Raw genomic sequence first — 57,099 nt, 5'->3', positions numbered from 1 at the left:
CGTTCGCCCCCGCCCCACGCGCAACGCGCCGGAACACCGGCGCACTGACGCCCCATACGCCGGGATCGACTTCGCTTTCGCTCACCGCGTAGCCGCGCGTGCGAATCTGCTTCAGTTCCGCTTCCATGGCGGCGCGGCCCTGAGGGTCGCCGGCGAAAATGCGATCGAGCGTTTCGCCGCGCACTTTTTCGTGCATGAACGCGAGCAACGATCTGGCCGACGCCCCAGCCTTGAGCGGCACCGCGCGCCCCTTCTCGAACGAGCAGCGCAGGGAATGTGTGCTTTCGACCATTTCGAGGCAAACCACCTGGTCGTTCACGGCGACGACGAGCCCGACACTCTCCTGCGAGGTCCGCGCGAGTTGCAGCATGCCTTCGCGGCTCGATTCGACGAGCAGCGAATTGACGTCGAAGCCGAGCGCAAGCTGCAGACTGATGGGACCCGGCGCGTAGTAGCCGGCGTCTTCGGTCACGAAACCCCAGCGCTTGAGCACCGCAACCTGGCGGTAGAGTGTGCTTTGCGCGAGCCCCGTGGCTGCGAGCATGTCCTTCGCGGACATTGCCTTGCCGCGGCTCGCGAGTGCCGAAAGCACCAGTAGCAGGCGCTCTGCGCCGGTAACAGCGGGTTCCTGTTTCACCTGAATGACGAAGGCTGATTGATGCACTCAGCATGCCACGTCACTCCCGGAAATCAAAAATACGATTCCCAGCGAATGGGAATGAAATGAGAGGGTTTTCCCTGGCGATGTCCGATGTCCCGCGCGGGTCCGCGCGATGTGTTTTACCCGCTTCTGGTAATGTCACGCACATGCAAACGATCCTCTCCATCGAGAAACTCTCGAAAGTTTATGCATCGGGACTCCGGGCGCTCACGAACATCAATCTCGACATTGCGCGGGGCGAAATCTTCGCGCTGCTGGGGCCGAATGGCGCCGGCAAGACGACGCTGATCAGCATCGTCTGCGGCATCGTCAATGCGAGCGAAGGCAGTGTGCGCGTGGCCGGTCACGATATCCTCGCCGACTACCGCGCCGCACGCTCGCTGATCGGCCTCGTGCCGCAGGAGTTGACGACCGACGCGTTCGAAACGGTCTGGGCCACCGTATCGTTCAGCCGCGGCCTGTTCGGCAAGCCGCCCAATCCCGCGTATGTCGAGCGCGTGCTGCGCGACCTCTCGCTGTGGGAGAAGCGGAACAACAAGATCATGACGCTCTCGGGCGGCATGAAGCGGCGCGTGCTGATCGCGAAGGCGCTCGCGCACGAGCCGCAAGTGCTGTTTCTGGACGAGCCGACGGCGGGTGTGGACGTAGAGCTGCGCCGCGACATGTGGGAACTCGTGCGCGGGCTCAAGGCGAACGGCGTGACGATCATCCTGACGACGCACTACATCGACGAGGCGGAGGAGATGGCCGATCGCATCGGCGTCATCAATGCAGGCAAGATCATGCTCGTCGAGCGCAAGGACGTGCTCATGCGCAAGCTCGGCCGCAAACAGCTGACGCTGCAGCTCGACGCTCCGCTGAGCGCGATTCCGGATGCGCTCGCCGCCTGGGGACTGGAACTGGCCGACGGCGGCGCCGAACTCACCTACACCTACGACAGCGAAAACGAACGCAACGACATCATTACAACGCTGCTCAAGAATCTGAACGAGGCCGGCATCGGTTTCACGGACTTGAAAACGAGCCAGAGTTCACTGGAGGACATCTTCGTGAGTCTCGTCCATAAGGACCCGGCGGCCGCTTCACGGCCCACGCCAGATTCGGTCGCAGAAGACGGCAAAGGACAGGTAACTTCCCGATGAACCATTACGCAATTCGCGCCATTTACCGGTTCGAAATGGCGCGCACGCGGCGCACGCTGATGCAGAGCATTGTCGCGCCGGTCATTTCGACTTCGCTCTACTTCATCGTATTCGGCTCTGCAATCGGTTCGCGCATCAAGGAAGTGAACGGGGTCAGCTACGGCGCGTTCATCGTGCCGGGCCTCATAATGCTGTCGCTGCTCTCGCAGAGCATCTCGAACGCGTCGTTCGGCATCTACTTCCCGCGCTTCACGGGCACGATCTACGAGTTGCTCTCGGCGCCCGTGTCCTACCTCGAAATCGTGGTCAGCTATGTCGGCGCGGCGGCGACCAAGTCGGTCGTGCTCGGGCTCATCATCCTCGCGACCGCGGCGCTCTTCGTGCCGATCCAGATCCAGCATCCCGTGTGGATGGCGCTGTTTCTGCTGCTCACTGCGGTCACGTTCAGCCTGCTCGGCTTCATCATCGGCATCTGGGCGGACAACTTCGAGAAGCTGCAAATCGTCCCGCTCCTGATCATCACGCCGCTGACCTTTCTCGGCGGCGCCTTCTACTCGGTCGACATGCTGCCTACGACATGGAAGGTGATCACGCTATTCAACCCCATCGTCTATCTCATCAGCGGTTTTCGCTGGAGCTTCTACGGGCTCGCCGATGTCGACGTCGGCGTGAGTCTCGGCATGACGGCCGCCTTTCTCGCCGTTTTCCTCGCGATCACCGCGTGGATCTTCAAGACAGGCTACCGGCTGAAAACCTGAAGTTAGCGACTGACGTTGGCTAACTAGCCGGGCGCCCGCCTCGAACTTCAGGCCGGCATCTCTCCCGGCGCGCCGTCGAGCGGCCGGTCTTGCGGGCCATTCAAGGGAGCGTCGAAGGTGCCGTCCAGAATGCGCAGCTTGTCGGTCATATCGGGAAAGTTGTGACCGGCCGCGCGCAGCTCGTTCACGAGCCGATGCGCAACGGCCCGGCAGTGCGCCAGCGTTTCATGCAGGCGCGGCTCCGACTGCAAACCGGTCACCGCCCGCTCCAGATCCGCTGGAGATTCGCTCAGCAAAGCGGGAACGACTTCGTCCGGCGGGATCAGCGAGCCGTGACTGAGCAGTTGCGCGGTCCAGTCGCAGCCGTACAGCAGCGCGCGCCGTTCAGCCCTGCGCGCTTCGTCCTGCTCGAGCGTAGCCAGGCTGTGGCGATTCTTTTGGATCTCGGCGCGCCACGGCGCCAGAACCTCGGCACGCAGCGCCGCTATCGCTTCGCCGAGCGCCGCGTTCTGGCCACCCGCCACGAGGCGGCGTTCATCGAGCCTGTCCACCTCGTCCCGGTAGCTTTCGAGGTACGCCAGCCAGTTCAACGGCAGCTCCGGCTTTTCGAAAAATGCGCGGCGCACTTCATTGAGTTCGTTGCGGATATCCTGCAGCGCCTGGTTGTCGGCGAGACGCGCCTCATGCACGTCGTGAGCCGTCACCATCTGCCGGTGCAGCGGAAAGAGCGGATTGCTGTAGCGCCGCTGCAGATGCCGCTCCGCCGCGCCCGGACGGGCGCTCCATTTCCAGTTGGGCAAAGTCTTCGCGTCGAATTCGACCGCCTGGATCATCGGCCGGAAAATGGACAGCGCTTCGTCGGTCGCGTGGCGAAAGCAGTCCGCCAGCTTGTAGTCGTTGCCCTGCAGGGAGGCGGCCACATCCCCCGCATAAGGCGAGTCCGACCTGAGCTTTAGCGTGCCGGTGGCCAAGAAGAATTCCATCGGCAGCTCGACGCTCAGGCCTTCCAGTCGGAACACACGCTGCTCGGCGGAAATCGCCTCGACAGCGTGCGCGAGGCGGTTTTCCTGATCGAGGAGCGCATCGATCGCGTCTCCCGACGACGGCTGCGTCGCATCGGCGAGCAGGCAGAACGTTTCGCGCGCCATTCTCGCCGCGATGGTGCCGTGCTTTTCGGCAAAGAGCCAGAACCAGAGGGCGAGCTGATAGCCCTTGACCCCATTTTGGGCAATCGATTCGACTTCGGGTGTGAATGCCACGCCGGGCGCGGCCCAGTTCGCAAACGGCGGCGTGCCGACGCCCAGGTACATGCCCAGGAGTTGGCGTATCGATTCATGCGTATTGGTGGGCCAGTTGCGCGCCTCTTCCTGGCGCTTCTCTGTCTTCCAGAACCTCCAGTCCATTCTGCACCTCGCAAGAGAGCAGGAGTCTCGGTGCGACTCGCTGCGAGGGATACTTGCATACTCCGCCGAGGGCGTAAACCGGTGATGTCCGCGCTTGCCCTTTAAGCCCCGCTCAGTTCCTGATGGAGCGCGAGGAATTCGCGCGTGAGCTTGTGCGCCGGATCGAGGTGAACGACGGGCTTGGCCTGCTGATGCGATTCGCGAATCTTCACCGACGAAGACAGCCGCGACGACAGCACCGGCAATCCTTCATCGACGAGTTCGTCCACGAGTTGCTGCGGCAGGCTCGCGCGCGGCTGGAACTGGTTGATGACGATGCCTTCGACCGTGAGCGCGGCATTGTGGTCCTGCTGAATTTCTTTCACGTTTTCGAGCAGCGTGTAAAGTGCGCGGCGCGAGAAGTCGTCGCAGTCGAATGGAATGAGGCAGCGCTCGACCGCGATCAGCGCCGAGCGCGTGTAGAAGTTCAGCGCAGGCGGCGTGTCGATGTAGATCGCATCGTACATGTCGAGTTCTCTGAGCGCGTCGCGCAGCTTGTAGATCTTGTAACGCGACTCGAGCTTCCCTTGCAGCGTGTCGAGATCGGGATGCGCGGGCATCACGTCCAGATTCTCGAACGGTGTCGAATGAATGAAAGACGTGACCTCGACCGGCCGGAAGCTGAACGTCAGCGCGGTTTCGAAGAAGTCGGCGACGTTGGGCTTCGCATCGGTGGAAGCCGCGCCGAGCAGGTACTGGCTCGAATTTGCCTGCGCGTCGAGGTCGATGACGAGCGTGCGCCGCCCCTCGCTCGCGCTGATCGCAGCGAGGTTGCAAACGATCGTTGACTTGCCTACGCCACCCTTCTGATTGAACACCACGCGCCGCATGTCTTCGCTCCCCTGTTTCTCTCTCATTCAATGAGATGGATGGGGATCAGCATACCCGATGCGGCGGTGCAATAAAGATTTTTGGCGGCGCTTTTCCTGGCAAGGGCAGGCACGCAGCTGATTACATAGTCGCTTCATTTTCCAGTGCCTGGCTGGTTATAACCCGTACCGTCGCAGGCGTAAGTCGCGGTGGCTGGCAGCGCCAGGACAAGCGATACAGCCAACAGGGCTGCAAAGATGCGCCGAGCTTTCATTTGCGTTTCTCCTGTTCAAATGGATGCCGGTGCATTAAGGATAGGTCAGGTGACTCAAAGCGCAATTTCGTGGATCGCAACCCAAAGTCTCTGCTCACCCGTATCCCCAAAATCCGCGCTGCACCTGCATCACTTCCTCCTCGACCTCGGCTACGGGCCCAATCAGCTCAACGCGCTTCTGGCAATGATCGAAAACATAGCGCGACGACACGCTCATCGTGGGATTTTCCGCGTGATTGCCCGTGGCCTGCAGCAGCCGCTCTTCGGTCATGCCGAACACCACGCGCCCGATGTTCGCCCAATAGGCCGTGCCCGCGCACATGCAACACGGCTCGACCGTCGTATAGAGCGTGCAACTCCACAAGTATTGGGGCGTAAAGTTGAGCGCGGCGATGCGCGCGAGCACGGCTTCCGCATGATTGACGGTATCCACATTGCCCTGTTCGATGAGAACCGATTCCTGATCGGGTCCGACGAGAATGGCGCCAAACGGGTGATGGCCCAACTGCGTCGCACGTTCCGCGACCACGCTCGCGTGCCGCAAATGGCGGACGATCTGTTCGCGCGTCGGCGCGAGCCCTTGCTCCGGGAACTCAGAAATGTTCTCTTGTGGGGAAATGGTCAGGCTCAAAGCGAGTCTCCTCCTTGTTGGCGGTTTCATTTTGGCAACGCGCCGTCTACACCCTGCACAAACCAGTTCAGCCGCAGCAACTCGGCGTCGGGCAGCGACGTGCCCGCTGCCACCTTGATCGCGCCGCTCTGATCCTTGATCGGCCCCGCGAACGGATCGAATTTACCGGCGATGATGTCGTCGCGCTTCTGCGCGAGCGCCTTTTGCGCGGCAGGCGAGACAGTTGCGGTGTTGATGTCGGCGAGGTCGATGGCCTTTTCCTTGAGACCCCACCACGTCGGCGTGTTGGTCCACGTGCCGGCTTGCACCTGTTCGACCAGGTGAGAGTAATACACGCCCCAGTAGCTCACGCAAGCCCCCAGTTGGGCATTCGGGCCGAACTTCTTCATGTCGGAATCCCAACCAAACGCATGCACTTTCTTCTGCTCGGCCGTCTGCATCGTCGCCGTCGAGTCGGTGTTCTGGATCAGCACGTCCGCGCCCTGGCCGATCAGCGTTTCGGCGGCCTGTTTCTCCTTGCCCGGATCGAACCAGCTATTGATCCAGATGACCTTGACCTTCGCATTCGGATTGACCGAACGCGCGCCCATTGTGAAGGCGTTGATGTTGCGCACCACTTCGGGCACCGGCACAGAGGCGACGAAGCCGAGCGTATTCGTCTTCGTCGTATAGCCGCCGACGAGGCCGGCCAGATATGCGCTCTGGTACGTGCGCACGTCATAGGTCGCGAAGTTCGTGGCCTTCTTGTATCCCGTCGCATGCTCGAAGACGACGTCGGGATAGTCCTTTGCGGTCTTCAGTTCGAAGTCCTGAAATCCGAAGCTCGAGCCCACGATGATCTTGTTGCCCTTGCTCGCGAGGTCGCGAAACACGCGCTCCGAGTCGGCGGATTCGGGCACGTTCTCCACGCGCGTCACCTTGATCTTGTCGCCGTATTTCGCTTCGATCGCCTTCACGCCCTGTTCGTGCGCGTAGGTCCAGCCTGCGTCGCCGGGGTTGCCGAGGTAGACGAACGCGACGCCCATCGGGGCCGCTGCGGCGGCAGTGGGGCTCGACGCGACCCAGGCGCCGAGCGCGGCGAACAGCGCAGCCGCGAGGTGCAGCGAGCGCACCGACGCGCGAGCGAATCTTGTTGTCATGAGGTCTCCGAAACAGGGAATGGAAAGGTCAGATACTGGTCAGTCAAAATTGAGGCCGAATTTTCGATTCTTTATGTGATGGATAACGGAATGGATATAACGCTCATTGCGTCGTTCAAGCACGCGAACGTCCACCGCTTCCCGCTGGAACGCGTCGTGCTTGCCAGACCCTTTGCCCCTTCAACCTTTGCGCTCCGGAGACCTGTCATGCAAACCGCACTCGCTACTGACTTTTCGCACGTCAAGCCACAGGACACCTCGTTCACGGACGGCGGGCTGCGCGACTTCTTTGTCTATCGCGACCTGGGAATCGCCAAGGCCACGCATGGCAAGGTGGTCGCGCAACTCGTCAGGGCGAATCTTGCGCCGGAACTGGGCACGGGCTGGCACCGGCATGAGGCAGAGTTTCATATCGTCATCATGCTCAAGGGCTGGGCGCGCTTCATGTACGGCGAGAAGGAGACGCTCGTCGAAGCGGGCGACTGCGTGCATCAGGCGCCGGGCATCGCCCATTACCTGTTCGATTACTCGCCCGACATGGAGTACCTCGAAATCGTGAGCCCCGCCGACTTCAAGTCGATCGATGTGGAAGCACCCTGCGCCGTGCCCGCGCCAACGCCCTGGCAAGCGAGCCCCATAACGTAATGCACCCGCCAAGGTTCGGCTATGTTGCGGCGGCGCGGCTGATTGCCGTCGCGGCATGCGCATCGGCATCGAGCAGCGCGCGCAGGGTCACCCGATCGTCGCCCATCGCCTCCAGCGCCGCCATACGCCGCGCGCGCGGCTCGTGGTCGTGGATCGTCGAACGCACGAGCGGATAGATCTGCGTGTCCCAGCGGCGGCCATTGAACACGCCATAGTGGCCCACGCCCGTCTGCACGTGATGTGTCTTCATGTAGGGGCGCAGCCCCCGGCACAGGTCATGGGCCGCAACGGTCTGGCCGACCGCGCAGATATCGTCCTTCTCGCCTTCAATCGTGAGCAGCGCGGTGCGGCGAATCGCATGCGGCTCCACGAGGCGCTCGCCCACCTTGAGCTTGCCTGACGGCAGGGCGTATTCCTGAAACACCGAGCTGACCGTTTCCAGATAGAACTCCGCGGTGAGATCGGACGTGGCGAAGTACTCGCGGTAGAACACGTTGAGCGCATCCGCTCTCGCGGGGTCGCCCTTCGCCCGCTCGTGGCGCATCTCCTCGAACGAAGCGAGATGACGCTCGAGGTTCATCGACATGAACGCGCCGAGCTGCACGAAGCCCGGATACACGCGACGCTGCGCGCCGGGAAAGCCGCCTGGCACCGCGCTGATGAGATTGCGCTCGAACCACTTGAGCGGCTTGCTGTTGGCGAGATTGTTGACCTTGGTGGGATTCACCCGGCAATCGATCGGTCCCGCCATCAGCGTCATGCTCGCGGGCTGCGCGGGATCGTTGTCGGCGGCCATCAACGATACGGCCGCTAGCGCCGCGACCGTGGGCTGGCAGATCGCCACCAGATGCGCATCGGGGCCGATGCGCCGAATGAAGGACATGACGTGCTCGACGTATTCGTCGAAGCCGAAGCGCCCCGCCGACAACGGCACGTCGCGCGGATTGTGCCAGTCGGTAATATAGACGTCGTGATCGGCGAGCATGGTGCGCACGGTGCCGCGCAGCAGCGTCGCGAAGTGCCCCGACATGGGCGCGACGAGCAGCACGCGCGGCTGCGGCGCGGCGACGACGTCCTTGCGAAAATGCAGCAGCGAGGCGAATGGCGTGCGCTTGACGACGATTTCGGTCACCGGTGTGCTCACGCCATCCACTTCCACTCCGTCGATTTCGAACGGCGGCCGTGCGTGCGAGAGCCCGGCAAGCTCGATCTGCTCCCACCACGCATCGAGATAACGCGCGTCGAAGCCGCACGCGAGCGCGGGCCACGCCGCGAGCGCCGCGCGCGAGAACGAGGCGCTGGCGCGCCCGAACCTCGTCAAGTCCGCGAACGTCTGGTAGGCCAGATAGGCGAGCAGGTTCATGGGCAGAGATCCCGATTGTCTTGAACGCGTAGCGAAGCAGGCAATACGTATGCCAGAAGCGTTCATTGGCACAGTGCTTGCACTTGCACGGCCAGGCGCGCGAGCACGCGCGGGTTGGCCAGCGCGCCACGCCATGGCTGCGGGCCGCTTGCGCTTCGCAGGAAGCGGCGTTGCCTCCGGCATGCAGCAATGTAGTGCGTCGAATCGGCGCGAGCGGTGCATGCAGGCGCGATGCGCGCATTCGGTGCATGCGGCCTTCTGACCGTCACATGTTTGCCGCTATTTCCTCACCGTTCGGGAGCGACCCATGAGTCAGACGAATACGACCCTGACGATCAGCAGCCGGAACTATTCGTCGTGGTCCATGCGCGGCTGGCTGCTGGCCAGACTCGCCGGACTCGAATTCGACACGGTGACGGTGCCGCTCGACGACGCGGCCACGCGCGCCGAACTTCTGCTGCTCTCGCCTTCGATTCTCGTTCCCTGCCTGCGCCACGACGGCATCGCGGTCTGGGACACGCTCGCGATTTGCGAATACCTCAACGAGATCCAGCCGCAGGCGCAGCTGTTGCCCGCGGACCGCACGGCACGCGCGCACTGCCGCTCGGTGTGCGGGGAAATGCATTCGGGCTTCAGCGCATTGCGCTCCGCGCTGCCGATGAACCTGCGCGGCCACTTTCCGAACTTTCGCGTCTGGTCGCGTGCGCAGGACGACATCGCGCGCATCGTGACTATCTGGCGCGAATGCCTGCAGAAGTACGGCGGCCCATGGCTCTTTGGCGAGATCGGCGCGGCGGATGCGATGTATGCGCCCGTCGTCACGCGCCTGCTCACCTATGACGTGCCGATCGACCCCGACATCGGCGACTACTGCATGCGCGTTCTCAAGCAGCCTTACGTCGCCGAATGGATCGCGGCGGCCCAGTCTGAAACCGAGGACATCGACGAACTCGATATGGAGTTCTGAGCGTCCTTGTGCACCAACACCGAGCGCATCTGGCCGCTCGCATCGGCATGGAAGTTGCATTGTGCCTGCAGCCCGATCACCGAACAGTACGAAGAAACGGCGCGAAGAAACTCGAAAAAGCGAGCGCAAAAAAAGTAGCGAACGGATAAACGGACATGAAGCAAACATTCTTCAACGAGATGTTCGAGCACGGGGATTTCGACGTTCGCGGTCTGGCCGCCACGGCGTTCGCGCATGCCGGAGAGCCGCGCGCCCACTACCGCGAATTCTTTGCCTGGATGCGCAGACAGAGCGAGCAGCAGATGCTCAAGAAGCGCACGGAAGCCGATGCCATCTTCCGGCGCGTGGGCATCACCTTCGCCGTCTATGGCGAAAAGGATGTAACGGGCGCGGGCACCGAGCGCACGATTCCGTTCGACGTGATCCCGCGCATCTTCCAGCGTCAGGAGTGGAACACGCTCGAGCGCGGCCTGCGCCAGCGCGTGAACGCGCTCAACCGCTTTATCCACGACATCTATCACGAGCAGGAGATCCTCAAACGCGGCATCGTGCCCGCCGACCAGATCCTGCGCAACGCGCAGTACCGCCCCGAGATGCAGGGCGTGCATGTCGCGCACGACACCTATGCGCATATCGCGGGCATCGATATCGTGCGCGCCGCCGAGGGCGAGTTCTACGTGCTCGAGGACAACCTGCGCGTGCCCTCCGGCGTCTCGTACATGCTGGAAAACCGCAAGATGATGATGCGGCTCTTTCCCGATCTGTTCGTGCGCAATCGCGTGGCGCCCGTTGCGCACTACCCCGATCTGCTACTCGACACGCTGCGTGCCGCCGCGCCGTCCGGCACCGACAACCCGACGGTCGTGCTGCTCACCCCTGGCATGTACAACTCCGCCTACTTCGAGCACGCGTTCCTCGCGCAGCAAATGGGCATCGAACTCGTGGAAGGCCAGGACCTGTTCGTCGAGAACGATCACCTCTACATGCGCACCACGAAAGGCCCCCAGCGTGTAGACGTGATCTACCGGCGCGTAGACGACGACTTTCTCGACCCGCTCGTTTTCCGCTCCGATTCGACGCTCGGCGCGGCGGGCCTCATGAACGTCTACCGCAAGGGCAACGTGACGCTGTGCAACGCGGTGGGCACGGGGGTCGCCGACGACAAGTCGATCTACCCCTACGTGCCCGACATGGTGCGCTTCTATCTCGGCGAGGAACCGCTGCTCAAGAACGTGCCCACGTGGATGTGCCGCAAGGCCGACGACCTGCGCTACGTGCTCGACCATCTGCCGGAACTGGTCGTGAAGGAAACGCACGGCGCGGGCGGCTACGGCATGCTGATCGGTCCCACCGCCACGCGCGCCGAGATCGAGGCATTTCGCGCGGCGCTCGTCGCGAACCCCGACAAGTACATCGCGCAGCCCACGCTCTCGCTTTCCACCTGCCCGACGTGGGTCGAATCGGGCGTCGCGCCGCGCCACATCGACCTGCGTCCGTTCGTGCTCTCGGGCAAGGAGGTGCGCATGGTGCCGGGCGGGCTCACGCGCGTCGCGTTGCGCGAGGGCTCGCTCGTGGTCAATTCCTCGCAGGGCGGCGGCACGAAGGACACCTGGGTGCTGGAGCGCTGAGCCGGCGCAGCAACGAACTCGCGCGGCGCGTGGACGTTCACGGCCGCGAAGACGAAGCCGAGATCACGCGATGAACGAAGCGCAACTTGTCGATGACGGGCGTAGCCAGCGCGAACGGATAGCCGTCGGGCATGCCGAGGCTGCGGTTCAGGCTGTTCAGCGCATAGGTGAGCGGAAACCAGCGCGCCATCAGGCTGTCGAAGCTCGCCTCGTCCACCGGCGTCTGGTCGACCAGCGTGGGCTCGTCGGGGCTTTCGGGCAACAGCGCGAGGCCGCAGGCCGTGGCCGTGTCGAGCGTATCGACGATATGCAGGTAATGCGCCCACGTCTCGGCCCAGTCCTCCCACGGATGCACGGATGCATACGCGCTCACGTGGCGCTCGGCCCAGTCGGGCGCGGGGCCGTCGGCGTAATGCGCGGCGAGCGCGGCGGCATAGTCGGCGCGCTCGTCGCCGAAGCGGCGGCGAAACGGTTCGAGCCAACGCGCCGTCGGCTCCTGCGCGATGAGACGGTCGAAATAGTAGTGGCCGACCTCGTGGCGGAAATGCCCCAGCAAGGTGCGATACGGCTCGTGCAGCGAAACGCGCGTGCGCTCGCGATGCGCGTCGTCGGCCTCGGCGATGTTCATCGTGATGAGGCCGTGATCGTGGCCCGTCATGATGTGCTGACCGTCGCCCGTCTCTTCGAGAAACTCGAATTGCAGGCCATGCTCGGGGTCTTCTGCGCGCGTGACGAGCGGCAGGCCGAGCGCTCCCAGCGTGAAGAGCAGGCGCCGCTTGGCCGTCTCGAGGCGATACCAGTAAAGGCGGTTTTCCGGCCGCGAGAGGTCTGGAATCGTGCGCGTGAACTGGCAGGCGCGGCACAGCGTGTCGTCACAATCGGCCGCAATCATGCCGTTGCAGACGTTTTCGATCGCATAGTTGTGGCACTGGCGAAAGAGCGCGCCGTTTGCCTGTGCATTCAGGCTGCGCCAGCGGCCCTCGCCTGCGTCCTCGAACGCGTGCATCTCGCCGGTCTGCGGCACGTAGCCGAGGCGCGACTCGCACCGCTCGCAGCGCTCGTTTTCGAAAAACACCAACTGATTGCAGTGATCGCAGTGAAAGGTCTTCATTGCCGCATTCCTGTGAGGGCCGCGCGATTCGCTGTGGCTCGCACAGCACGCGGCGTGCCTCGCACCCGCGTGAGCGCCGCTGTCACATTCTGCACTCGCGCCATGCGCATCATAGGCGCGCTGCGCCGTGCGCCTTTTCCGCCGTTCCATCCACGTCGATCGAGGAGTCGGGTGTGTCCATCCGTGTCGCGTTAAACCATGTCACGCAGTATCGCTATGACCGGCTCGTGCGCCTCGCGCCTCACGTGGTGCGCCTGCGCCCCGCGCCGCACTGCCGCACGCCCATCCTCTCGTACTCGATGCGCGTGGAGCCTGCCGGTCATTTCGTCAACTGGCAGCAGGACCCGTTCGCCAACTATCAGGCGCGGCTCGCGTTTCCCGAGCCGACGCGCGAATTCCGCGTCACGATCGATCTGGTCGCGGAAATGGCGGTCTACAATCCGTTCGACTTCTTTCTCGAACCGGGCGCCGAGCGCTTTCCGTTCACGTACGAGCCCGAACTGGCCGCGGAACTCGCGCCGTACCTCGCTCACAGCGAGCCGACGCCGCGCTTCGCCGCGTTCGTCGAGACGATCGACCGCACGCCGCGCGTGACCATCGATTTCCTCGTCGATCTGAACCAGCGCCTGCAACGCGAAATCGGCTACCTGATCCGCATGGAGCCGGGTGTGCAGACGCCCGAGGAAACGCTGGAGAAAGGCTCGGGCTCCTGCCGCGACACGGGCTGGCTGCTCGTGCAGACACTGCGTCAGCTCGGGCTCGCGGCGCGCTTCGTGTCGGGCTATCTGCTGCAGCTCACGCCCGACGTCAAGGCGGTCGATGGCCCGCGCGGCGCCGAGTCCGACTTCACCGACCTGCACGCCTGGTGCGAGGTCTATTTGCCCGGCGCGGGCTGGATCGGGCTCGATCCGACCTCGGGCCTGCTTGCGGGCGAAGGCCATATTCCGGTGGCGTGCACGCCGGAGCCCGGCAGCGCCGCACCGATCTCGGGCGCGCTCGACGACTGCGAAGTCGAGTTCACGCATTCGATGTCGATCTCGCGCGCGCTCGAAACGCCGCGGGTGACGAAGCCCTACACCGAGGCGCAATGGGCCGAAATGCACGCAATGGGTGTCCAGGTCGACGCCGCGCTCGCCGGCCAGGACGTGCGTCTCACGATGGGCGGGGAGCCGACCTTCGTTGCGGCGGGCGACCGCGACGCGCCCGAATGGAACACCGATGCGCTAGGCCCGACCAAGCGCCGCTACGCCATCGCGCTGATGGATAAGCTGCGCGCGCACTATGGCGCGCCGGGCTTTCTGCATATCGGTCAGGGCAAGTGGTATCCGGGCGAGCAGTTGCCGCGCTGGGCGCTCTCGCTCTTCTGGCGCGCGGACGGTGAACCGTGCTGGCGCGATCCCGCGCTCTTTGCCGACGAGCGCTCGCCGACCCGCCACACGGCCCAGGACGCGCAGCGCTTCATCGAGCACCTCGCGGCGAAGCTCGCGGTCGATCCACAGCATGCGCAGCCCGCCTACGAGGACACCTGGTATTACCTGTGGCGCGAGCGCCGCCTGCCGGTGAACGTCGATCCGTTCGACTCGCGCCTCGACGACGAGCTGGAGCGCATGCGGCTGCGCCGCGTGTTCGACGCGGGCCTCGACACCGTGACCGGCTACGTGCTGCCGCTTGCGTGCGAGCGTGGCGAGCTGCCTGCGGCCCAACCCGCCCTGCAGGGTCCCCGCTGGGTGAGCGGCCCATGGTTCTTCCGCGACGAGCGCATGTACCTCATTCCCGGCGACTCGCCGATGGGCTACCGTCTGCCGCTCGATTCGCTGCCGTGGGTCGCCGCGGGCGACTACCCGTGGCAGCACTCGCGCGATCCGTTCGCCGCGCCGGCGGCGCTGCGCAGCGCCGCCGAGTTGCGCATGCAGTACGAGGCGGGCTTCGATGCCGCCGCGCAATCGCGGCACGCGGTAAATGCGGGAAGCGCGAACGGACCTGAAACAAACCGCTACCCCGAGCGCGGCGAATCCGCCGCCTGGACCCACCGCACCGCGCTGTGCGTCGAAACACGCGACCCCGCGCGCGCCGCAGGGCCGAAAGCCGAAGTCGCCTCCTTTGGCCGCTCGCAAGGTCAGCTTCATGTATTCATGCCGCCGCTCGCAGAACTCGACGATTACCTCGACCTGCTGGCCGCAGTCGAAGCCACCGCCGCCGACCTGGCGCTGCCTGTCGTGATCGAAGGCTATCCGCCGCCGCGCGACCCTCGCCTGAAAATGCTCCAGGTCACGCCCGACCCCGGTGTGATCGAGGTGAACATCCACCCGTCGTCGAACTGGGATGAACTGGTCGAGCGCACCGAATTCCTCTATCAGGCCGCGCACGAAACCCTGCTCTCCACCGAGAAGTTCATGCTCGACGGCCGGCACACCGGCACCGGCGGCGGCAATCATCTCGTGCTCGGCGGCGCCACGCCGGCCGACAGCCCGTTCCTGCGCCGCCCCGATCTGCTCGCGAGCCTCGTGGCTTACTGGCACAACCATCCGTCGCTTTCGTATCTGTTTTCGGGCCTCTTCATCGGGCCGACGAGCCAGGCGCCGCGCGTGGACGAAGCGCGCAACGATCAGGTCTACGAACTGGAAGTCGCGTTCGCCGAAATCCAGCGTCAGGTCGATCTGCTGCGCGGCTTCGGCAGCCCCTTCGACGATGGCCCGCGCGTGCCGCCCTGGCTCATCGACCGCACGCTGCGCAACATCCTCATCGACGTGACCGGCAACACGCATCGCGCCGAGTTCTGCATCGACAAGCTCTATTCGCCCGACGGCCCGACGGGCCGCCTCGGCCTGCTCGAGCTGCGTGGCTTCGAAATGCCGCCGCACGCGCGCATGAGCCTCGCGCAGCAACTGCTGCTGCGCGCGCTCGTTGCGCGCTTCTGGAAGACGCCGTACACGCAGCGGCTCACGCGCTGGGGCACCGGGCTGCACGACCGCTTCATGCTCTCGACCTTTGTGCAGATGGATTTCGACGACGTGCTCGCCGAGACGTCCGTGGCGGGATTCGCGCTCGATCCCGCCTGGTTCGCGCCGCACTTCGAATTCCGCTTCCCGCTGGTCGGCGAGCTGCAGACGAGCGGCATCGCGCTCTCGGTGCGCCATGCGCTCGAACCGTGGCACGTGATGGGCGAAGAAGGCGGGGCCGGCACGACGGTGCGCTATGTCGATTCGTCGGTGGAGCGGCTCGAAGTGCGCGTGCTCGGCATCAACGAAAGCCGCCACGTCGTGACCGTGAACGGCCGCGCGCTGCCGCTTCAGCCGACCGGACGCGTTAGCGAGAGCGTGGCCGGTGTGCGCTTTCGCGCGTGGCAACAGGCGACGTCGCTGCATCCCACCATCGGCGTGCACGCGCCGCTCACGATCGATATCGTCGACACCTGGAGCGCGCGCGCGGTCGGCGGATGCCAGTATCATGTTGCACATCCGGGCGGCCGCCATTATCAGACGTTTCCGGTCAACGCCTACGAGGCCGAGAGCCGGCGACGCGCGCGCTTCTTCACGACCGGCCACACGCCGGGTCCCGTGGAAGTGGCGCCACCCGAGCGCAGCCTCGAGTTTCCGTTCACACTGGATCTACGCCGCGGCTGATTGCGGCCGATAACCCGTCAAGAGCACTAACCAAAGGCGCGCCTCGCAAGCGAGGCGCGCTGCCCCGACCCACGATCTTGCCGACCCAATCCACCCTGCCGTTCGATTCCTCCGCCAGCGACGAGCCGGCGAGCGCCCCGCTGCGCACGCTGCCGGTGCGCGCCGGGCACTGGGACGAGCTGCAGACGGCGCAAGGCGAGCTGCGCGAGCCGTGGCGGCAGTTCTTCGGGCTGCTCGGCAAGCAGGGCGTGGCGGGATTCGACGGCGCCGCGGCGTCGGTCGCGCGTCAGGTGCGGGAGAACGACATCACCTATAACGTCTATGCGGACGCGGGCGGCCCGCGGCCGTGGGCGCTCGACGTGCTGCCGTTCATCATCGACGAAGCGCAATGGGCACAGATCGAGCGCGGCGCCGCGCAGCGCGCGCGCCTGCTCAACGAGATCGTCGCCGATGTCTACGGGCCGCAAACGCTGCTCGCGCGCGGCCTGCTGCCGCCCGCACTGGTGTTCGGTCACCCGGGCTATCTGCGCGCCGTGAAGGGCTACGTGCCGCCCGGCCGCCAGTATCTGCAGATCGTCGCGCTCGACCTCGCGCGCGCGCCCGAAGGTCAGTGGACCGTCGTCTCGCACCGCACGGAAGCGCCCTCGGGACTCGGCTATTTGCTGGAAAACCGGTTGATCGTCTCGAGCCTCTTCGCCGAGCCGTTTCGCACCATGCGGGTGCACCGTCTGGCGCCGTCCTATTCGCAGCTCGTCGCCACGTTAGCCGCTGCCGCACGCGCGATCATGAGCGCCGACGAGCGAAGTGTGAGCGGCGCGTCCGCGCATATCGTGCTGCTCACGCCGGGGCCGTTCAGCGAGACTTATTTCGAGCACGTGTTCCTCGCGCGCTATCTCGGCCTCACGCTCGTCGAGGGCAAGGACCTCACGGTGCGCGACGACATGCTGTACCTGAAGACGCTCGATGGGCTCGAGCGCGTGCACGCCGTGCTGCGCCGCCTCGACGATACCTTTTGCGACCCGGTCGAGCTTCGCGCCGACTCGACCATCGGCGTGCCGGGACTGCTGCAGGTCATGCGCGCGGGCAACGTGATGGTCTCGAACGTGCCCGGTGCGGGCTTTGTCGAATCGCCTGCGCTGCACGGCTTTATGCCCGGCATCGCGCAGGCGCTGCTCGGCGAGGAGCTTGCGCTGCCGGGCATCGCGACCTGGTGGTGCGGCGAAGACGCGGCCCGGCGCGACGCGCTTGCGCAAGTGCCCGAGGCGCTGCTCGTGCCGACGTGGCCGGGCGCGGCGAACGGGTCGTCCGCGCCGCCCGGACTCGCCGCCGGCGTGCAAACGCTCTCCGACTGGCGCGAGCGCATCGAGCAGTTGCCCGACGCCTTCACGGTCCAGCAGCCGCTGCGCTACAGCTATACGCCGCGCTATGAGACCGGTGCGGGAATGCTCGGCGCGCGGCCTGCCGGGCTGCGCGTCTACGCGATTGCCGATCAGGAACGCGGCTGGCGCGTGCTGCCTGGCGGCTTCACGCGCCTCGCGGCCGAACATCAGGAATCCGTATCGATGCAGATGGGCGGCAGCAGCGTGGATACCTGGGTGCTGTCAAGCCAGCCCGGTTCGACTTTCACGCTCCTGCCGAGCCCTATGAAGCCGGCGGAGGTGCGCCGCGAGCGCCGCCGCGTGCCGAGCCGCTCGGCGGAGAACCTGTTCTGGGCGGGACGTTACGGCGAGCGCGCCGAAAATGCGGTGCGCCTGTGCCGGCTGATTCTCGGTTCGCTCGAAGGCAGCGACGCCGAAGAGTTGTTCGGCACCTTCGTCGAACTGGCCGCGGCAAACGGGCTCGTGCCCGCCGCGGGCAGCGAAACCCGGCGCAGCCTCGACGACTTCGAGCGCGCGCTCGTGGCCAATCTGCACGAAAATGCGGGCGCGACAGGCATCGGCCGCACGCTCGCGAGCCAGGCGTATGCGTGCGGCGAGATTCGCGGCCGGCTGTCGAACGATCACTGGCGCACCGTGCTTGCCTCGCGCAACGACTTCCGCGATGCGCTTCAGGCGCTTTCGCTCGTGCCTGCGGCATCGCGCCAGGGAGCGGCGATCGAATTCAGGCGTCCCACGCCGTACGACCGCATGGCGCTGATGGGCGCGCTCGATGCACTCGCAACCCAGTTGAGCGCCATCAGCGGCTGCCAGGGCGACCGCATGACGCGCGACGAAGCCTGGCGCCTGCTATTCGCGGGACGTCATATCGAACGTGTGGCCGCGTTGGCCACCATGCTCCGTATCGCCGCGCACGAACGCACGCTCGCCACGCCCGCGGGCTTCGACGTGCTGCTGCAACTGTTCGACAGCACGCTCACATATCGCTCGCTGTATCCGGGGCGTCTCGAGGTGCCTGCCCTGCTCGACGTGATCGTGACCGACCCGACCAATCCGCGCGGCCTCTACGGCGTCTATGCGCGGCTGCGGGCGCGGCTCGACGAAATCGCCCAGGCGGCGCGCGGCCCCAAGCGCGAGCCGTTCGCCTCGCAGCTCGCACCCATCGAGGCACTCCCGACGCTGGAAGCGCTGTGCGAGCCCGGCGAGGACGGCCGCTACCCTGCGCTCACCGCACTTTGCGAGAGTCTCGCCGAGCGGATGGCCGCGATGTCGAACGAGATCAGCGCGCGCTGGTTCAGCCACGCCGCGCCGCTTGCCGCGCAGGTCTGGTCATGAACGGCACGCGCCTCGCGGTCACTCACCGCACGACCTACCGCTATTCGACGCTCGTCGAGACCGCGCAGCATCTCGCGACCATCCGCCCGCTCGACCTTCCCTGGCAGCGCGTGCTCGCGCATCGCGAGCGCATCGAACCCGCGCCCTCGTATCAGACGAGCCGCCGCGACGCCTTCGGCAACGAGGTGCTCTACTTCTCGTTCGACGCGCCGCACGACTACCTGCAGATGACTAGCGAAACGAGCGTGCTGCTCTCGCCGCGCTACGCGACGCTCGACGCAGACGGCACGCCGGCCTGGGAAGACGTCGCGCATACGCTGCGTTACACCGCGGGCGGCGCGTTCCATGCGGAGTCGGAGTTCTGCTGTGCCTCGCCGAATATCGCCTTGCTGCCGGAATTGCGCGCTTACGCGCTGGAGAGTTTCGCGCCCGACGCGCCGGTGCTGGCCGGCGCGATCGACCTGATGCATCGCATCCATGCCGACTTCGCGTACCGCCCCTCGGCAACGTCGTTCGATACGCCCGCCGCGCGCGCCTTCGAATTGCGCCATGGTGTATGTCAGGATTTTGCTCAGGTGATGATCGGCTGCCTGCGCTCGATCGGGCTCGCCGCGCGCTACGTGAGTGGCTATCTGCGCAATGACCCGCCCGAAGGCGCTCAGCCGATGATCGGCGCGGACGCCTCGCATGCGTGGGTCTCGCTCTACGTGCCTTCCGCGCCGTCTGCGCCGACCGCCGGCTGGATCGATCTCGATCCGACCAACGACGTGCTCGCCGACCAGGGTCACGTGACGCTCGCCATCGGCCGCGATTACACCGACGTGTCGCTCCTGCGCGGCGTCATTCTCGGCGGGGGCGCGCATCGGGTGGATGTGGCGGTCAATGTGAGCGCGGATTGACGGCGGCGCTCAGACCCAGCGTCGAAGCGATGCCGCGTAATTGCGCCGAAAGCCGGGCGGCATTCGGCGACGGCGCGCGCAAATCCATGCGCGCGCTCGCACGCCATTGCAGATCAAGGCGCGATCGGCTTGCCGCTCGCGTCCTTGACCTTCTCCTTCCACTGCGACTTGATTTCGCTGACGACCGACTCCGGCAGCGAGATGTAGTCGAGGCTATCGGCGGCGGACGAGCCGTTCTTGAAGGCCCAATCGAAGAACTTGAGCGTTTCCTTGCCCTGGTCCGGCTTGTCCTGTGCCGTGTGCAGCAGCACGAAGGTCGCGCCGACCACCGGCCATGCGTCCTTGCCAGGCTCGTTCGTGAGGATCTGGTAGAACGACTTCTTCCAGTCAGCGCCGGCGGCCGCTGCCTTGAACGTTTCGGTGCCCGGCTGAACGACAGCGCCCGCTTCGTTCTTCATCGCGGCGTAGACCATATGGTTCTGCTTGGCGTACGCCCACTCGACGTAGCCGATCGCGCCCGGCAGACGCTGCACGAAGGCTGCGACGCCGTCGTTGCCCTTGCCGCCCGTACCCGTCGGCCAGCTCACGGTCGTGCCTTCGCCGACCTTGCTCTTCCACTCGGGGTTGACCTTAGAGAGGTAGTTCGTCCAGATGAAGCTGGTGCCCGAGCCGTCGGCGCGGCGGACTACGGCGATGTCGAGATCAGGCAGCTTGACCTTCGGGTTCAGCGCGACGATGGCCGGATCGTTCCACTTCTTGATCTTGCCGAGGTAGATGTCGCCGAGCACCGGGCCCGACAGCGTGATCTCGCCGGCCTTGATACCCGGCACGTTGATCGCCGGAACGACGCCGCCGACCACGGTCGGGAACTGGAACAGGCCGTCCTTGGCCAGCTGGTCATCCTTCAGCGGAGCGTCCGAACCCGCGAAATCGACAGTCTTGGCCTGAATCTGCTTGATGCCGCCCGACGAGCCAATGCCCTGATAGTTGACCTTGCCGCCGCCCGACTTCTGATACGCGTCCGCCCATTTGGTGTAGATCGGCGCCGCGAAGGTGCTGCCCGCGCCCGTGATATCCGCAGCCTGGGCGATGCCCGTGCCCAGCGCGAGAATGACAATCGCAAAGAGACTGACTCTCATCCCGTACTCCTTAAAATCGTTATGGATGCGCTGGACGTTACGTTCGCAATGTGACGATTGGGTGACACTGCAATCGATCGCAAACGAGAGCTTATGGATGCTGACCTCATCATTCAGAGGACGGATTAGCCAGGACTCACCGAACAGGTTCGAAGACGGATCCCGGCACGCGTGGTATATCGCTATAAACCGTATATACTGTTTATACCGTTTTCAGACCGGAGATCGACATGACTGTAGCGACCACACGCAAACCCACCAAGAAGGCGTTCCACTTCCCGAAGTCCGCGGCAGCCGAGGCACCCGCGGATGAGCAAAGCGAAGCAGCAAAGCCCGCTGCGGCAGCGGAAGCGGCGGTTAAGTCCAAACGCAAAAAGTCCGCACCCAAAGCGGCGGCGAAACCCGCTAACGGCGCTGCAGAGGCACCCGTCCCTGCACCTGCAGCCGCACCGGCCGAGAAGGTCAAGGCCAAGCGCGTGAGGAAAGACAAGGTCGTGCGCGACAGCTTCACGATGCCCAAGACGGATTACCAGCGCATCGCACTCCTTAAACGCAAGTGCCTCGAGGCCGGTGTTGCGGTGAGAAAGAGCGAACTTTTGCGCGCCGGCCTTCAATTGCTCGAAGCGGCCCCGCAGAAGCGGCTGCTGGCTGCGATCGAAGCGCTCGAGACGGTCAAGACGGGCCGTCCGGCCAAAGGCGACGAAAACGCGTGATGGGCGCGAAGCGTTGGTGACGATGGGCTTGGGGCATCTGCCTGTGAAGGGCAGATGCAGGCAGATGCATCGGGATTGAACGCCGTGGGCGTTCAATCCCTCACCACGAAGGGCGTGGCGTTACTTCCTGCGCCGCTGGTTGATCAGCCGCACGATATCGTTCGTCGGGCCGCTGGTGAGCAGGCGCGGGATGTCGTCGAGATGGACCCATCGGCACCTGGCTATCTCGCTGCTCGGCCGTGCCTTGGCCTGCCTCGGTATTTCGCAGGAGAACACGTGATGGTGTTTCTGCTTGCCGCGAATGTCGAACAGGTACCTGGCCGACTTGCCCAGGAGCCGCGTCTCCTCCTTGAGTTCTCGAAGCGCGGTCTCCGTAAGATGCTCACCGCGCTTCAGCATGCCACCCGGTAGTGCCCACTTCGACTGACTGCGTGCTACCAGGAGTATTCGCTTACCTCTACGACAGATCACGGTGGCCCGTTTCTTCAACTCGAACTCCCACTTCGTTCCGGGGGGCGCCTCTCGATGCATCCGCACAGCAACGCCTGACGTAGGTAAGCATCGTAATACAGAAAATCAGAAGTTCAACCTGCTGGCGACGCAATGGCCGTCGCCTCGCCAGAATTTGCACATTTCATCAAATCGTCACGAAAAGCGGATTGCACCAATTCCTTATGGTATGGTTTGTGCCAACCTGTTTTTTGACAGACCCGAGGCTGAAATGGATATGGACGGTGACTGGCCCTTGCCGCGGCCGCGCACTCGCTTCAGAACCGATCGACGACGCTCCACTGCGTCACTCACCAGCAAAACCTCTATCGCCAGCACCTTTTCATCATTGGCCATGCCAGTGGTCATCGAGGCAGTGCAAAGGACGAAAGAGCTGTCGACAGAGGTCGACCCCGAAGCGTTTCATCAGCTTCGGGTGGCCTTCAGAAAACTTCGCGCGTTGTATTGGGCGTACTCGCCCTGGCTCGGCGAGGAAGCCACCGCGCAAGCCAGCGAAGAATTCAAGCGTCTGGCCGCCGTGGCGGGCGGGACGCGCGACTGGGACATCGCAGGCGATCTTCTCAGAACCGCGCAGAAGTCAGACGCATCCATCGAACTGCTCGTGAGCGCCGCGCGTGAGAAGCGCGCGCAAGCGGTGGCGCATAGCCAGGCCATGATCAGGAGCGACGCTGTCGAGGCATTTCTGAACGACGCCGTGCTTAGCGCGCAAACCACGCTGCAGTCGTGTTGCAATGATGTGCCAATCCGCGCGTTTGCCAGGCGCCGAGTCCGTATGGCGCAGCGCACGCTTCGAAAGCGCAGCAGACGCGCCGCGCGAAGCGAGGCTGGCCACGAGGAAAAACTCCATGAGGTGCGCAAGGCCGGTAAAAAGCTGCGGTATCTGCTCGAGTTTTTCCAGCCCGTAATCAAAGGCGGCCACGATCGCACCATCAAGGAGCTGACGTCCGTTCAAAAGACGCTGGGGGAGTTCAACGACATTGCCGCGAGCGAGACATTGATCCGCAACACGTCATTCGACGAGGTGCCCGCCGACGTCGTCGAGAAGTCATTGCAGTGGTTAGAAAGAGAGAAGTGCGAGCGAATAGACGCGGCCTCGCGAAGGGTAAGAGCCATCTCCGACTGAATCGGCGCCGCCGCCATCACTGGCAGGTCACGACGCTAACCGGCAGGTTCTCGCTCGCCGCGCCGAGCCGCTCGCGCGACGCGGTGGTGATGGAACCGCCGGGCGGTATGCATTCCGATTGCCCCATTCCCCCGCCTTCCGTTTGCGGCGCGCCGTTGTTGAACGACTGCCACGTGATGATGACCGATGCGCCGCAGTTGTTGATCAGGTCGGTGTAGTCGAGTCCCAGTCTGGCGTTTTTGCCGCGATATTCCCGGTCGATGCAGTCTGTCGAAAGCTCGCTCGGCTCGAAACCGGGCGCGGTGGTGGGCGCCGCGCGATCGCCGGCGGCGTTGGCCGTGCCATGCACCAGAAGGATCAGGAGCAGGACGGTAAGCTGGCTGTTAGCCACATTGCGGCAAGCGCTCATTGCTTCGCCTCGCTTTCGGGTGCGATCGCCGTCAGTTAGCTTCCCGCAAAAGCCGGCGTCAAGGGTCAGACGCTGCCTTACGTGGGCAAACAGACAGTCTCGCCCACGCAACCCAGGCCTTTTACTAAGGAATTCGAAATGACCGGGGCGATGCCCGGGACACTCACAAGGCCTGCACCTGCACAGCCGGTCCGGGCGCGCCGCCCACGCTCGGCGCGATCACGAGATATCGCCGGTGGTCGGTCACGCCCGGCGTGCCAGGCGCGACGACCTGCCGGATCTGGCCCAGCGTGTTGACGATCGCCGAACCGGCCGGATTGGCCTTGAAGCTCGCGAGGACGTCGATGCGGCCGCTGCCGTCGGCGTGGTCCGAAAGTCCGAGGAAATACGGCTGGCCCGCCTGCAGTCCCGTCACCGCAGCCTGCAGCACCTGCAGCAATCCCTGATCGAACAACGCCACTGAAGTGGGCGCAGCGCCATGGTCGGCCGCGGCACCGCCCACCGGAACCAGCATGACGTGCGTGGCCTCGCCCGCCGCGCCGAGCGGCTGCGTGTTGGCCGTGCCGTCGCCATCGGGCACGGCGTCAGGCACGTACGCCACGGCTTGCGGCGCCTGGCCGACCGGCACCGTGGCGATGACCTTGTTGGTCAGCGTGTCGATTGCCGTCATCGCATCGCCGTTTTCGAGGCCCACGTAGACACGCGTGCCGTCGCCGGACGGCCAGATGCCGTGCGGCAGGCTGCCAACCGCGATGGTCGCCGCCTGCGAAAAGTCGTCGGTGCGGAACACCTTGATCTCGTTCAGGCCGCCCACCGTCACGTATGCGAACATGCCGTGCGCGTTCTGCACAATGTTCACGTGATTGGTGATCGGCCCCGTATCGAGCGTTTTGAGCAGCGCAAACGGCGGGCGGGCGTCGAACACCTGCGTCTTGCCCACATCCTTGAGCGTGAACCAGACCTGCCGGCCATCCGGCGTCGCCGCGATGTTCGGGCAGAACGGACTCGCCTGCGTGACGCGGGCCACGACCTTGTGATCGGCTACCGAAACGACATCGGTTTCCGGGTTGAAGGACGAGCAGATATACCCGTACTTTCCATCGGGTGAGAAGATCTGCATGCCCGGCCCGGCTGGCACGACAATGCGCGTCTTCTCTTCGAAGGTCTTGCCGTCGAGCACATCGACGTAGTTCTCGCCGCGCACGGTCACCCACACTTCGTTGCCGTCGGGCGTAAAGAAAGCCTCGTGCGGGGAACGGCCCACGTAGGTCACGTGCTTGACCGCATTGGTTTGCGTATCGATGAAGGTCACCGAGTTCGAGCCGATGGAGACAATGGCCAGCGTGCGGTGATCGGGCGAAAAGCCCATGCCGTGCACGAGCAGCTGACCGTGATAGAGCGGGCTGAAGTTGGCCGGAGTCGGCTCGCCGAGGCGGATGACACCGACCAGACGATTGGCTGCGGGATCGATGACTGACACGGTGTTCGAAAACTGATCAGACGAATAAACGCGATCCCGATGGCTCACTGGAATATCGGCGGCCGATTGCGAGCCGGGGACCTGCCCCGCCTGCGCGAGCGTCCCGGCGGCAAGCGCAGCGGCGGTCAGGGCCGCGCCAAGCATGGCGTTGTATTTCATGACGTTGTCTCCTGCGTCTCGATGCGGGTGGGTCAGTGGGACATCGGCGCCGTGTTCGGGTCACGCACCGCAAGGCGCATCGCAACGATCTCCTGCTGCTGCTCGACCACGATCTCCTGAGCGATCCTGCGTAGCTGTTCGTTGTGTCCATGCCGCAGTTCCGCCATGGCCATGTCGATGGCACCCTGGTGATGGGGAATCATTGTTGCGACGAAATCGCGGTCGATGTCGCCCGTGGGCCTGGCCGCCATCCCGGTCATCATCTTCGTCATGGCCGCGTCGTTTTCAGAGAGAAACGAGGCTTCCTCACTGTCGCGAGACGCTCCCGCGTCACTCGACGACGCGGCGCATAGACCGGCTAGGGAAAGCACGGCCGCACCGCACACCGTTGCCCGCAGAACGAGTCGAACTGCAGCGTTCATGACGTCCCCTCCGTATTGGTCGAAGCCCATCCGATGTGAAGGCAAACAGCGGAATCGCCGATTTACTCCATGCAGAGCAAAATTGAATGGCAGATCGACGAGCCGCGAAACGTTGGCAAACGCTTGCCGACTCACTGGCCTCGCGCGGGCCGAGTGGAATAACTTCGTCGATGGCGTGTTCGTCTCGTGACATTCGCGTAAGCGGGCGTACCATCATTGCACGGCGCATGAAGGTCGCACGCGCGGTCCCGACCGATCGAACTTTTGCCGGGCGCCGCATAGAAGATTAGCCGCGTCGCAGCGGTGAGGAGCGCTACATGGCCACGAGCATTGGGCTTCACGATCAGGCGCGGCAGCTGTTGCCGTTTCGCGAGTCGGTATTGGCGATGCTCGGCGTCGCGTCGGTTTCGATGCTGATCGCGCTCGACCAGACCATTGTCGGCACCGCACTGCCGCGCATCGTCGCGGAGCTCAAGGGGTTCGAGCTCTATGCGTGGGTCGCGACGGCTTACATGCTTGCGTCGGTCATCACGATTCCGATCTTCGGACGTCTGGGCGATCTGTTCGGCCGCAAGCCCTTCATGCTCGCAGCCATCCTCCTCTTCACCCTCGCCTCGGTGCTCTGCGGGATCGCGACCAACATGCTGTTTCTCGTGCTCGCGCGCGGCCTGCAGGGCATCGGCGGCGGCATCATGATGGGGACGGTGTTCGCGACCGTCGCCGACCTGTTCCCCGATCCGAGGCTACGCCTGCGCTGGCTGGTGTTCGTCTCCTCTGCGTTTGGCCTGGCGAACGTGGTCGGGCCAACGCTTGGGGGCATGCTGACCCAGCACGGCAGCTGGCGCCTCGTGTTCTTCGTGAACGTGCCGGTGGGTGTGGTGGCGCTCTTCTTCGTGCACGCTTTCCTGCCGCATCTGCACCATGCCCGCGAAGGCGCGCGGCTGCGTCTCGACTGGCTCGGCGCTTGCGTCGTCGCCGTCACGTTCGGCGCGCTGCAACTCGCCATCGAGCTCTTGCCGAGACAAGGCTGGACGACTTCGACGATCGTGCTGGCCGTGATCGTAGTGGTCTGTTCGCTGACGCTTTTCTTCTGGGAAAAGCGCATGGGCTATCCGATCATCCCCGTGGACATGCTGCTCGACCGCAAGCTCGGCCCGCTCTTTGCGATGTCGGTGCTCGGCGGGTTTGCGTTGTTCTCGCTCGTTTTCTATGTGCCGCTGCTGTTCCAGGGCGGCTATGCGATGTCGCCACGCGCCTCGGGCATGCTGATCACGCCGCTCCTGCTCGGCACGACTGTCGGCAGTTTCGTGAACAATCGCGTGGTCACGCGTATCCGGCGCGCCAACGCGATTCTCTACGTCGGCTTTGCGTTGTCCGCTTTCGCGAGCCTCGCGGTGGTCGTGCTGCGAGGCAACGAGCCGCATCTCGTGTGGATGGCGTGCATGGGCGCGAGCGGCCTGGGGCTGGGCCTCGTGGGCACGAGCCTCACGGTCTGCTCGCAGCAGATCGTCTCGCGCGACCATCTCGGCGCCGCCACGGCGATGCTGCAATCGCTGCGCACATTTGGCGGCATGCTGGGCACGGCGATGACCGGCGCGCTGCTCGGGCATCTCTACACGATGGGCGTGAATCGCTCGCTCGACTCATATCAGGCGACGCAGTGGTTCAGGTCGTTTGCGAGTCCCGAACTGCTCGTCGACCGCGCCGACCAGGCCGCGCTGATCAGCCGCCTGGTGAGCGCCGGCCATGCCGGCGACGCGATGATGAATTCGGCGCGCAGCGCACTCGTGGATTCGATCCATATGGGCCTCATCGTCGCTGGCGTGGCCGCGCTAGCCGGCCTTTGTCTCGCGTGGTTCGTGCCGCCCGTGCGGGTCGGCTATCTCGAGGCGCGGCAGTAAATGAGTGATGTAGCCACGCAGTAAAACGGCCCCGAATCGCGATGATTCGGGGCCCGCTTCGTGTGTGCGTCAGAAGCGATGCCGGATGCCCGCCGCCACGAGCACCTGGTTGCGGCCACCCGACGGGTCGCAGGTGTTGATCATCGCAAGCGCACCGGACGACGCGCGCTGATAGATCGCCTCGGTATAAACGTCCGTGCGTTTGGACAGTTGATAGCCGGCCTGCACCGCACCTTGATGCCAATGCGCGGAGGTCGCACTCGTATAGGCATACATGCCCGCCAGCGAGAACGCGGGCGTGATCTGCCAAAGCGCATTCACCTCGTAGTTGCTGAAGGCGATCGACGGCAGCGGCGCACCGCCGTCGGCCTCGCTCACGCCGGTGTGGATGGAACGCGACCAGGCCGCGCCAAGCGTGACGTCGCCCAGCGCGTAGTTCATGCCCGCGCCGATGATGTCTTCACGCTGCACCGCGACCTCGGTAGGCACGAGGCCCGCACCCGGCAGCACCGACGTATCGTACGCACCCACCGAAGAGGCGCCGCGTCCGTCGATGTGCATCCACGCCACGCCGGCGCTGAACGGTCCGCCCTCATAATGCGCGCCGAAACCGTAGGCACGGTTCTGCGCGAAGCGGCCCGCCGCGTTCGAAAACGCGTACATCGCGCCGGCGCTGAAACCACCGTAGGTGGCGCTCGCGAACTTCACGGCGTTCGAGGCGAGCCACGAATTGTTGGCGTTGTCGTTGTCGAACGGATGCGCGAATGCCGTGCCGCCCGCGCCGCCCGTTAGCGTGAACGGGGCGAAGTAGTCGTGCATCGTGTCGTACTGTCGGCCCAGTGTGAGCGTGCCAAATCGTTCGGATTGCAGACCAACGTAGAACGGGTGGTCGTTGAAGGCTTCGCCAGAGGTGACCGAGAAGCCGCGCTCGAGGCGAAAGATCGCGGCGTTGCCGCCGCCGAGGTCCTCGCTGCCCTGCAGGCCCCAGAAACTCCCGTCGATGAGGCCCGAGCCTGCGCGATACTGGGTGCGGCCCGCGACGTCGCTGACATAGTCGACGCTAGCGTCGATCTCACCGTACAACGTGACCTGCTGCGCCGAGGCGCCAGCGCCTGTGAATGCCAAAGCCGCGCCGCCAAGAACGGCCAGAATGTGCTTGTTGTTCATGAGTCTTCTTGTTTGTGCTGGTAAGGAATGCATGGACGAGCGCCGACAGCCCTCGCTTGATGCGGCGAGGTGCCCCGACGTCGTCGTTAATCCGTCAATTTCCAGCGTGCGCCTGGACAGCGAACGCCTGTTGGCCCGTGAGCGGTCTGTCGCCGCATCGGGGCCGGTGGTAGCGACCGGATTGGGCCGCCTTTCTAAGGCAGGAGGGTGTGCATTGACGGCTCCTTGGGTTACGCGCCCTGGAATGAGTCGTGAAATAAACGCAGCGAGGTCTGACTCCTGGCTCGATTGACAGCCAGTCACAGTGGCGCGACCGCGCCGGATTCTCACCGGCTTCCCTGCTGCGTTTCGCTCGTGCAGCGCCTACGCGCGAAAAACAGCTGCAAGGATAGCGTAAGTTTCGGGAGCAGCCAAACCGGGTGTTTTCGCCACACGACGCTCGTCAAGGTTGACGCGGCGAATGCGCGGCTATTACCCTTGCGCGCTGATGGTTCCCGGCGACGGGATCAAAAGGGAACGCAGTGCAAGACTGCGGCTGCCCCCGCAACTGTCAGCGGCGAGTCCATGCCAGAGCGTGCCACTGGGAAACCGGGAAGGCCGGCAGCGGATGTCGACCCGCGAGCCAGGAGACCTGCCATCAGCCGAGTCCAGCAGCCGCAGCGGGCGGGGATCCCCAATGCGCAAGCATCGCCCATGCGGCGATCGCCCGTTGCACGGACAGCCCGTATTTCAGGAGCTGTTTCCAGCCACCGCATCATGAAGCTTCGCCAATTCGTTTTGACTTCCGCCGCGCTCGCCTGTGCGTGGCAAACCGCGCATGCCGCCGAAGCCACCGCCGACGCCGCCAATGCATCGTCCACCCAGGCGCCGCAGCCAGCCGGCGGCGACACCACACTGCCCAATATCCTCGTCGTGGGCGACACGCAACATCTGCCGCAATCGTTCGACCAGCGCTACGCGAGCACCCAGGTCCTCACGCGCGAAGACCTCGACCGCGTTTCCCCGGTCGACCCGAGCATCGCGCAGGCGCTCGCCACGCTGCCGGGCGTCACCGTCTCGCAGAACGGCGGCCCGGGATCGTACACGGGGGTGAGCATCCGCGGCTCGTCGGCCGACCAGGTGGCCGTGTTCATCGACGGCATACGCGTAGGCTCCGTCACCACGGGCACGGCCGAATGGGCCGATCTGGCGACTGCCTCGTTCGACCGCGTCGAGGTGATCTCGGGCCCCGCGGCCGCCTCGTTCGGCGCGGATGCCATGGGCGGCGTCGTGCAGCTCTTCACGCGCCATGCGTCGAACCAGCCGAACCAGACCACCGTCTCGTTCGGCGGCGGCTCGAACAAGACCTTCGACACGCAGGTCCGCACCTCGGGCACGATCGGCTCGACAGGACCGCTTTCCGCACTGAGCGGCCTCACCTACTCGCTGGGCCTGCACGACTACAACACGGCGGGCATCGACGCGACACAGCCCGGGGCCTACGGCCACGAAGACGGCCGCAACCCGTACCACGCGCAGAACCTGGACGCGCGCCTCGGCTACGCGCACGACAACTGGTCGATTTCGACCTTCGCGCTCTACCACCGCTCCGATCTCTCCTACGACAACGCGGGGGGCAACGACCGCCAGCGCGACAACCAGCTTACGACCGGCCTCGCGTTCCACCTCGACGTCACGCCGACCACGCAGTTCGACCAGTCGGTGGGCTACGCGACGGACCGTCAGTTCATCTATTCGAACGACCCGACGATTCCGACCGACGAGATCGACTCGACGCGCTTTTCCACCTCCACCTCGATCACGCATCAGGAAAGGGGCCACACGCTCTTCGGCATGCCCCTCGACGGCGAAACCAAGCTCGCCTACGACTACACGCGCGAGCTGGCGTTCCTGCCCGTGGAGGTGCCGGGCGGCCTGCCCGCGCGCAACGATTCCGCCGTGTCGATGCATCAGTCGACCACGCTCGGACCCGTCACGCTGTTTCTGGCGGGGCGGCACGAAATCGTGCAGGGCCAGTCGGTGAATACGGGCAACGTCGCGCTCTCGTGGGCCATCACGCCGGTCTACACGGCGCGCGTTTCGTACGGCAATGCCTTCCGCCTGCCTACGTTCAACGACCTCTACTATCCGGGCTACTCGAACCCCAACCTGCTGCCCGAGCGCAGCGACACCGTCGAAGCCGCGCTCGATGCCACCACTTCCATCGGCACGTTCACGGCAGCCGTGTACGACACGCGCGTGCACGATCTCATCACGTACAACTCGCAGACCTTCCTGCCCGTGAACGTGGGCCGCGCGCACATTCAGGGTCTCGACCTCTCGTACAAAGGCACGCTCGGCAAGTCCACGCCGGTGAGCCTCACGGTGGGGATTCTGAATCCGCAGGACGTGACCGACCAGACCTGGCTCAATCGCCGCCCGCGCCAGACGGCGAGCCTGAGCGTGGATCACACATGGGACGAGTTCCAGCTCCACGCACTCAGTACCGGCGTTTCGCTGCTGTATAACGGCTCGACGTTCGACGACCAGCTCAACACCATCTACCTGCCGTCGTGGACGACGGTGAGCCTGCGCGCGTCGTACCAGGTCAATGCGCATCTCGCGCTATCGGCCACGCTCGCGAACGTGTTCAACCGGCAGTACGTGACCGCCTACGGGTACAACACGCTGGGGCGCACGGCGTTCGGCAAGGTTACCTACACGTTCTGAGGATTCAGAGCGTGTTGCGCGTTGCGTGCGAGCGGGTGCGCTCAAGCTCTAAGTGCGCCCGCCCGCCTGGTCCTCGCGCTTGGGCCGCCGCACCGCGCGAATCTTCCCGCTGTTGCCGCCGCCGCAGAAGAACTGCTCGCCGCCATCGGACTCCAGACCCGAAACGGCGGTGCCGGGCGGCATGTCGAGCTGTTCCAGCACTTCGCCCGTGCCCGGATCGATGCGCCGCAAATCGCTCGCGTCGCCTTCCCAGGTGCCGTGCCACAGCTCGCCGTCCACCCACGTCACGCCCGTGACGAAGCGGCTCGATTCGAGCGTGCGCAAGATCGCCCCCGTCTGCGGATCGACCTGATGGATCTTGCGCTCGCGATACACCCCGACCCAGAGCGTGCCGTCCGCCCAGGCGAGTCCCGAGTCGCCGCCGCCTCCGGGCGCGGGAATCGTCGCGAGCACGCGGCCCGTTTCAGGGTCGATCTTGTGGATGCGGTCCTCGGCGATCTGAAACAGATGCCGCCCGTCGAAAGCCGTGCCCGCGTGCGCCGCGATGTCGATCGAGCGCTGCGTCTCGCCGCTCTGCGGATCGAGCGACGCGATGCGCTCGCCCACGGCGAACCACACCTGTTTGCCGTCGTACGCGACCCCGCCGACCTTCTCGATGCCGGGGAAAGGGCCGTACTCGCGGACGATTTCGGCGGTCGTTCGTTTCATGGTTTCCTCGTTGAATGAAGGGACAGGCGTTCATCCTAATCGCCTGGCAGCGGGGCGGGGAGTAACAAGGTCGTCGCGAATCCGGGGACGGGCGGCGTGGTCCAACGGCGCGCGCGGCCGTAGCCGAACGACTGCACCTTGTCCGCCGCGGCAAGCGAATCCAGCGCGCGCTGCACGGTGCGCTGGCTGGCGCCGAGCGCGAGCGCCAGCGCCGAACTCGACCACGATTGCCCATCGGCGAGAAAAGCCAGCACGGCGGCGTGCTTTTCTTCCACGGGCCGCGCCAGCACCACCACTTCGCTCGCGTGGCGCGGCGCCAGCGCGAAGCCCCGCTGGGTCGCGCCGATCTCGGCCACGTCGCGCATCAGCGTGCGCAAGCGGCCGATTTCCACGCGCAGGCGGGCGCGGTGCGTTTCGTCGGCGTGCTTCGTGCGAAAGGCGCGGGCGATGAGCGCGTCGCGCGGCACGTCGGCGGGCCACGCCTGAGCAAGCGCGCGGGCGAGCACGAACAGCACTGGCCGTCTTGCGAGTTCGATGACGGTTGGACCCTCGCGCGCGACGTAGCGGCACGCGTCCACGACGAGCGCCTTCGAAGCGAGCAGCGCCTCGACGTCTTCCAGCAGCAACACCCGCTCTTCACCGCGCGCGATGAGGCGCGCCGCCGGTGAGGTCAACAGCAGCGCGGCGCTCTCGATCTCGGCGATCAGCGCCGCGATGCCCGCCTCACGCGCGGCGCGCGCGGCCGCGGAGAGCGAGCGCCGCGCCGCCTGCGTTTGAATGCGCCGCATGGCGATGCCGGCGGCGATCAGCTCGTGCGCCGCGCGCAATGCGGGCGGCAGCGGCGCGGGATCGGCTTCGGCAAGCATGCCCCCGGCCTCGTCGAGCCGGCCGATTAACAGCAGACGGCGAATTTCCAGGTAGCGCGCGTGCGCGGCATTGAGGCGGTCGCCATGGGCTTCCAGTGTTTGCCGCGCCGCAGCGAGCGCATCGGCCGGCCAGCCGAGCTCGCGTGAGGCGAGCGCGATTTCGGCCTCGGCGACGACACAGCGGGCTCGCGCGACGGCCTCGCGCGAGCCGAAGCCGCGCGCCGCGCTGCGCAACAGCGCTTTGGCGCGCACGAAGTCGCCGAGCTGCGCCATGGCGATGCCGCGCAGCGCGAGCGCGGGCGCGTCGTCGCAACGCGACCCGGTTCAGCGCGCCGAGCGGATCACCGGCCGCGAGCGCGCGCGCGGCAGCCGTGATCAGCGAATCCATGGTCATCGGAATCCCGCCACACTTGTCACTCCCCCTCTTCCTGGGTCCGGACCTAATCTAACACGGCGATCACATGAATCATCGATCGAACGACGCGTCGGTGCCCACAGCGCGCCGCCACGATAGTGAATCCATAGGAGGACCAGGCAATGGCAACCCATACCACCGGAACACGCGAAGACTGGCTCGCGGCGCGCATCGAACTGCTCGCCGCCGAGAAGGAGCACACACGCCGCGGTGACGCACTGGCGCAGCAACGCCAGGCGTTGCCCTGGGTGCGTGTCGACAAGACATATCGCTTCGAGACCGAAGACGGCGGCGCGACGCTCGCCGATCTCTTCAAGGGGCGCTCGCAGTTACTGGTTTATCACTTCATGTTCGGCCCGGATTACGCGGCGGGCTGTCCCTCGTGCTCGTCGATTGCGGATGGTTTCGACGGTATCGCCGTGCATCTCGCGAACCACGACGTGCGGCTCATGGCGGTGTCGCGCGCGCCGCTCGCGAAGCTGCTGGGCTACCGCAAGCGTATGGGATGGGATTTCCCTTGGGCCTCGTCGAGCGGCAACGACTTCAACTTCGATTTCAACGTCTCGTTCACCACGGCGCAGCAGCGCGCGGGCGACATCGAATACAACTACGCGCGCAGCGGCCACGCCATGGACATGAATCCGCCGCCCGCGCCCGTTGTCGAGTTCGCGGCGAGCTGCGGCACCGACGCGGCGACCTATACGCGCGACCGTCCGGGCCTCAGCGCATTCGTGCTCGAGGACGGTGTGATCTATCACACGTACTCGACCTACGCGCGTGGCCTGGATGGCGTGTGGGGCATGTATCAGTGGCTCGACCGCGCGCCGAAGGGACGCAACGAGGCCGGCATCTGGTGGCACCGGCACGACGAGTACGCGCAAAGCTGAGGCACATCATGGATAACGTCGGCATGACGGTACGGCGGCACAGCGGTAGGCCGCGCGCGATTTTCTTCGGCGTTGCGTCGCTGGTTTTTGCGGGGAGCGCGGCGGCAACGTTCGTCCGGTGCGCTTCGATGCAGGCGATGGGCGGCACGCCAATGCCTGGCGGCTGGACGATGTCGGCGCTCTGGACACCCATGTGTGGACACACCTGGTTCGACGCCGCCGTATCGTTTTCCGGCATGTGGAATGTGATGATGGTCGCGATGATGCTGCCTGCGGTCGCGCCGGCATTGTGGCGGTATTTCGAGGCGTCGGGCGAGGCACGCGCGGCACGTGCGGGTGGGATGACCGTAATGGCCGGCGCGGGATATTTCTTCGTGTGGCTCGTGGTTGGGGTACTCGTGTTCGCAGCGGGGACGCAACTGACCGCGCTAGCGGTGCAGGCGCCTGCGTTGGCGCATACCGCGCCAGCCGTGGCGGGTGTCGTCGTCGTGATCGCGGGCGTGTTGCAGTTCTCCGCGTGGAAAGCGCGGTGGCTTGCCTGCTGCGGGAATTTGCCGTCGTGCTGGCATGAGCGGCTCGACGTGCAGGCCGCGCTGCGGCACGGTTTGAGGCTCGGCCAGCATTGCCTGTACTGCTGCGGAAACCTGATGGCGGCGCTGATTGCGGCGGGCGTGATGGATCGGCCTGCGATGGCCTTGGTCGCGGCGGCGATTGCTGCGGAGAGGTGGATGCCGGGTGGCACAAGAGTCGCACGCGGTTTTGGCGCGGCTGCGATTGCGGCGGGCGTGGTAATGGTGGCGCGGGCGGTGGCCGCGTAAAAAAATCGCCGTTCCGCACTCGCGAAACGGCGATAAAACGCTCCGACTCTAACGTCGAACTCACGCCTCCAGACTCGCGCCTGAACACGAGTCTGATCGACGCTCCGGATTGTTGTTAGCAGTCCGGAGTAGCAGCAAGAGGCCGGCTGAATTCCACCTCTGTGCTGCTGGGCGAAGCGCGGCGCGACCAGGGGGACTCCCGGCCTCGCCGCACTCCGCGCCTCTTGTGGCGGCTTACATGCCGCCGAAAGACTTCTTGACCGTCAGCTTGTTGGTCACCGACGTCACACCGGGCACGCCCCTCGCGATCTCCTCGACCCTGGCGATCTGCGCGGTGTCCGAAACGGTCCCGTTCAGCGTAATCGCGCTACCCTTGGCCCCGACGCTGATGTTGCCCGCGTTGATCGACTTGTCCTTCCCGATGGCCGCATACACCTTGCGGCGCATGGCGCGATTTGCCTGCCTGTCCGTGGGTACCGCCGGGGCCGCCGCCGTCGCGGACGCCGCCTGTGCCCCCGCTGGCGTGCTCGCGTCACCCTGCGCCCACGCACTCATGGAAGCCGCCGCGACGAGCGTCGCGATCGCCAATCCAGCTACCGTGGTCTTCTTCATGAATTGCTCCGTTTCTTCTTGAGTTTATGAGGATCAGAACGCGTGACGAATCCCCACCATCGCCGCGGTCGTCGACTGGCCCGGCGCGACCGGCGCACCGTAGATGATCGTCTGGTTCATGGTCCCCTTGTTGCTGACGTAGCCGACCTGGGCATAAGCCCTGGTCGCCTTCGAGAGGTTATATTCGGCCCCCACGGCGACTTCGCTCGAATGGTTCGCCGAGTTGTTGCGGTCCTTCAAATAGTAGTAGCCCGAAGTGACCTTGAAGACCGGGCTGAACTGGTAACCCAGGCCAGCCGAGATCATTTCGAAGTTATAGGTCGCTTTGGTGAACAGGCTGGACGCGTTGGACGAGCTGAACGAGCCGGATATCGAGAATCCGCTGATCGTGTACATCGCGCCGACATAATAGAAATTGTTGTTGTTGCGGCCGGTCGCCGGCGCGGCCGGCGTCGTCGGGTAAGTGCCCGCGTACGGGTTGGTGTCGTGCCCGCTGTAGTAGACGCCGGCCAGGTTCAGGCCGTAGTTCGAGTACTTGAGCACGGCCGACTCGCGGGTGCCGCCCTGGAACCGCCCGGGCACGCCACCCGGCGCGTACTCGAGCGCAAGCGATGCGCCATAGAACTTTGGCGAGTTATAGACGATCGCGTTGCTGTCATAGAGCGCGCCGATTGGCGCGTTCGTGCTCGTGCCCGGCCAGCCGGCCGCCTGATTGAGGCCCAGCCACGCGGTGAGAATACTGCCGAAGTACTGCGCGCCGCGTACGTCCGTGTCCGCCATCGCGTAGATCATCGGGATGATCTGCCGGCCCGCGTCGATCGAACCGAACCAACCCGATCCGCCGATGGTCGTGATCTGGTTGAACAGCGCCGTTACGCCCGGCGTGTCGGACAGGCCCGGCTTGCCGTTGTTCGACGTGAACGACCCTTGCAGCTTGAAGTTGATCTTGTAGCCGCCGCCGATGTCCTCGGTTCCCTTCAAACCCCAGATGCTCGAAAAGATGCCGCCGTCCTTGAGTTGCCAGACGCTCCCCAGATTCTTCGCAGTCCCTGAAAAGTTCGCGGCCGAAGTGCTCTGGTACAGCACACCGGTGTCTACCACGCCATAAAGCGTGACCGACGATTGCGCATGCGCCGTGCTGGCGAACAGGACCAGCGCTGCCACGCTGCCGAACTTCAATTTCATTGCCTCTCTCCGTGTGTGTGGCTGCCGGGTGGTCCCGGCGCCTTTTGTTGTTGCCTGATGGGGATTGCCTGAAGGGTATTGCCTGAATGAAACTCTGTGACCAGTGGCCTTAACCAGCTTGCAAATAGTGGCCGCCGTATAAATCGCGCAACTGGTTCTTGAGCACCTTGCCCGTCGCGCCGATCGGCACGGCGTCGATGAACATGACGGCGTCGGGTTTCCACCATTTCGCTACGCGCCCGTCGAAGAACGTGAGCAGGTCGCCGGCTTCGAGCGCGCTACCCGGCTTCTTCACGATCAGCAAGAGCGGCCGCTCGTCCCATTTCGGGTGGCGCGCCGCAATGCACACCGCCGTCGCGACTTCGGGGTGCAGGCTCGCGACATTTTCAATGTCGGCGGAACTGATCCACTCGCCGCCCGACTTGATGACGTCCTTGCTGCGATCCACCATCTGCATGAAACCGTCGGCATCGATCTTCGCCACGTCGCCGGTCGGGAACCAGCCGTCCTGTAGGGGCGAGGCGTAGTCGCCGCCAAAGTAGTCGCTCGCGACCCAGTGGCCGCGCACTTGCAGGTCGCCCGCTGCGCTGCCGTCCCAGGGCAGTTCCTCCCCCGCGGCGTCGACGATCCTCATGTCGATGCCGAACACCGAGCGCCCCTGTTTCGCCTGCAGAGCATAGCGCTCGCCTTCGGCCAGCCCGGTCTGGCGCGCCTTGAAGCTGCAGACCGTGCCAACCGGGCTCAGCTCCGTCATGCCCCACGCGTGCAGCACGTCGACGTGATAGCGCTTCTGGAACGCCTGGGTCATCGCGGTCGGGCACGGCGCGCCGCCGATGACCGTGCGGCGCATGGAGGAGAACGAAGCCGCTACCGACTCGACGTGCGAAAGCAGCCCCTGCCAGACAGTGGGAACGCCAGCCGACACGGTGACCTGCTCTTCCTCGATCAGTTGATAGAGCGACATGCCATCGAGCGCCGGGCCCGGAAACACGAGCTTCGCACCGGTCATGCAGGCTATGTACGGCAGGCCCCACGCATTCACATGGAACATCGGCACCACTGGCAGGATCGCGTCGCGCGCCGAGCAGTTCAGCGCATCGGGCAGCGCCGCCGCGTAGGTGTGCAGCAGCGTCGAGCGGTGGCTATAGAGCACGCCTTTCGGATTGCCGGTCGTGCCCGACGTATAGCAGAGCGACGAGGCGCTGTTTTCATCGAGCAAGGGCCATTCGAAGTCGTCCTTGTGATTGTCGATCAGGTCCTCGTAGCAGAGCAGTCTCGATCCAAGGCGATGGTTGCGCGGCATATGTGCGCGATCGGTCATGGCAATGAAGAACTTCGGGGTCGTCACGCGCGAGGCGACGCTTTCGACGAGCGGCAGGAATGTGAGATCGAAGAAGATCACGCGGTCGTGCGCATGCTCGATGATGTACACGAGCTGGTCGGCATGCAGGCGCGGATTCAGCGTATGGAGCACGGCGCCCGAACCCGATACCGCGAAGTACAGCTCCATGTGCCGGTAGCCGTTCCATGCCAGCGTCGCGACGCGCTCGCCCGTCGCAATGACGAGGCTCGACAGCGCATTCGCCATGCGGCGCGCGCGCTGCGCGAGATCCTGATAGCGGTAGCGGTGAATGTCGCCTTCCACGCGGCGCGAGACGATTTCCCGCGCGCCGTGATGGCGTTCTGCGTGCTCGAGCAGCGAAGCGACCAGAAGCGGCTGCTCCATCATCAGACCTTGCATGGTTTGCTATCCTAAGTGACTCTTGTACATATGCGGTTCTTCAATGCGCTGCCGCGCGGCTATGCCTCGCTGGAAGCCGGCGTTTCCATAACACTCACCAGCAGCTTTCCTTGCACGGCGCGCACAGGAAATGTCGTGAGCTTTAGTCCGCCCGCGCCAGGCATGCAGCCGCTGCGCACGTCGAAGCGCAGTCCGTGCGCCGGACAGCGCACCATGCAACCTTCGAGCGGACCGCTCGCGAGCGAGGCACCGTTGTGGGGACACGAATTGTCGATCGCGTGCAGCCGTCCTTCGATGTTGAACAGAACGATGCTGCGGCCATCGACGAAAACCAGCTTGCGCTGGCCCGGCGCAAGCTCGTCGGCCGTGCCGACCGCTACTTCACGTGTCATTCCCGTTCCCCTCGACTTCCTTCACTCGCCTCAGTGCGTTACCGCCAGCGCCATCGTGCCCGCCATCGCCACCGGCGAATACACGCCCGAGAGCGAATACCCCGTGTTGAACACGAAATACGGCACGCCGTTCACCTGCGGGTCGGCGTAGGGCGCGCGGCGACCGGTCGGGTCCGCGAGGCGCTTCGATGCGGCAATGTGCGCCACCAGGCTCTCGCGCTCGAGGCCGCATTCGAGACCCAGACGCTCGAGCACCGCGTGATCGCCGATGTTCTGGCCTTCCATGAAGTAGGCCTTGAGCACGCGGTCGATCAGCGCCGCGCTCTGTTCGCGTGTGCCGCGGCTGGCGGCAAACGTGACGAGGTCGTGCGCCGCACCGGTGTTCGGCAGCAGTTCGATGCGCTCGAACGCGAACTCGACATCCGCGTCGCGCCCCGCGCGCTGCACCTGCGCACGCCGTGCGGCCACCGCTTCGGCGCTGCCCAGGCGGTCGCGATAGAACGCCTGATACGGCATGCCTTCGAGCGGCGTCCACGGCAGCAGTTGGTGCGAGCGCCACTGCACACGCACGCGCACATCGGGCCGCGAATTCGCGAAACGCGCGAGGGCTGCGTCCAGATTGCGCTTGCCGATCAGGCACCACGGGCAGATGAAGTCGAAGAACGCTTCGATCGCCAGCACGGGCGGTTCGCCCGCGTCGCGCCTCGCCTGCGCCGCCCAATTTTGATCAGACAAGTTCATGAATCAACATCTCCGCCATCGGCCATTCGCCAAAACCCGCTGCGGGATTCAGGTGACCGACTTCGCCCAGGTCGACGAGGCTGCTGCCCCAGTCCTTCGCCATGGCCTCCACGCGCTCGAAGCGCGCGAGCGGATCGTTGCGGCTTGCGCCCACGATGCTCGGGAACGGCAGCGGCTTGCGCGGAATCGGGTTCCAGCCGTTCCCGGCCAGTGCTTCGAATGGCGGGTAACCCGGCGGCAGCGGCGTTTCGAGGTCGGCCGGCGCGGCGAGCAGCGCGCCGTGAATCTTGCGGCTGTACTGCTGCGCCCAATGCACCGTGATCATCACGCCCGCACTGTGCGCCACGAGAATGACGGGACCGTCGATCTTCGCGAGCGCCGCGTCGAGCGCCGCTACGCGCGCCGCGCAACTGAGCTTGTCGTGCTCGAGCGGAGGCACCGAAGCCGCGTTGGGCAGCTTGTGCTGCAGCAGCGTTTGCCAGTGCTCCGCCACGTGGTCGCGCAACCCCGGGACCATCAGGATGGTCGGTGTGGACTTCAGCGTCATTTTCTTTGGTCTCCTGCGCACTTCAGTAAGGCTTGTCACCGATGATGCCAGCGCGTTCCATCTTGCGGTGGCACGGCGGATAGTCCATCACCGCATAGTGCTGGGTGCTGCGGTTGTCCCAGATCGCGAAGCTGTTCGGCTTCCATCGCCAGCGTACCTGGTACTCCGGAATATAGGCCTGGCTCACGAGATAGCGCAGCAGGTCGCCCGCGCCCGGGTTGGCGTCCTGCCCGAAGCGCACGCGCTCGGGCGTGTGATAGTTCGTGAAGTGCGTCGTGAATGCGCTCACGAACAGCACTTTCTCGCCGGTCTCCGGATGCGTGCGCACCACCGGATGTTCCGCATCGGGAAACTGCGCCTTCAAGGCATGGCGTTTCTCGATCGGCATGGCCGCGCCGAAGCTCGCCTCGATACTATGGCGGGCATACAGCCCGGCGATCTGCGCCTTCACGTGTTCCGGCAGCTTATCGTAGGCGAGCGCCATGTTCGCCCACATCGTGTCGCCGCCCACGGGCGGGCACTCCACGCAGCGCAGCACCGCGCCGAACTGCGGCGCCTCGCGCCAGGTGGCGTCCGCGTGCCACGCGTTTTCGTACCGGTCGTTGGGCTGGTCCGGGGTCTTGTAGATGCGCACCAGGCCCGGATGCTCCGGGTCGCTGCCCGCAACCGGATGATCCTCCAGCTCGCCGAAGCGGCGCGCAAATGCCACGTGTTCGGTGCGCGTGATGTTCTGATCGCGCAGGAACAGCACACGGTGCTTGAGCAGCGCCGCGCGAATCTCGGCAAAGAGAGCGTCGTCGTGAACGGCATCGGCGAGATTCACGCCGGTCAATTCCGCGCCGATGGCATAGGTCAGTTGTTCGACTTTCATGCTGCGCTCCTCATATGACGAAGACCGACGACCCCGTCGTCTTGCGTGCTTCGAGGTCGCGATGCGCCTGCACCGCATCTTCCAGCGCGTAACGCTGGTTCAGTTCGATCTTGATGCGGCCCGCGGCGACATGCCCGAAAAGCTCGCCGGCGAGCTCGTTCTTCTCCGCGGGGTCGGCGATATAGTCCGCCAGCGCCGGGCGCGTGAGATAGAGCGAGCCCTTCATCGCGAGGATTTGCGGATTGAACGGCGGAATCGGACCGGAAGCCGTGCCGACGCAAACCATCAGGCCGCGGCGCTTGAGCGAGTCGAGCGACGCCTCGAAGGTATCTTTGCCCACGCTGTCGAACACCACGTTCACGCCCACGCCGTTCGTCAGTTGGCGCACGCGCTTCGCGACGTCTTCGCGGCCGTAGTAGACGATGTGGTCGCAGCCGTGCGCACGCGCCACTTCGCCCTTCGCCTCGTTCGATACCGTGCCGATCACCGTGAGGCCCAGCAGCTTCGCCCACTGCGAGACGATCAATCCGACACCGCCTGCCGCGGCATGCAGCAGGATCGTGTCGCCCGCCTTGAAGTCGTGGATGCGGCGCATCAGGTACGACGAAGTGAGGCCTCGCATGGTCATGCCGGCCGCCGTTTCGCACGCGATCGCGTCGGGCAGCTTGATGAGCGGTGCTGCGGGAACCAGGCGTTCGGTGCTGTACGCGCCGAGCGTGTTGATGAAGCCTGTGTAGGTCACGCGGTCGCCCACCGTGACGTTGCTCACTTCGGGGCCCACGGCCTCGACCACGCCCGCGGCTTCCACGCCCATGCCAGCAGGCAGCGGGACAGGGTACAGGCCGGAGCGGAAGTAGGTGTCCGCGAAATTCAGGCCGACCGCCTCATGGCGCAGGCGGACCTGTCCGGGGCCGGGGTCGCCCACTTCGACGCTCTCGTAGCGCAAGACTTCGGGACCGCCGGTTTTGTGGAAGCGCACTGCTTTCGCCATGTTCAATCTCCTATCCTTTACTCAAACGCGTCGACTCGAACTCAAGCCGACTCGAACTGTCTGTTCAATTTCATCGTTGTGCGTGAGCACCGGCTTCTTCGCGCAGTGCGTTCACACGATCCAGATCGACGGCGTAATTACGCTTGCCGATCAGGAAAACCACTGCCGCCACGAGCGGCGCAAACGGTACGAGCTGCAGCGCGCAAAGCAGGCCGATATGGTCGGCGGCCATGCCCGTGAGCACCGCGGCGGGTGCAAGGCCGAGCAGGTTGTTCGCCAGCGTGAGCGTAGCGAACGCCGAGGCGTGGATCGAGGGCGGCGTGAGGTTCGCCACCATTGCGCCCGAGGGGCCCGCCGCGCCCGCGCAGAAGAACATGGCCGCGCCGATCAGGACCAGCTGCGCCGAACCCGCCGGCATGCGCAGGCCAACCGTGAGCAGCGCGAAGCAGATCAGGCAGTACGCAACGGCGATGCTCCATTTGCGCGCGCCGTTATCCTTGCTGAAGCGGTCCGCGAGGTTGCCGCACACCACCATGCCGACGCCGGTCACGAGCACGAACAGGGCGGCTGTCCCGGCCGCCTTGCCGGTGGCCATGCCGTAGTAGCGGTTCAGGAAGCTCGGCAGCCAGCTCCATACGGCCGCCGGCACGAGCAGATGCACGCCGCTGCCCACATATGCACACACCACGGAGCGCGTGGAAAACAAGCCCTTGAGCAGCGCGCGCAGGCTCATGCGCATCCCGAGGCCATTCGCCTCGCGGCTCACGTTTGCCGGCTGCAGCGGGGCGAGGCCCTTTTCCGTGACGACGAGGCGATAGATCACGACCAGCACGATCCCCATGGCCGCCATCGCGCCAAACGCCGCGCGCCAGCCAAGCTGCGCCGCCACCGCTCCGCCGAGCCCCATGCCCAGCACCGAGCCGAACGCGCCGCCCGCCATGAACGCGCCCGTAATCGTGGAGCGCAGCCGCACCGGAAAAATACTTAGGACAACGGCAATCCCGACGCTGCCATAAGCCGCTTCGCCGATGCCGACGAAGGCGCGTGCAAGCAGCATTTCGCCGTAGTTCGTCGAGAGCGCGCAGCCAAGCGTGGCGATGCTCCACAGCGCCGCCATCAGGACGATGCTCTTCACACGGCCCCAGCGGTCGGCCAGCACCGAAAGCGGAAACGTGAGCACGCCTACCATCAGCGCGACCACGCTGCTCAGGGAGCCGAGCTGCGTGTCCGAAAGGTTCCATGTGGTCTTGAGCAGCGGGAACACGGCATTCAGGACCTGGCGCGACATGTAGTCAGAAAGCAGAAGCCCGACCGTCAAGGCGAACACCACCCACGCGTAAGCGGGCACGCTCGTGTTGGTCGTCGTCAATTCGCCCGCTGTGGGCTCGGCATGCGTGAGCATGGGTTGTCTCCGTGGTAGCCCGCTCTTCGTCGGGTTCCGTTGTTCTCTCAGTTTCCAGCAGGTACGACGCAAGCGCCAAACGCCCGCTTCGAGGCCCGGCACAAGCCTATGCCCGCGCCGGACCTACTGCCATTACGCCGCGCGCAGCGGCAGATTCTTCACGCCGGCCACACGGTTCGGCGCCATGCCGTTCGCTGCAAGCGTCTCTTCGACCGTTTCATACTGCACGCCGATCTTGTAGATCTCGCGCGCTTCCTTGCCCGTGGCAATTTCACGGCCCAGTTCGCGCGCCACGCGCACGCACTGCTCGATCTGCTGCACGGACGTGAAGCGCTTGCCGTGCTGGTCGATGATCGTATCCTCAATGCCGCAGCGCGGGTGCAGGCCCATGGCCATCGCCATCATGTTGAACGGCAGCACGTTCTTGAGCAGCGACTCGGCGGTGACGGTGCAGCCATCGGGCGCACGGTGCACGAAGTTGAAGAAGTTGAACGGGTTCGGGCCGTCGAAGCCGCCGCCAATGCCGATCCACGTGAGGTTCAGCGGACCCTTGTATGCACCCTTGCGCACGAGGCGGTCGAGCGTTTCGAGCGCGTGGATGCCCGTGAGCTGGAAGTGCGGCTGGATGCCCGAAGCCTGCAGGCGGCGCAGATGCTCCTCCACCCATGCCGGGCCGGCCGGCACCGTCATTTCGCTGTACGCGGCCATCAGCGCCGGATGCGACAGCGATGTGCCTTCCAGGTATTCCGGATAGAGCAGCTCCATGATGTTCATCTGCGTGGTGTTGATCGCCACGGTGACCTGGTCCGGCTTCGGTTCGAGGTCGGCCAGCATGTGGCGCGTGTCGTCCGAAAGCCACTTGGCGGCCTGGCCGTCGTCTTCCGGCGCGAACGAGATCGAGCCGCCCACCTGGATGATCATGTCCGGCACCGCGGCGCGCACGCCTGCGATCAGCTCGTTGAACTTCGAGAGGCGCTTGGAGCCCTTGCCGTCGAGTTCGCGCACATGCAGGTGCAGCACCGTTGCGCCCGCGTTGTTGCAGTCCACGGCCTTCTGGATCTGTTCTTCCATCGTCACCGGAATGTCTTCCGGGAAGTCTTCGGGCATCCATTCCGGACCATACGGCGCGGTGGTGATGACAACCTTGTCCTGGTTCTCGGGGTGCAGCGAATCGTCGAGGAATTGCATCGTGTTCTCCAATATGGGGGACGGGATTTCAATGTTCGGCAACGTGGCCAGCAGCCTGAAATACCGCTCGGAACCTGGCTGATCCGTTGAGATGCACGATACGGCAAACCTGCGCTACACTTTTCTGATCGCGCGCCATCGTTTTAGCTTTTCGCGCCACCAGGCGTTAACACCGACATAAGCTCAAGCCCATGATTTACGGGCCGACGAGGCGCGGCAAGACCGCAGCAAGGAGGCGACACGACAATGGAGACAACGGCAAGTTCGGTGTCGATGAGCGGATATTTCGACATCGCGAAACGCGTAGGGCTGAACCCGGTCGAGCTTGCACACGAGGTGGGAATCGACGCCGCGGCGCTCGCGAACCCCGACGACCGCATTCCCGTCGCCGCGGCCTGCCTGTTGCTGGAGCGCTCGGCCGAAAAGGCGTCGTGCCCGACTTTCGCGCTCCAGATGGCCGAGGTCCGGCACAAGTTCGGCAGCGGCGTGGTCAACATCCTGCTCGCGCACAAGCGCACGCTGCGCGAAGTGCTGCTCGCGACCGCCGAATTCCGGCACCTGCTCAACGAGGCGCTTGCCGTGTATGTCGAAGACGCGGGCCCAACCGTCACGATCCGCGAGGAACTGGTCGTCGAGCCGGGCATTCCCACGTACCAGGCCATCGAGCTTGCCGTAGGCGTGCTCGCGCGCCACTCCAGCGCGCTGCTGGGCGAGCACTGGAAACCGCGCGCGGTGCACTTCGTTCACCGGGCGCCGCCCAGCGTCACGTTTCACCGGCGTTTTTTCGGCTGTCCGCTGGAATTCGGCAGCGACTTCAACGGCATCGTGTGCACGGCCGCCGATCTCGACTATCCGAACCCTGCGGCCGACCCGGAACTGGTGCGCTACGCGGAAAGCCTCGCCGAATCGCTCAACGCGACGGGCGTCGATTCCACGGCGCTCGAGGTGCGCAAGGCGATCTACCTGCTGCTGCCGCTCGAGCAAGCCAGTGTCGAAGGAGTGGCGGCGCATCTGCGGCTGAGCGTGCGCACCATGCAGCGCCAGCTCGGCGTCGCCAATACGAGCTTCACGCGGCTCGTGGAGGAGGTGCGGGGCGAACTTGCCGTGCGCTACATGGGCAACCCGCGCTATCCCATCGGACGTGTGTCCGCCCTGCTCGGCTACGCCCAGCAGGGCTCGTTCACGAACTGGTTCAGCGCGCGCTTCGGCATGACGCCGCGCGATTGGCGCAATAGCCATTTGAAGTAACGGAACGACCGCGCGCGTGCCGTGCCCCTTGGTCCCTTATGCCCCAGGTCCCTCAGCCCGTATGCGAAAGCGGGTGCAGCTCAGGCGCGTCAGCGTCGAACGTGGTCATGAGCCGCACCAGATCGGCAAGCGAGTTCGCCTTCATCTTCTCCATGACACGCGCCCGGTGAATCTTGATGGTTTTCTCAGCCGCGCCCAGTTCGTCGGCCACGAGCTTGTTCGGCCGGCCCGTCACCACGAGCGCCATGACCTCGCGCTCGCGCGGTGTGAGCTTTTCCACCCGGCGCTGGATCTCCGCGCGCTGCTCGCGTTGTTCGTATAGCTGGCCCGCGCGTTCGAGCGCGCGCGACGTGGCTTCGAACAGCACCTGCGCGTCAATCGGCTTCGTCAGGAAATCCGATGCGCCCGCCTTCATCGCCCGCACCGCCGTATTCATGTCGCCGTGGGCCGAAACGAAGACGATCGGCACCCTGCCCTCGAGCCGCTGCTGCAAGTCGATGCCGCTCAGGTCGGGCAACTGGAGATCGAGCAGCAGGCACGCCGGCGCGCCCGTCAGATCAGCGCCTTGCAGGAAGGCGCCGGCGCTGCCATAGGCCTCTACCGTGTAGCCGCCGGATCGCAGCAAGCGGCAGAGTGCGTTGCGAACGTGCTCGTCGTCGTCCACGACGAACACGATGGAAGCTGGCGAGTTCATGGTGAAAAACGCGTAGTCGTCTGCACGCACGCGCCCTCCGCGGGAAGTTCGATATGGAACGTCAGGCCGCTATCGGCGTTGCGCTCGGCCCATAGCTGGCCCCCGTGCGCCATGACGATCGTGCGGCTGATGGACAGGCCAAGGCCCAGCCCCTGCGGCTTGGACGTCATGAACGGCTTGAACAGCGTGACGAGCCGGTCGGCATCGACACCGGGCCCATGATCGCGAATGGCGAGGCGCACCTTGCCGCGATCCTCGCTCGCCGTGACGACGATGCACACCCTGCGATCTTCCGCCCGGCAGTCGTGCACCGCCTCGAGCGCATTCAAGAGCAAATTGACGAGCACCTGTTGCAGTTGAACCGCATCGCCGTGCACTTGCGGCAGGCCGTCTTCGATACGCGCGCTCACTGCCGCGCCGCAGGTCTCCATCTCGCGCCGCAGCAGGCGCAGCACGTCGCGCACGAGGCTGCCGACATCCACCGGGCATAGCTCGGGCGGCTCGCAGCGCGCAGACTGGCGCATCTTGCGGATGATCGCGTGCGCACGCGTGCTATCGGACACGACCTCGCCGAGCAGTTCCCGCAGGTCGCTCATGGCCGGCGGGCTCTGGGCGAGAAACCGCTGCGCCGCCTGCGCGTTGCTGAGAATGGCCGTGAGCGGCTGGTCGACTTCGTGCGCGAGCGCGGCGGCCATGTCGCCCACTTCGGATGCCCGCTCCCGACGCAGCCGGCGTGGTTCGTTGCTGGACCCGGCGAGCGTCGTGTCGTGACTTTCCGGTTCGATGACGACCACCATGCGCGCCGTGGGACCGGCGGCGAGCGACGCCGAAGCGCTCACATGCACGTCGATATCGGCGCCGTTCTTCGAGCGCGCGACGGCCACGCGCGTCACGCTATGCGACAGGCCATCCGCGGTCTTCAGTGCAGCGAACTGTACGGGGCGCGCGTCTCTTCGCCAGGCGACGAGCACGTTTTCGATGCGCATACCGATCAATTCGCCCAGGGCGTACCCGAGCACGCGGGTGGCCATGCCATTGGCCCCTGCGACGCTGCCCGCTTCGTCGATCACCAGCGCCGCCGCGGGCACGACTTCCAGGACGCTGTGCAGGCTTTGCGCGATGGCTTGCGTGGCCTGTGCCGACACGTGGCCCGTGTTGCGCGCGGCCAATGCGCGCCCGTTCCGGAGACTGTATGACTTCATCCGGTCGAACCACGCCAGCAGGCTCGCTGCTGCGTGCTCGGCTCTCGACCTGTTCAGTTTTAGTTTTTCGTTCCCCATGTCTGCCCTGATCACGGTGTCCTCCGACTACGCTGCCCTGCTCCGGCAGCCTGCGAAACTTTTCAAACGCTTCAGCGCCCAGGCGGGACGGATTTGACGAGCACCGGAATTCCGGCCACTGGCGAGGCAGGCTGCGCCCCAATACTGACGACCGCCTACTTTTGATTTTCGAAAGAACGCTCCGGCAATTGCGGAGACTGAGTCAGTCATTGAAAAAAATGAATGGGATCATGATTGCGGAACCGCGTCGCTGTACGCTTTCACCGCGCATTTATTATATGAAAGAAATTGCCGATCATCCGTTCCGTGCGCAATTGTTTTCGATAATCTTTTCCGCATACAACGCCATTCGAGCGCCCTTGGCCTTGAATGCCTTGCGCGAGCCGATATACACTGACTATTTGCGGGAAATATTTGCGAACGTCTTCTTTGATTTCGTTAGTGGCTCGCGCAATCATCTCCACTCAATTTGAATAGAGATAACCTTTTTGTCGCGCGAATTATCTATTATGTTTTTTATGAAATAACCGCAGCCATTATTTCGACCTGGAAACGCGCTAGATCAGCCGTGCAGGATCGGCAACACTGTCAGCGCGTGACGGCTCGTTCGATGCCCTTGGCGATCAAGGCGCCGAAGCGGGCGCGGCTGCACTCGCCGCATGATGCTGCGTCGCATTTTGCTGGCTATGTTGCCGGGACTGGTTCGAGCGGGCCTTATGCTCCGCTTTGCGCTGCACGTCCCGCATTTGCTTCGTCCCCATCGTTCCCGCTTGCGCAAATACTTCAGACATGAAACCGGACGCACAGAGCAGCAGGGCCATCGCACACGGCGCAGCAAAACGCATTTTCATTTTGGATCTCCAGGTATCGGCGCTGCCAGCCTCGACGAGTGAATAGCATCATTGCGGCGCCATTCCAGTGTCAATAGGACTCTGGTCCGATTGCCAGCACAGAGCAGCGCGGCGGACTATACCTGTGGGGCTTTCCGCCTCGCTACACTCGAAAAAGAATACGCGCGCACGCGCTCGCCCCTTCACGTTGTCGCTATCCGTCCCGCAGTCCGGTTGAGCAAACGAATGGAAGGATCGGCCATGACCTCATGGATCAAACAACGCACGTACACGGTCTGCCTGCTCGTGTTCGCGTTGCTCCTGACAGGCGCTCAGGCGGTGCGCGCGCAAGACGCGCCGCAGCCCGCCCCCTACAAACCCGAGGAGCTTGAGGCGCTGGTCGCGCCCATTGCGCTCTATCCCGATTCGGTGCTGGCGCAGGTACTGATGGCATCGACTTACCCGCTCGAAATCGTGCACGCGGCCCGCTGGGTCAAGGAGCACCCGAAGCTCAAGGGCGACGAGGCCGTAAAGGCCGTGCAGGACCAGCCGTGGGACACGAGCGTGAAATCGCTCGTCGCGTTCCCGCAGGCGCTCGAACCGATGAACGACAAGCTCGACTGGACCCAGAAACTCGGCGACGCATTTCTCGCCCAGGAAAAGGATGTGCTCGCCGCGGTGCAGCGCCTGCGTGCGCGCGCGCAGGACTCGGGCAACCTGAAGAGCAACGAGCAGCAGAAGGTCGTGGTCGAACAGCCGCCCGCACAAGGCGGCCAGACCAGCCAGACCATCGTGAAGATCGAGCCTGCCAACCCCGAGGTGATCTACGTGCCCGCGTACAACCCCACGGTCGTGTACGGCGCATGGAGCTACCCGGCTTACCCGCCGTACGCCTGGCCGCCGTATCCTGCTTACTATCCCGGCGGCGCGCTGATGACCGGCTTCGCGTGGGGCGTCGGGCTCGCCGCCGCGGGCGCGATCTTCAGCGACTGCAACTGGGGCGGCGGCGACGTCAACATCAACGTGGACAAGGCGCGAAACGTCAATCGCAATTTCGACAGCACGAAAGTCCAGGGAGGCAGGTGGCAGCACGATTCGAGCCACCGTCAGGGCGTTGCATACCGTGACAATGCTACGCGCGAGAAATTTGGCAACAACGTGGCGGGCGCCGACGGCCGCCGCGACTATCGCGGCCGCAACGGCCAGAACGGCCAGAACGGCCAGAACGGCGCCAGCGTGGCCGACCGCGCCGGCAACCGCACGGGCGGCGGTGCAGGCGGCCAGGCATCGGGCAATGGCAATCGCGGCGGCGCGGGCAATAACGCCAGTGTCGGCAATCGCGCGAACTTCGCAGACAACGGAGCGGGTGGAAATCGCGGGAATCCTGGCAATAACGGTGCCGGCGGCAATCGCGGGAATCTCGGCGATAACGGCGCGGCAGGCAATCGCGGGAACATCGGTAATAACGGTGCCGGAGGCAATCGCGGCGGTATGGGCAACAATGCCGGCGTGAGCAATCGCGTGAGCACCGGGGCAGGCGGCGGGTTTGGCGGCGGCGGCGGCGGGAGCTACGGCGGCGGAGGCGGCCGCGACGGCGCCTTCCAGGGTGTGGGCGGCGGCGGCGCCACCCAGCGCGACGCGAGCCGCGGCCGCTCCAGCATGCAGTCTTCAGGGTTCAATCGTCCGAGCGGCGGCGGCGGGATGCGCGGCGGTGGCGGCGGTCGTGGCGGCGGCAGACGCTAGGGAGAACGGTCATGAACAGACATGAGTTTCTCCGTCCGGCTGCATCGGTCGCGCTCGCAGCGGCAATCGCCATCGCACTCCTCGCGTTCGCGCCGCGGCCTTGCGCGGCTACCGGGCAAAACACATTCGCTACGCCCGACGCGGCGATGGCCGCGTTCGGCGACGCCGTGGCCGGCAACGACGAGGCGGAACTGCGCTCGCTCTTTGGCGCCGATTTCCGCCAGCTCATCCCGCCGGTCGGCGCTCAGATCCGCGACAAGTTCCTGAGTGAATGGCAGACTTCGCACACCATTCAGGATACCGATGCAAATCATGCGATGATCGCCGTTGGCGACGACGGCTGGACCTTTCCGGTCCCGCTCGTCAAGACTGCCCAGGGCTGGCACTTCGACACGCACGCCGGAGTCGAGGAAATGCGCGTGCGCCGCATTGGCCGCAACGAGCTTGCCGTGATGCAGACGATGCTCGCGGTCTACGACGCGCAACGTGAATATGCGCAGACCTATCACGACGGCAGCGACATGCTGGTCTACGCCAGCAAGCTCGCGAGTTCGCCGGGCAAGCACGACGGCCTGTACTGGCCGACCGCCCCCGACGCCGCGCCGAGCCCGCTCGGCGTCGCATTCCTCACGGCCGGCGCGCGCAACGCCGAAAACGCCGGTTACTACGGCTACCACTACAAGCTGCTGACCTCACAGGGTCCGCATGCGCCCGGCGGCGCGTATAACTACATGGTCGACAACAAGCTGTTCGGCGGCTTTGGCGTCGTTGCGTGGCCGGTGCGGTACGGCGAGACGGGCATCAAGACCTTCATGGTCAGCCACGACGGTCAGGTCTACGAACGCGATCTCGGCCCGGATGGCGCGGCGAAAGCCGAAGCGATGACGTCCTTCGATCCGGGCCCGGGCTGGTCGAAGGCCTCGCCGTGACACTCGGCAGTAGCGCAGCGCCGCTGCGTTTCAAGGCGCGTGCGCGGGCTCCGGGGCCGCCGCCCGCGACGGCGCGTCTTCGCCGAGCATGTAGAGCAGCAGCGCGTCGCGATCGGGTCCGCTCATCGCCGCCGTCGAGCGCATGAGCACCGCGCTCGCCCAGCAGATGTCGGCCATCGTCGCGCCCGGGCCGCCGTTCGTGATGCGTTCGAGCCGCGCCACGGATTGCGGATCGCCAGCGAGAGCCGCGTTGACCGCATCGTCGAGATGGCGCAACGCCCGCTCGTACGCCAGGGGCGTGGGCCGCGTGACCGGCGCGGCGAGCACGGATCGGATCACCACGCGATAAAGCAACGAGAAGTACTCGGCCGTGTCGGCATCGCTCATGCTGCCGATAGAAATGCCCTGAGCAACGTCCTGCACGCTCGCCATGCCCTGGCAACTGCCGCGCGCCGCGCGGCCCATGTATTTCGCGAGCAGCGTGAGGTACGCCAACCGATCCTGCGGCGTCAGGCGCGCAATGCCGCCGCGGATCAGGCGCTCGCGCGCCGCGTCGTCGCGCAACCGCGCTTCGAGGCCCGCGACCCCACCGGGCACCGCGACCGCCACGGCCGGGTCCGCACGCAGGCGGTAAAACCAGGCTTCGACGATGCGCGCCTTGATTGTCTCCTGTTCGACGCCGGCCTCGCGCAACGCCACCGCGCTCTGCGCGGACGTCGGCTCGGCGGGCGCAACGACGTAATCGAGCACCGCGAAGAGTCCCGCTGGCGTGTCCTCGTTGCGCGGCACGCTGCCCGACGCATCGTGGCCCACCAACGCCAGCCCCGTCGTCAGCGCGAGCAACGCACAACGCATCGTCTTCATGAGACCCCGCGTGGCGATCAATCCGTCGCACTGCCAACGGCTTCATGGTCCGCACGAATGGCGGCGGCAATGTCCGCGCTGATGGTGGCGAGGGCGCGATCGTGCGCGTCGACGAGCGCGCCGTAGTCCTGGCTCGTCACCTGCTCGTGCGCCACCGTGTGGCCGAGCGTCAGCGCCTGGTGACCCGGCGGGCGCACGACCCATTGCGCGTCGATCGTCACCGAACCTCCCAGCACGCTGTCAATGCGCGTGATATCCACGCGCACGCGCCAGACCGGCGCAGTGGCTGCGCCATCGAATGTCGAGACGTGCGCCGTACCGAGCCGCTGCGCAAGGTCCGCGGCGACGACGCGCCCGACGTCCAGTTTGAGCGGTGTGGCCCAGCGCGCGAACTCGTTCATCTGAATCGTATTGTCCGGATTGCGCGTGACGATTTGTGGCCGGTCGACCATGTCGGGCACGGTCACGGGACCGACGACGACATCGAGCGCAGCCGCGCCCGTTGGCACGGCAGGCGATGCGCTCGACGTCGCGGCGCTCGCTTCGTCGGCGCGCAGCGCATAGAACGTGGGCGACGGCGAAGAGCAGGCGGCGAGACACGCCAGCGCAGCGGCGAAAGCGGTAGCCACGGTCAGGTTGCTGCGGTTCACTGCTTGCCTCCTGGTTTGCCCTGCACCACGGCCTCGGGATGGCGCTCGAGATAATCCGTGAGCATGCGCACGGAGGCGGCGGTGCGGGCCAGTTCACGCATGGCATCGCTCGTGTTCTGCTGGAGCTGCGAGTCGGGCTGCAAGGCGTCGGTGGCCGAGTTGAGCGTGGATTTTGCCGCCGAAAGCGTGTCGTGCGCCTGCGGCACCACGTCGGTGCCGAGCTTCGCCACCACCTCGTTCGCGCTTTGCAGCGTGCGCTGCGCACTCGCACCGATGGCCTCGAACGGAATACCGTTGAGCTTGGCGAGCAGCCGCGTGAGCGAATCCTGCAACGACTGCAGCGTGCGCGGCACCGTCGGCAGTTCGGGCGGCGTCCTCGACCAGTCGATCCTGGTCTTCGGTGCGTCCGGGAAAACGTCGAAGGCGACGTAGAGCTGCCCCGTGAGCGGATTACCCGAGCGCAGCTGGAACCGGAAGCCGCTGGCTACCAGGAACTCGGCTAGCTGGCGCGGTTGCGAAGTGAGACGCCCGGCCGGCCGGCCATTTTCGAAGCGCGACGTAAAGCGCTCCGGATACAGATTGATTTCCACAGGAATACTGAACTGTTTCTTGACTGGGTCGAAGCGCGTGTAGATGCGTGTGACCTCGCCGATCACGACGCCGCGGAAATCGATGGGCGCGCCCACGGTCAGCCCGCGCACCGAGTCGTAGAAGGTCACGACGTAGGTGTCGACAATGCGGTCATGCACCTTCATCGAGTCGGCGTGAGTGGCGTAAAGCTCGAACTTCGAGTTGGCGTCGGCCTCGGGCGGTTCACCGCCGGCGTCGGCGTCGGGCGTTTCGAACGCCACGCCGCCGATGAGCAGCGACACCACCGACTGCGTGTTGATCTGCACGCCGTCCGGGCTGAGCGAGACGTCGAGACCACTCGCATGCCAGAAGCGCGTGTCGCTGCGCACGAACCTGTCGTAGGGCGCGTTCACGAACACGCGCAGCGTCACGCCCTTGCCGTTCGGGTCCATTTCATAGGAAGCGATCTGTCCGACTTGAAGACGCCGGAAGAAGACCGGCGAACCGACATCGAGCGAGCCCATGTTCACGCTGTGCAACACGAATTCGCGCCCCGGGATGTCGCTCGGGATCGCAGGCGGGACTTCGAGTCCCACGAAGTCGTGGCGCGCTTTGCTGGAGTTGCCTTCGTCCATGCCGACGAAAGAGCCCGAGAGCAGCGTGCTCAGGCCCGAAACCGTACCGCCGGAAATGCGCGGGCGCACGACCCAGAAGCGCGTGTTGTCGACGAGCATGCTCGCCGCGTCCTTCACGAGTTCGCCCGTCGCGATCACACGCTTGTGATCGGGCGAGAGCGTGACCGCCTTCACCACGCCGATATCGACGTCCTTGTACTTGATCTTCGTCTTGCCGGCCTCGAGGCCGTCGCCGGTCTTGAAGCTGATCGTGATGGTCGGCCCTTCCTCGATGATTGCCTTGGCGGCGAGCCAGCCGCCAATGAGCACCGCGACGATCGGCACGAGCCAGACGATCTGCATGCGCCAGCGCGAGCCGCGCACCGGCTTCGCCTCGGGAAGATCCGGCAAGGAATTGTCGTTACCGGGCGCTGGCATTTTCGCGCTCCATCGCGTCCCAGATGAGGCGCGGGTCGAACATGTTCGCGGCGAACATCGTGAGAATCACGACAGCGCCGAAAGCGATCGCGGCGGGCCCCGCCCTGATCGTGGCGAGCGCGTTGAACTGCACCAGCGCGACGAGCATCGTGATCACGTAGATGTCGAGCATCGACCAGCGGCCGACCAGTTCGATCAGCCGGTAGATGCGCGTGCGTTGCTCGGGCAGCCATGTCCAGCGGCGCTGCGTGGTCCACGTCAGATACGAAAGCCCGAGAATCTTCAGCATGGGCACGGCGATGCTGGCAATGAACACCAGCAGCGCGAGCGGCCACGATCCCGAGACCCACAGATACACCACACCGCTCATGATCGTGTCCTTCTGCGTGCCGAACAGCGAACTCGTGTCCATGACGGGCAGAACGTTCGCGGGCACGTAAAGCACCATTGCCGCGACCAGCAGCGCCCACGTGCGCGAGAGACTCGCGACCTTGCGCAGATGCAGCGCGCTGCCGCAGCGCGGGCACGTCGCCGCATGCGCGGCCGCCGGCATGCGCGCGAGCAGCCCGCACGCGTGGCAACGCGCGATGCCGCACGCGGCGCCCGTGAGCGGGCCTGCAGCGCGTTCGCCTCGTGCTCCGGCCTGCTGGCCACGCGCGAAGTTCGTTGTCACGCTGGGCGCGTCGGCCACCTTGACGGCGTTGGCCGGCTGCGGCGCGCGCGCCACGCGCGACCAGAACTGCCTCGCGTCGAACGCCGCGCTCGCGCCCGCGAGCACCAGCATCAACGCGCCGAACGACCACAATGCAACACCCGTCACGACCGTTGCGATATGGGACAGCTTCACGAGCGCGACCAGCAGGCCGAGTATCAGCACCTCGGTCATGCCCCAGGGTCGCGCGATGTACATCACGCGAAACAGGAGCGGAGCCTGCCAGGGCGCGCGGTTGAACGCAAGCGGCACGAGCAGCGAGAGCAGGCATACGACCTGCATGCCCGGCATGAGGATCGTCGTGGCGAACACCAGCGCCGCGATGGGCCACATGCCGTCGAGATAGAGAATCTCGACCGCGTGCCACAGCGTCGTGCGCACGAGATTGCCGTTCACCGAAAGCCCGACGATCGGATACAGGTTGGAAATGACGAACAGCACGAACGCGCCCAACGCGAACGCTAGCGCGCGGCCGAGGCTTTCCGGCAGGTTCCGCTCCAGTTCGGCGTTGCAGCGCAGGCAGCGCAGCGTGCCGCCCGGCGGGCAAGGCGCGCCGCGCTGCATGAGATCGCAGTCGTGGCAAACGAGAAGCTCGGCGCGCTTCATTGCGGGGCCTCCCTGAATCCGGTCGTGGCGTGGTCGATTCATCGTCGCTGTACCGATTCGGCGTGCGGGGCATCAGCCCGGTGGCGTCCCGCCAAGCACCGCATGGACCGCCCCTATGAGCGCGGAGTCGTCGAACGGCTTGCGCAGGTACGCGACCGCGCCCGCCGCCTGTGCCTGCTCGCGCACGCGCGCATCGTCGTGCGCCGTAATCACGATGCACTGGATGCCGGTGCCGCCCAGCCGGCGCTGCACCTCGATACCGTTGATGCCGGGCATCTGGATATCGAGGACCACGCACGCGGGCGCGCGAGGCGCCGCAGCCGCCAGCGCGTCGAGAAAGGCCTCGCCGCTGGTGTACACGTTGCAGTCGATACCGACCGACTTCAACAGGCGCTGGATCGCTCGCCCGACCGACTCCTCGTCGTCGACGACGGCCACGGATCGTGTCACGTTGTTCATTTGACTCAGCGTTCGGTTACCGGTGAGGACAGCCAGAGCGGCGCCGCCGTGCGCGCCGAACGGCATCCTGAGCGCAAGCGGCTGCCCCCTGCGCGACTACTTGTGTGCTGCAGGCTTGACGGATACGGCGAACGCCTCCGTATACACTGCCTCGACTTGATCGCCGACCTGCACGCCTGCAAGCTTTTGCGGATCCTCGACCCGCAGGTCCATCGTCCCCCCTTCGGGTCCCATCAAAGTGACCGTTTGCGTTTTAGCGTCGACCGCCACGACGTTCGCCGTGACCTTCACCTCACGCCCGATCATGCCGCCGGGCTTCTCGCCGGCAGCCGCGCGCTCGACCTGCGGCGTTTGCTGCACCGAGGTCTCGCCGTCGCCGCCCTTCTTCAGGCTCAGCGTGAGCGATTCCTTATAGGTCATCGTCACGACATCGCCGACCTTTAGTTGATCGAAGTTTCTGACTTCCGGTCCCAGCTCGGCTTCGACCAGCTTGCCGTCGTGACGCTTGAGCGTGACGGTGCGGGTATCGGCGTCGATCTTCGTGATGGTCGCCGTCACCTTG

General features: G+C 65.1%; 49 protein-coding genes, 2 pseudogenes and 2 riboswitches (2 of these 53 only partly in view). Of the genes and pseudogenes, 18 read left to right on the top strand and 33 right to left on the bottom strand.

Features of this window, described 5'->3' with window-relative positions; all coding sequences use genetic code 11:
* Positions 1-637, bottom strand: the 5' portion of a protein-coding gene (locus tag M3I53_RS06150; protein WP_254315117.1) for an IclR family transcriptional regulator. The gene continues 113 nt to the left of window position 1, outside the view; the window shows 637 of its 750 coding nt (coding positions 1-637); the start codon lies at positions 635-637; its stop codon lies off the left edge, out of view.
* A 170-nt stretch (positions 638-807) separates the two neighbouring features.
* Between M3I53_RS06150 and M3I53_RS06145 the strand changes: the two genes are divergently transcribed.
* Together M3I53_RS06145 and M3I53_RS06140 are read left to right on the top strand one after the other, a co-directional pair.
* Entirely contained in the window at positions 808-1,803 is a 996-nt protein-coding gene (locus tag M3I53_RS06145) for an ABC transporter ATP-binding protein (RefSeq protein ID WP_254315075.1), read from the top strand.
* Positions 1,800-2,561, top strand: a complete 762-nt coding sequence (locus tag M3I53_RS06140) for an ABC transporter permease (RefSeq protein WP_254315074.1) — start codon at positions 1,800-1,802, stop codon at positions 2,559-2,561. Before M3I53_RS06145 ends, M3I53_RS06140 begins: the two co-directional genes overlap by 4 nt.
* A gap of 47 nt (positions 2,562-2,608) precedes the next feature.
* Here M3I53_RS06140 and M3I53_RS06135 read toward each other — a convergent pair whose 3' ends face one another.
* The 4 genes from M3I53_RS06135 to M3I53_RS06120 all read right to left on the bottom strand — a co-directional run bounded on the left by M3I53_RS06135 (position 2,609) and on the right by M3I53_RS06120 (position 6,857).
* Positions 2,609-3,964 carry a tryptophan leader peptide gene (locus tag M3I53_RS06135; protein WP_254315073.1) on the bottom strand — a complete coding sequence of 452 codons (1,356 nt, stop codon included), beginning with the start codon at positions 3,962-3,964 and terminating at the stop codon, positions 2,609-2,611.
* A gap of 101 nt (positions 3,965-4,065) precedes the next feature.
* On the bottom strand, positions 4,066-4,833 hold the full coding sequence (locus M3I53_RS06130; protein ID WP_254315116.1) for a ParA family protein: 768 nt from the start codon (positions 4,831-4,833) through the stop codon (positions 4,066-4,068).
* Between the two features lie 348 nt (positions 4,834-5,181).
* Positions 5,182-5,718: a nucleoside deaminase gene (locus tag M3I53_RS06125; protein ID WP_254315072.1), complete on the bottom strand. Its 537-nt coding sequence runs from the start codon at positions 5,716-5,718 to the stop codon at positions 5,182-5,184.
* 26 nt (positions 5,719-5,744) lie between these two features.
* Positions 5,745-6,857, bottom strand: a complete 1,113-nt coding sequence (locus M3I53_RS06120) for a BMP family ABC transporter substrate-binding protein (RefSeq protein WP_254315071.1) — start codon at positions 6,855-6,857, stop codon at positions 5,745-5,747.
* 207 nt (positions 6,858-7,064) lie between these two features.
* Here M3I53_RS06120 and M3I53_RS06115 point away from each other — a divergent pair, with 207 nt between their 5' ends.
* Positions 7,065-7,502 (top strand): cupin domain-containing protein, encoded by a 438-nt coding sequence (locus tag M3I53_RS06115; RefSeq protein WP_254315070.1) that lies wholly within the window; start codon positions 7,065-7,067, stop codon positions 7,500-7,502.
* A gap of 19 nt (positions 7,503-7,521) precedes the next feature.
* Here M3I53_RS06115 and M3I53_RS06110 read toward each other — a convergent pair whose 3' ends face one another.
* Positions 7,522-8,865, bottom strand: a complete 1,344-nt coding sequence (locus M3I53_RS06110) for a polyhydroxyalkanoate depolymerase (protein ID WP_254315069.1) — start codon at positions 8,863-8,865, stop codon at positions 7,522-7,524.
* A gap of 307 nt (positions 8,866-9,172) precedes the next feature.
* Here M3I53_RS06110 and M3I53_RS06105 point away from each other — a divergent pair, with 307 nt between their 5' ends.
* A complete protein-coding gene (locus tag M3I53_RS06105; protein WP_254315068.1) occupies positions 9,173-9,832 on the top strand; it encodes a glutathione S-transferase family protein in 660 nt (219 codons plus the stop codon).
* 155 nt (positions 9,833-9,987) lie between these two features.
* A complete protein-coding gene (locus tag M3I53_RS06100) occupies positions 9,988-11,460 on the top strand; it encodes a circularly permuted type 2 ATP-grasp protein (protein ID WP_254315067.1) in 1,473 nt (490 codons plus the stop codon).
* 37 nt (positions 11,461-11,497) lie between these two features.
* On the opposite strand, the gene M3I53_RS06095 is transcribed toward M3I53_RS06100, so the two are convergent.
* Positions 11,498-12,571, bottom strand: coding sequence for a putative zinc-binding metallopeptidase (locus M3I53_RS06095; RefSeq protein ID WP_254315066.1), 1,074 nt, complete (start codon positions 12,569-12,571; stop codon positions 11,498-11,500).
* A gap of 173 nt (positions 12,572-12,744) precedes the next feature.
* On the opposite strand from M3I53_RS06095, the gene M3I53_RS06090 reads away from it, so the two are divergent.
* From M3I53_RS06090 to M3I53_RS06080, 3 genes are all read left to right on the top strand, one after another.
* On the top strand, positions 12,745-16,194 hold the full coding sequence (locus M3I53_RS06090; RefSeq protein ID WP_254315065.1) for a transglutaminase family protein: 3,450 nt from the start codon (positions 12,745-12,747) through the stop codon (positions 16,192-16,194).
* Between the two features lie 77 nt (positions 16,195-16,271).
* Positions 16,272-18,905 (top strand): circularly permuted type 2 ATP-grasp protein, encoded by a 2,634-nt coding sequence (locus M3I53_RS06085; RefSeq protein ID WP_254315064.1) that lies wholly within the window; start codon positions 16,272-16,274, stop codon positions 18,903-18,905.
* On the top strand, positions 18,902-19,804 hold the full coding sequence (locus M3I53_RS06080; RefSeq protein ID WP_254315063.1) for a transglutaminase family protein: 903 nt from the start codon (positions 18,902-18,904) through the stop codon (positions 19,802-19,804). Before M3I53_RS06085 ends, M3I53_RS06080 begins: the two co-directional genes overlap by 4 nt.
* 113 nt (positions 19,805-19,917) lie before the next feature.
* Here the strand turns inward: M3I53_RS06080 and pstS are convergent, their stop codons facing one another.
* Positions 19,918-20,943 (bottom strand): phosphate ABC transporter substrate-binding protein PstS, encoded by a 1,026-nt coding sequence (gene pstS, locus M3I53_RS06075; protein WP_254315062.1) that lies wholly within the window; start codon positions 20,941-20,943, stop codon positions 19,918-19,920.
* A gap of 230 nt (positions 20,944-21,173) precedes the next feature.
* Between pstS and M3I53_RS06070 the strand changes: the two genes are divergently transcribed.
* Entirely contained in the window at positions 21,174-21,656 is a 483-nt protein-coding gene (locus M3I53_RS06070; RefSeq protein ID WP_254315061.1) for a hypothetical protein, read from the top strand.
* Between the two features lie 120 nt (positions 21,657-21,776).
* Here M3I53_RS06070 and M3I53_RS06065 read toward each other — a convergent pair whose 3' ends face one another.
* Positions 21,777-22,145, bottom strand: coding sequence for an NUDIX hydrolase (locus tag M3I53_RS06065; RefSeq protein ID WP_254315060.1), 369 nt, complete (start codon positions 22,143-22,145; stop codon positions 21,777-21,779).
* Here M3I53_RS06065 and M3I53_RS06060 point away from each other — a divergent pair.
* Entirely contained in the window at positions 22,129-23,289 is a 1,161-nt protein-coding gene (locus tag M3I53_RS06060) for a CHAD domain-containing protein (protein ID WP_309249486.1), read from the top strand. The two genes, M3I53_RS06065 and M3I53_RS06060, sit on opposite strands and share 17 nt — an antisense overlap.
* A 16-nt stretch (positions 23,290-23,305) precedes the next feature.
* Here the strand turns inward: M3I53_RS06060 and M3I53_RS06055 are convergent, their stop codons facing one another.
* The 3 genes and pseudogenes from M3I53_RS06055 to M3I53_RS06045 form a co-directional block, all read right to left on the bottom strand.
* Positions 23,306-23,698 carry a hypothetical protein gene (locus tag M3I53_RS06055; RefSeq protein ID WP_254315059.1) on the bottom strand — a complete coding sequence of 131 codons (393 nt, stop codon included), beginning with the start codon at positions 23,696-23,698 and terminating at the stop codon, positions 23,306-23,308.
* A 163-nt stretch (positions 23,699-23,861) separates the two neighbouring features.
* Entirely contained in the window at positions 23,862-25,337 is a 1,476-nt protein-coding gene (locus M3I53_RS06050; protein ID WP_254315058.1) for a YncE family protein, read from the bottom strand.
* 56 nt (positions 25,338-25,393) lie between these two features.
* Positions 25,394-25,759, bottom strand: a pseudogene (locus M3I53_RS06045) (DUF305 domain-containing protein); the annotation flags it as partial.
* A 317-nt stretch (positions 25,760-26,076) separates the two neighbouring features.
* On the opposite strand from M3I53_RS06045, the gene M3I53_RS06040 reads away from it, so the two are divergent.
* Positions 26,077-27,660: an MFS transporter gene (locus M3I53_RS06040; protein WP_254315057.1), complete on the top strand. Its 1,584-nt coding sequence runs from the start codon at positions 26,077-26,079 to the stop codon at positions 27,658-27,660.
* Between the two features lie 69 nt (positions 27,661-27,729).
* Here M3I53_RS06040 and M3I53_RS06035 read toward each other — a convergent pair whose 3' ends face one another.
* The gene (locus tag M3I53_RS06035) at positions 27,730-28,827 is read right to left on the bottom strand and encodes a porin (RefSeq protein ID WP_254315056.1); all 1,098 of its coding nucleotides are present in this window, start codon (positions 28,825-28,827) and stop codon (positions 27,730-27,732) included.
* A gap of 247 nt (positions 28,828-29,074) precedes the next feature.
* Positions 29,075-29,226: riboswitch (cobalamin riboswitch) on the bottom strand.
* Between the two features lie 72 nt (positions 29,227-29,298).
* Positions 29,299-29,481: riboswitch (cobalamin riboswitch) on the top strand.
* A 102-nt stretch (positions 29,482-29,583) separates the two neighbouring features.
* Between M3I53_RS06035 and M3I53_RS06030 the strand changes: the two genes are divergently transcribed.
* Entirely contained in the window at positions 29,584-31,536 is a 1,953-nt protein-coding gene (locus M3I53_RS06030) for a TonB-dependent receptor domain-containing protein (RefSeq protein ID WP_254315055.1), read from the top strand.
* 48 nt (positions 31,537-31,584) lie between these two features.
* Here the strand turns inward: M3I53_RS06030 and M3I53_RS06025 are convergent, their stop codons facing one another.
* Entirely contained in the window at positions 31,585-32,244 is a 660-nt protein-coding gene (locus M3I53_RS06025) for a glutamine cyclotransferase (RefSeq protein WP_254315054.1), read from the bottom strand.
* A gap of 35 nt (positions 32,245-32,279) precedes the next feature.
* Positions 32,280-33,498 (bottom strand): annotated as a pseudogene (locus tag M3I53_RS06020) (helix-turn-helix domain-containing protein).
* Positions 33,499-33,647: 149 nt separating this feature from the next.
* On the opposite strand from M3I53_RS06020, the gene M3I53_RS06015 reads away from it, so the two are divergent.
* Positions 33,648-34,412 carry a DUF899 domain-containing protein gene (locus M3I53_RS06015; RefSeq protein ID WP_254315053.1) on the top strand — a complete coding sequence of 255 codons (765 nt, stop codon included), beginning with the start codon at positions 33,648-33,650 and terminating at the stop codon, positions 34,410-34,412.
* Between the two features lie 8 nt (positions 34,413-34,420).
* Entirely contained in the window at positions 34,421-35,230 is an 810-nt protein-coding gene (locus tag M3I53_RS06010) for a DUF2182 domain-containing protein (protein ID WP_254315052.1), read from the top strand.
* 234 nt (positions 35,231-35,464) lie between these two features.
* Here the strand turns inward: M3I53_RS06010 and M3I53_RS06005 are convergent, their stop codons facing one another.
* From M3I53_RS06005 to M3I53_RS05960, 10 genes are all read right to left on the bottom strand, one after another.
* Complete coding sequence (locus M3I53_RS06005) at positions 35,465-35,842, bottom strand: BON domain-containing protein (RefSeq protein ID WP_254315051.1); 378 nt, start codon at positions 35,840-35,842, stop codon at positions 35,465-35,467.
* A gap of 33 nt (positions 35,843-35,875) precedes the next feature.
* Positions 35,876-37,027 (bottom strand): porin, encoded by a 1,152-nt coding sequence (locus tag M3I53_RS06000; RefSeq protein ID WP_254315050.1) that lies wholly within the window; start codon positions 37,025-37,027, stop codon positions 35,876-35,878.
* Between the two features lie 109 nt (positions 37,028-37,136).
* A complete protein-coding gene (locus M3I53_RS05995; protein ID WP_254315049.1) occupies positions 37,137-38,768 on the bottom strand; it encodes a 3-(methylthio)propionyl-CoA ligase in 1,632 nt (543 codons plus the stop codon).
* A gap of 59 nt (positions 38,769-38,827) precedes the next feature.
* Positions 38,828-39,160: a Rieske 2Fe-2S domain-containing protein gene (locus M3I53_RS05990; protein ID WP_254315048.1), complete on the bottom strand. Its 333-nt coding sequence runs from the start codon at positions 39,158-39,160 to the stop codon at positions 38,828-38,830.
* A 30-nt stretch (positions 39,161-39,190) separates the two neighbouring features.
* Positions 39,191-39,901: a DsbA family oxidoreductase gene (locus tag M3I53_RS05985; protein WP_254315047.1), complete on the bottom strand. Its 711-nt coding sequence runs from the start codon at positions 39,899-39,901 to the stop codon at positions 39,191-39,193.
* The gene (locus tag M3I53_RS05980) at positions 39,888-40,448 is read right to left on the bottom strand and encodes an alpha/beta hydrolase (RefSeq protein ID WP_254315046.1); all 561 of its coding nucleotides are present in this window, start codon (positions 40,446-40,448) and stop codon (positions 39,888-39,890) included. Before M3I53_RS05980 ends, M3I53_RS05985 begins: the two co-directional genes overlap by 14 nt.
* 22 nt (positions 40,449-40,470) lie before the next feature.
* Positions 40,471-41,319, bottom strand: coding sequence for a TauD/TfdA family dioxygenase (locus tag M3I53_RS05975; RefSeq protein ID WP_254315045.1), 849 nt, complete (start codon positions 41,317-41,319; stop codon positions 40,471-40,473).
* Positions 41,320-41,329: 10 nt separating this feature from the next.
* Positions 41,330-42,310, bottom strand: a complete 981-nt coding sequence (locus tag M3I53_RS05970; RefSeq protein WP_254315044.1) for a quinone oxidoreductase — start codon at positions 42,308-42,310, stop codon at positions 41,330-41,332.
* A gap of 70 nt (positions 42,311-42,380) precedes the next feature.
* Complete coding sequence (locus M3I53_RS05965; RefSeq protein ID WP_254315043.1) at positions 42,381-43,712, bottom strand: MFS transporter; 1,332 nt, start codon at positions 43,710-43,712, stop codon at positions 42,381-42,383.
* 132 nt (positions 43,713-43,844) lie between these two features.
* Complete coding sequence (locus M3I53_RS05960; protein ID WP_254315042.1) at positions 43,845-44,900, bottom strand: 3-keto-5-aminohexanoate cleavage protein; 1,056 nt, start codon at positions 44,898-44,900, stop codon at positions 43,845-43,847.
* A 246-nt stretch (positions 44,901-45,146) separates the two neighbouring features.
* Here M3I53_RS05960 and M3I53_RS05955 point away from each other — a divergent pair, with 246 nt between their 5' ends.
* On the top strand, positions 45,147-46,148 hold the full coding sequence (locus M3I53_RS05955) for an AraC family transcriptional regulator (protein ID WP_254315041.1): 1,002 nt from the start codon (positions 45,147-45,149) through the stop codon (positions 46,146-46,148).
* 52 nt (positions 46,149-46,200) lie between these two features.
* Here the strand turns inward: M3I53_RS05955 and M3I53_RS05950 are convergent, their stop codons facing one another.
* Both M3I53_RS05950 and M3I53_RS05945 read right to left on the bottom strand, forming a co-directional pair.
* Positions 46,201-46,842, bottom strand: a complete 642-nt coding sequence (locus tag M3I53_RS05950; RefSeq protein ID WP_254315040.1) for a response regulator transcription factor — start codon at positions 46,840-46,842, stop codon at positions 46,201-46,203.
* Positions 46,839-48,011: a PAS domain-containing sensor histidine kinase gene (locus M3I53_RS05945; protein ID WP_254315039.1), complete on the bottom strand. Its 1,173-nt coding sequence runs from the start codon at positions 48,009-48,011 to the stop codon at positions 46,839-46,841. The genes M3I53_RS05950 and M3I53_RS05945 overlap by 4 nt, the downstream gene beginning before the upstream one ends.
* A 320-nt stretch (positions 48,012-48,331) precedes the next feature.
* Here M3I53_RS05945 and M3I53_RS05940 point away from each other — a divergent pair, with 320 nt between their 5' ends.
* The 3 genes from M3I53_RS05940 (at position 48,332) to M3I53_RS05930 (ending at position 51,624) form a co-directional block, all read left to right on the top strand.
* On the top strand, positions 48,332-48,595 hold the full coding sequence (locus M3I53_RS05940; protein ID WP_254315038.1) for a hypothetical protein: 264 nt from the start codon (positions 48,332-48,334) through the stop codon (positions 48,593-48,595).
* Positions 48,596-49,213: 618 nt separating this feature from the next.
* The gene (locus M3I53_RS05935) at positions 49,214-50,695 is read left to right on the top strand and encodes a DUF3300 domain-containing protein (RefSeq protein WP_254315037.1); all 1,482 of its coding nucleotides are present in this window, start codon (positions 49,214-49,216) and stop codon (positions 50,693-50,695) included.
* 11 nt (positions 50,696-50,706) lie between these two features.
* Positions 50,707-51,624, top strand: a complete 918-nt coding sequence (locus M3I53_RS05930; RefSeq protein WP_254315036.1) for a DUF2950 domain-containing protein — start codon at positions 50,707-50,709, stop codon at positions 51,622-51,624.
* A 30-nt stretch (positions 51,625-51,654) separates the two neighbouring features.
* On the opposite strand, the gene M3I53_RS05925 is transcribed toward M3I53_RS05930, so the two are convergent.
* From M3I53_RS05925 to M3I53_RS05900, 6 genes are all read right to left on the bottom strand, one after another.
* The gene (locus tag M3I53_RS05925) at positions 51,655-52,488 is read right to left on the bottom strand and encodes a hypothetical protein (protein WP_254315035.1); all 834 of its coding nucleotides are present in this window, start codon (positions 52,486-52,488) and stop codon (positions 51,655-51,657) included.
* Between the two features lie 17 nt (positions 52,489-52,505).
* Positions 52,506-53,138, bottom strand: coding sequence for a PqiC family protein (locus tag M3I53_RS05920; protein WP_254315034.1), 633 nt, complete (start codon positions 53,136-53,138; stop codon positions 52,506-52,508).
* Complete coding sequence (locus M3I53_RS05915) at positions 53,135-54,760, bottom strand: intermembrane transport protein PqiB (protein WP_254315033.1); 1,626 nt, start codon at positions 54,758-54,760, stop codon at positions 53,135-53,137. Before M3I53_RS05915 ends, M3I53_RS05920 begins: the two co-directional genes overlap by 4 nt.
* A complete protein-coding gene (locus M3I53_RS05910) occupies positions 54,744-56,078 on the bottom strand; it encodes a paraquat-inducible protein A (RefSeq protein WP_254315032.1) in 1,335 nt (444 codons plus the stop codon). The genes M3I53_RS05915 and M3I53_RS05910 overlap by 17 nt, the downstream gene beginning before the upstream one ends.
* A gap of 72 nt (positions 56,079-56,150) precedes the next feature.
* On the bottom strand, positions 56,151-56,537 hold the full coding sequence (locus M3I53_RS05905; RefSeq protein WP_254315114.1) for a response regulator transcription factor: 387 nt from the start codon (positions 56,535-56,537) through the stop codon (positions 56,151-56,153).
* A 96-nt stretch (positions 56,538-56,633) separates the two neighbouring features.
* Positions 56,634-57,099, bottom strand: partial view of a copper-binding protein gene (locus M3I53_RS05900; RefSeq protein WP_254315031.1) — the 3' portion only. 125 nt of this gene lie beyond the right edge of the window; only the last 466 of its 591 coding nucleotides appear in the window; its start codon lies beyond the right edge, outside the window; it ends in the stop codon at positions 56,634-56,636.

Origin of the sequence: Paraburkholderia sp. CNPSo 3272 (assembly GCF_024206495.1) — a bacterium.
Lineage (GTDB): Bacteria > Pseudomonadota > Gammaproteobacteria > Burkholderiales > Burkholderiaceae > Paraburkholderia.
The sequence above is the reverse complement of the archived record's forward strand: the minus strand, read 5'-3'. Positions and strand labels throughout refer to the sequence as shown.

Excerpts from the sequence above, each read along its gene's own strand:
- pstS (WP_254315062.1), bottom strand. The coding sequence starts at position 20,943 with ATGAGAGTCAGTCTCTTTGCGATTGTCATTCTCGCGCTGGGCACGGGC.
- M3I53_RS06140 (WP_254315074.1), top strand. The coding sequence starts at position 1,800 with ATGAACCATTACGCAATTCGCGCCATTTACCGGTTCGAAATGGCGCGC.
- M3I53_RS05975 (WP_254315045.1), bottom strand. The coding sequence starts at position 41,319 with ATGAAAGTCGAACAACTGACCTATGCCATCGGCGCGGAATTGACCGGC.
- M3I53_RS06055 (WP_254315059.1), bottom strand. The coding sequence starts at position 23,698 with ATGAGCGCTTGCCGCAATGTGGCTAACAGCCAGCTTACCGTCCTGCTC.
- M3I53_RS05965 (WP_254315043.1), bottom strand. The coding sequence starts at position 43,712 with ATGCTCACGCATGCCGAGCCCACAGCGGGCGAATTGACGACGACCAAC.
- M3I53_RS05925 (WP_254315035.1), bottom strand. The coding sequence starts at position 52,488 with ATGAAGACGATGCGTTGTGCGTTGCTCGCGCTGACGACGGGGCTGGCG.
- M3I53_RS06005 (WP_254315051.1), bottom strand. The coding sequence starts at position 35,842 with ATGAAGAAGACCACGGTAGCTGGATTGGCGATCGCGACGCTCGTCGCG.
- M3I53_RS06030 (WP_254315055.1), top strand. The coding sequence starts at position 29,584 with ATGAAGCTTCGCCAATTCGTTTTGACTTCCGCCGCGCTCGCCTGTGCG.
- M3I53_RS05995 (WP_254315049.1), bottom strand. The coding sequence starts at position 38,768 with ATGCAAGGTCTGATGATGGAGCAGCCGCTTCTGGTCGCTTCGCTGCTC.
- M3I53_RS06115 (WP_254315070.1), top strand. The coding sequence starts at position 7,065 with ATGCAAACCGCACTCGCTACTGACTTTTCGCACGTCAAGCCACAGGAC.
- M3I53_RS06040 (WP_254315057.1), top strand. The coding sequence starts at position 26,077 with ATGGCCACGAGCATTGGGCTTCACGATCAGGCGCGGCAGCTGTTGCCG.
- M3I53_RS05950 (WP_254315040.1), bottom strand. The coding sequence starts at position 46,842 with ATGAACTCGCCAGCTTCCATCGTGTTCGTCGTGGACGACGACGAGCAC.
- M3I53_RS06130 (WP_254315116.1), bottom strand. The coding sequence starts at position 4,833 with ATGCGGCGCGTGGTGTTCAATCAGAAGGGTGGCGTAGGCAAGTCAACG.
- M3I53_RS05990 (WP_254315048.1), bottom strand. The coding sequence starts at position 39,160 with ATGACACGTGAAGTAGCGGTCGGCACGGCCGACGAGCTTGCGCCGGGC.
- M3I53_RS06105 (WP_254315068.1), top strand. The coding sequence starts at position 9,173 with ATGAGTCAGACGAATACGACCCTGACGATCAGCAGCCGGAACTATTCG.
- M3I53_RS05985 (WP_254315047.1), bottom strand. The coding sequence starts at position 39,901 with ATGAACTTGTCTGATCAAAATTGGGCGGCGCAGGCGAGGCGCGACGCG.
- M3I53_RS06100 (WP_254315067.1), top strand. The coding sequence starts at position 9,988 with ATGAAGCAAACATTCTTCAACGAGATGTTCGAGCACGGGGATTTCGAC.
- M3I53_RS05905 (WP_254315114.1), bottom strand. The coding sequence starts at position 56,537 with ATGAACAACGTGACACGATCCGTGGCCGTCGTCGACGACGAGGAGTCG.
- M3I53_RS06120 (WP_254315071.1), bottom strand. The coding sequence starts at position 6,857 with ATGACAACAAGATTCGCTCGCGCGTCGGTGCGCTCGCTGCACCTCGCG.
- M3I53_RS05960 (WP_254315042.1), bottom strand. The coding sequence starts at position 44,900 with ATGCAATTCCTCGACGATTCGCTGCACCCCGAGAACCAGGACAAGGTT.
- M3I53_RS06080 (WP_254315063.1), top strand. The coding sequence starts at position 18,902 with ATGAACGGCACGCGCCTCGCGGTCACTCACCGCACGACCTACCGCTAT.
- M3I53_RS05910 (WP_254315032.1), bottom strand. The coding sequence starts at position 56,078 with ATGAAGCGCGCCGAGCTTCTCGTTTGCCACGACTGCGATCTCATGCAG.
- M3I53_RS05970 (WP_254315044.1), bottom strand. The coding sequence starts at position 42,310 with ATGGCGAAAGCAGTGCGCTTCCACAAAACCGGCGGTCCCGAAGTCTTG.
- M3I53_RS06135 (WP_254315073.1), bottom strand. The coding sequence starts at position 3,964 with ATGGACTGGAGGTTCTGGAAGACAGAGAAGCGCCAGGAAGAGGCGCGC.
- M3I53_RS06025 (WP_254315054.1), bottom strand. The coding sequence starts at position 32,244 with ATGAAACGAACGACCGCCGAAATCGTCCGCGAGTACGGCCCTTTCCCC.
- M3I53_RS06070 (WP_254315061.1), top strand. The coding sequence starts at position 21,174 with ATGACTGTAGCGACCACACGCAAACCCACCAAGAAGGCGTTCCACTTC.
- M3I53_RS06095 (WP_254315066.1), bottom strand. The coding sequence starts at position 12,571 with ATGAAGACCTTTCACTGCGATCACTGCAATCAGTTGGTGTTTTTCGAA.
- M3I53_RS06015 (WP_254315053.1), top strand. The coding sequence starts at position 33,648 with ATGGCAACCCATACCACCGGAACACGCGAAGACTGGCTCGCGGCGCGC.
- M3I53_RS05935 (WP_254315037.1), top strand. The coding sequence starts at position 49,214 with ATGACCTCATGGATCAAACAACGCACGTACACGGTCTGCCTGCTCGTG.
- M3I53_RS06110 (WP_254315069.1), bottom strand. The coding sequence starts at position 8,865 with ATGAACCTGCTCGCCTATCTGGCCTACCAGACGTTCGCGGACTTGACG.
- M3I53_RS05955 (WP_254315041.1), top strand. The coding sequence starts at position 45,147 with ATGGAGACAACGGCAAGTTCGGTGTCGATGAGCGGATATTTCGACATC.
- M3I53_RS05980 (WP_254315046.1), bottom strand. The coding sequence starts at position 40,448 with ATGACGCTGAAGTCCACACCGACCATCCTGATGGTCCCGGGGTTGCGC.
- M3I53_RS05915 (WP_254315033.1), bottom strand. The coding sequence starts at position 54,760 with ATGCCAGCGCCCGGTAACGACAATTCCTTGCCGGATCTTCCCGAGGCG.
- M3I53_RS06145 (WP_254315075.1), top strand. The coding sequence starts at position 808 with ATGCAAACGATCCTCTCCATCGAGAAACTCTCGAAAGTTTATGCATCG.
- M3I53_RS06050 (WP_254315058.1), bottom strand. The coding sequence starts at position 25,337 with ATGAAATACAACGCCATGCTTGGCGCGGCCCTGACCGCCGCTGCGCTT.
- M3I53_RS06000 (WP_254315050.1), bottom strand. The coding sequence starts at position 37,027 with ATGAAATTGAAGTTCGGCAGCGTGGCAGCGCTGGTCCTGTTCGCCAGC.
- M3I53_RS05930 (WP_254315036.1), top strand. The coding sequence starts at position 50,707 with ATGAACAGACATGAGTTTCTCCGTCCGGCTGCATCGGTCGCGCTCGCA.
- M3I53_RS06035 (WP_254315056.1), bottom strand. The coding sequence starts at position 28,827 with ATGAACAACAAGCACATTCTGGCCGTTCTTGGCGGCGCGGCTTTGGCA.
- M3I53_RS06010 (WP_254315052.1), top strand. The coding sequence starts at position 34,421 with ATGGATAACGTCGGCATGACGGTACGGCGGCACAGCGGTAGGCCGCGC.